Annotated in this window: 51 protein-coding genes and 1 tRNA gene; 20 read left to right on the top strand and 32 right to left on the bottom strand. The window is 64.2% G+C overall.

Going from position 1 to position 57450, the window contains the following annotated elements:
• Position 1: 1 nt before the first annotated feature.
• The 9 genes from ACP7BY_RS17715 to ACP7BY_RS17675 all read right to left on the bottom strand — a co-directional run bounded on the left by ACP7BY_RS17715 (position 2) and on the right by ACP7BY_RS17675 (position 14810).
• On the bottom strand, positions 2–1393 hold the full coding sequence (locus tag ACP7BY_RS17715) for an MATE family efflux transporter (protein WP_033966590.1): 1392 nt from the start codon (positions 1391–1393) through the stop codon (positions 2–4).
• Between the two features lie 211 nt (positions 1394–1604).
• Positions 1605–4415, bottom strand: coding sequence for a valine--tRNA ligase (locus tag ACP7BY_RS17710; protein WP_137903335.1), 2811 nt, complete (start codon positions 4413–4415; stop codon positions 1605–1607).
• 67 nt (positions 4416–4482) lie between these two features.
• Positions 4483–5823, bottom strand: coding sequence for a carbohydrate porin (locus tag ACP7BY_RS17705; protein ID WP_137903334.1), 1341 nt, complete (start codon positions 5821–5823; stop codon positions 4483–4485).
• A gap of 190 nt (positions 5824–6013) precedes the next feature.
• Complete coding sequence (locus ACP7BY_RS17700) at positions 6014–6646, bottom strand: ParB-like protein (protein WP_033965991.1); 633 nt, start codon at positions 6644–6646, stop codon at positions 6014–6016.
• The gene (locus ACP7BY_RS17695; RefSeq protein ID WP_209516791.1) at positions 6643–8262 is read right to left on the bottom strand and encodes a SulP family inorganic anion transporter; all 1620 of its coding nucleotides are present in this window, start codon (positions 8260–8262) and stop codon (positions 6643–6645) included. Before ACP7BY_RS17695 ends, ACP7BY_RS17700 begins: the two co-directional genes overlap by 4 nt.
• Before the next feature lie 73 nt (positions 8263–8335).
• Positions 8336–8899, bottom strand: a complete 564-nt coding sequence (locus tag ACP7BY_RS17690) for a DUF4337 domain-containing protein (protein WP_033965910.1) — start codon at positions 8897–8899, stop codon at positions 8336–8338.
• Between the two features lie 42 nt (positions 8900–8941).
• Entirely contained in the window at positions 8942–10363 is a 1422-nt protein-coding gene (locus tag ACP7BY_RS17685; RefSeq protein WP_033965885.1) for an efflux transporter outer membrane subunit, read from the bottom strand.
• The gene (locus ACP7BY_RS17680; protein WP_137903297.1) at positions 10360–13551 is read right to left on the bottom strand and encodes an efflux RND transporter permease subunit; all 3192 of its coding nucleotides are present in this window, start codon (positions 13549–13551) and stop codon (positions 10360–10362) included. The genes ACP7BY_RS17685 and ACP7BY_RS17680 overlap by 4 nt, the downstream gene beginning before the upstream one ends.
• The gene (locus ACP7BY_RS17675; RefSeq protein ID WP_033965886.1) at positions 13548–14810 is read right to left on the bottom strand and encodes an efflux RND transporter periplasmic adaptor subunit; all 1263 of its coding nucleotides are present in this window, start codon (positions 14808–14810) and stop codon (positions 13548–13550) included. Before ACP7BY_RS17675 ends, ACP7BY_RS17680 begins: the two co-directional genes overlap by 4 nt.
• Positions 14811–14898: 88 nt before the next feature.
• On the opposite strand from ACP7BY_RS17675, the gene ACP7BY_RS17670 reads away from it, so the two are divergent.
• Positions 14899–15573 carry a response regulator gene (locus ACP7BY_RS17670; protein ID WP_033965888.1) on the top strand — a complete coding sequence of 225 codons (675 nt, stop codon included), beginning with the start codon at positions 14899–14901 and terminating at the stop codon, positions 15571–15573.
• Positions 15574–15575: 2 nt separating this feature from the next.
• Entirely contained in the window at positions 15576–16862 is a 1287-nt protein-coding gene (locus ACP7BY_RS17665; RefSeq protein ID WP_033965891.1) for a sensor histidine kinase, read from the top strand.
• A gap of 26 nt (positions 16863–16888) precedes the next feature.
• Here ACP7BY_RS17665 and ACP7BY_RS17660 read toward each other — a convergent pair whose 3' ends face one another.
• From ACP7BY_RS17660 to ACP7BY_RS17650, 3 genes are all read right to left on the bottom strand, one after another.
• Entirely contained in the window at positions 16889–17863 is a 975-nt protein-coding gene (locus tag ACP7BY_RS17660) for a polysaccharide deacetylase family protein (RefSeq protein WP_231565222.1), read from the bottom strand.
• Between the two features lie 61 nt (positions 17864–17924).
• A tRNA-Gln gene (locus ACP7BY_RS17655) sits at positions 17925–17999 on the bottom strand.
• A gap of 60 nt (positions 18000–18059) precedes the next feature.
• A complete protein-coding gene (locus ACP7BY_RS17650) occupies positions 18060–19184 on the bottom strand; it encodes a branched-chain amino acid aminotransferase (protein ID WP_033965893.1) in 1125 nt (374 codons plus the stop codon).
• Between the two features lie 72 nt (positions 19185–19256).
• On the opposite strand from ACP7BY_RS17650, the gene ACP7BY_RS17645 reads away from it, so the two are divergent.
• Positions 19257–19736 (top strand): MarR family transcriptional regulator, encoded by a 480-nt coding sequence (locus ACP7BY_RS17645; protein ID WP_033965894.1) that lies wholly within the window; start codon positions 19257–19259, stop codon positions 19734–19736.
• A gap of 38 nt (positions 19737–19774) precedes the next feature.
• Here ACP7BY_RS17645 and proC read toward each other — a convergent pair whose 3' ends face one another.
• The 5 genes from proC to ACP7BY_RS17620 all read right to left on the bottom strand — a co-directional run bounded on the left by proC (position 19775) and on the right by ACP7BY_RS17620 (position 22916).
• A complete protein-coding gene (gene proC / locus ACP7BY_RS17640; protein ID WP_033965912.1) occupies positions 19775–20554 on the bottom strand; it encodes a pyrroline-5-carboxylate reductase in 780 nt (259 codons plus the stop codon).
• A gap of 45 nt (positions 20555–20599) precedes the next feature.
• A complete protein-coding gene (locus ACP7BY_RS17635) occupies positions 20600–21115 on the bottom strand; it encodes a YbjN domain-containing protein (protein ID WP_033965895.1) in 516 nt (171 codons plus the stop codon).
• A gap of 105 nt (positions 21116–21220) precedes the next feature.
• Positions 21221–21487, bottom strand: coding sequence for an accessory factor UbiK family protein (locus ACP7BY_RS17630; protein WP_033965896.1), 267 nt, complete (start codon positions 21485–21487; stop codon positions 21221–21223).
• Positions 21488–21506: 19 nt separating this feature from the next.
• On the bottom strand, positions 21507–22064 hold the full coding sequence (locus ACP7BY_RS17625; protein WP_033965913.1) for a TspO/MBR family protein: 558 nt from the start codon (positions 22062–22064) through the stop codon (positions 21507–21509).
• Between the two features lie 120 nt (positions 22065–22184).
• On the bottom strand, positions 22185–22916 hold the full coding sequence (locus ACP7BY_RS17620; protein WP_033965914.1) for a TlyA family RNA methyltransferase: 732 nt from the start codon (positions 22914–22916) through the stop codon (positions 22185–22187).
• Positions 22917–23197: 281 nt separating this feature from the next.
• On the opposite strand from ACP7BY_RS17620, the gene ACP7BY_RS17615 reads away from it, so the two are divergent.
• A complete protein-coding gene (locus tag ACP7BY_RS17615) occupies positions 23198–23881 on the top strand; it encodes an RBBP9/YdeN family alpha/beta hydrolase (RefSeq protein ID WP_033965898.1) in 684 nt (227 codons plus the stop codon).
• A gap of 9 nt (positions 23882–23890) precedes the next feature.
• On the opposite strand, the gene ACP7BY_RS17610 is transcribed toward ACP7BY_RS17615, so the two are convergent.
• Positions 23891–24598, bottom strand: a complete 708-nt coding sequence (locus tag ACP7BY_RS17610; RefSeq protein WP_033965900.1) for a Crp/Fnr family transcriptional regulator — start codon at positions 24596–24598, stop codon at positions 23891–23893.
• Between the two features lie 64 nt (positions 24599–24662).
• Between ACP7BY_RS17610 and ACP7BY_RS17605 the strand changes: the two genes are divergently transcribed.
• Together ACP7BY_RS17605 and ACP7BY_RS17600 are read left to right on the top strand one after the other, a co-directional pair.
• Positions 24663–24857, top strand: coding sequence for a hypothetical protein (locus ACP7BY_RS17605; RefSeq protein ID WP_126845380.1), 195 nt, complete (start codon positions 24663–24665; stop codon positions 24855–24857).
• Between the two features lie 7 nt (positions 24858–24864).
• Positions 24865–25101, top strand: coding sequence for a hypothetical protein (locus tag ACP7BY_RS17600; RefSeq protein WP_033965902.1), 237 nt, complete (start codon positions 24865–24867; stop codon positions 25099–25101).
• Positions 25102–25107: 6 nt separating this feature from the next.
• On the opposite strand, the gene ACP7BY_RS17595 is transcribed toward ACP7BY_RS17600, so the two are convergent.
• The 3 genes from ACP7BY_RS17595 to ACP7BY_RS17585 form a co-directional block, all read right to left on the bottom strand.
• Positions 25108–25761 (bottom strand): hypothetical protein, encoded by a 654-nt coding sequence (locus ACP7BY_RS17595; protein ID WP_052192425.1) that lies wholly within the window; start codon positions 25759–25761, stop codon positions 25108–25110.
• 139 nt (positions 25762–25900) lie between these two features.
• On the bottom strand, positions 25901–26257 hold the full coding sequence (locus ACP7BY_RS17590) for a DNA primase (protein ID WP_171010612.1): 357 nt from the start codon (positions 26255–26257) through the stop codon (positions 25901–25903).
• A gap of 92 nt (positions 26258–26349) precedes the next feature.
• A complete protein-coding gene (locus tag ACP7BY_RS17585) occupies positions 26350–27579 on the bottom strand; it encodes a multidrug effflux MFS transporter (protein WP_137903296.1) in 1230 nt (409 codons plus the stop codon).
• Between the two features lie 134 nt (positions 27580–27713).
• Here ACP7BY_RS17585 and ACP7BY_RS17580 point away from each other — a divergent pair, with 134 nt between their 5' ends.
• The 5 genes from ACP7BY_RS17580 to ACP7BY_RS17560 all read left to right on the top strand — a co-directional run bounded on the left by ACP7BY_RS17580 (position 27714) and on the right by ACP7BY_RS17560 (position 31412).
• Complete coding sequence (locus ACP7BY_RS17580) at positions 27714–28124, top strand: DUF3597 domain-containing protein (protein WP_033965919.1); 411 nt, start codon at positions 27714–27716, stop codon at positions 28122–28124.
• Positions 28125–28188: 64 nt separating this feature from the next.
• Positions 28189–28689, top strand: coding sequence for a hypothetical protein (locus tag ACP7BY_RS17575; RefSeq protein WP_033965903.1), 501 nt, complete (start codon positions 28189–28191; stop codon positions 28687–28689).
• A gap of 78 nt (positions 28690–28767) precedes the next feature.
• Positions 28768–29733, top strand: coding sequence for an isopenicillin N synthase family dioxygenase (locus tag ACP7BY_RS17570; RefSeq protein ID WP_137903295.1), 966 nt, complete (start codon positions 28768–28770; stop codon positions 29731–29733).
• Between the two features lie 28 nt (positions 29734–29761).
• Positions 29762–30055 carry a hypothetical protein gene (locus ACP7BY_RS17565; RefSeq protein ID WP_137903294.1) on the top strand — a complete coding sequence of 98 codons (294 nt, stop codon included), beginning with the start codon at positions 29762–29764 and terminating at the stop codon, positions 30053–30055.
• A 70-nt stretch (positions 30056–30125) separates the two neighbouring features.
• Positions 30126–31412: a homoserine dehydrogenase gene (locus ACP7BY_RS17560; RefSeq protein ID WP_033965920.1), complete on the top strand. Its 1287-nt coding sequence runs from the start codon at positions 30126–30128 to the stop codon at positions 31410–31412.
• Positions 31413–31418: 6 nt separating this feature from the next.
• Here the strand turns inward: ACP7BY_RS17560 and ACP7BY_RS17555 are convergent, their stop codons facing one another.
• The 3 genes from ACP7BY_RS17555 to ACP7BY_RS17545 are packed head-to-tail and all read right to left on the bottom strand — an operon-like array spanning position 31419 to position 33373.
• Positions 31419–31952, bottom strand: coding sequence for a hypothetical protein (locus ACP7BY_RS17555; RefSeq protein ID WP_231565225.1), 534 nt, complete (start codon positions 31950–31952; stop codon positions 31419–31421).
• Between the two features lie 30 nt (positions 31953–31982).
• Positions 31983–32411, bottom strand: coding sequence for a CoA-binding protein (locus ACP7BY_RS17550; protein WP_033965905.1), 429 nt, complete (start codon positions 32409–32411; stop codon positions 31983–31985).
• The gene (locus tag ACP7BY_RS17545; protein WP_209516782.1) at positions 32411–33373 is read right to left on the bottom strand and encodes an Mrp/NBP35 family ATP-binding protein; all 963 of its coding nucleotides are present in this window, start codon (positions 33371–33373) and stop codon (positions 32411–32413) included. Before ACP7BY_RS17545 ends, ACP7BY_RS17550 begins: the two co-directional genes overlap by 1 nt.
• Before the next feature lie 70 nt (positions 33374–33443).
• On the opposite strand from ACP7BY_RS17545, the gene hflK reads away from it, so the two are divergent.
• The 4 genes from hflK to ACP7BY_RS17525 all read left to right on the top strand — a co-directional run bounded on the left by hflK (position 33444) and on the right by ACP7BY_RS17525 (position 38874).
• Positions 33444–34595, top strand: coding sequence for a protease modulator HflK (gene hflK / locus ACP7BY_RS17540; RefSeq protein WP_137903311.1), 1152 nt, complete (start codon positions 33444–33446; stop codon positions 34593–34595).
• Positions 34592–35455 carry a protease modulator HflC gene (gene hflC / locus ACP7BY_RS17535; protein ID WP_033965907.1) on the top strand — a complete coding sequence of 288 codons (864 nt, stop codon included), beginning with the start codon at positions 34592–34594 and terminating at the stop codon, positions 35453–35455. Before hflK ends, hflC begins: the two co-directional genes overlap by 4 nt.
• A 111-nt stretch (positions 35456–35566) precedes the next feature.
• Entirely contained in the window at positions 35567–37105 is a 1539-nt protein-coding gene (locus tag ACP7BY_RS17530; protein WP_033965908.1) for a Do family serine endopeptidase, read from the top strand.
• Between the two features lie 101 nt (positions 37106–37206).
• Entirely contained in the window at positions 37207–38874 is a 1668-nt protein-coding gene (locus ACP7BY_RS17525) for a helicase HerA-like domain-containing protein (RefSeq protein ID WP_137903312.1), read from the top strand.
• A gap of 45 nt (positions 38875–38919) precedes the next feature.
• Here the strand turns inward: ACP7BY_RS17525 and ACP7BY_RS17520 are convergent, their stop codons facing one another.
• The 7 genes from ACP7BY_RS17520 to ACP7BY_RS17490 all read right to left on the bottom strand — a co-directional run bounded on the left by ACP7BY_RS17520 (position 38920) and on the right by ACP7BY_RS17490 (position 49718).
• Positions 38920–41319: a TonB-dependent receptor gene (locus ACP7BY_RS17520; protein WP_033964084.1), complete on the bottom strand. Its 2400-nt coding sequence runs from the start codon at positions 41317–41319 to the stop codon at positions 38920–38922.
• Between the two features lie 122 nt (positions 41320–41441).
• Positions 41442–42662, bottom strand: a complete 1221-nt coding sequence (locus ACP7BY_RS17515) for a CaiB/BaiF CoA transferase family protein (protein ID WP_033964083.1) — start codon at positions 42660–42662, stop codon at positions 41442–41444.
• Positions 42659–44599, bottom strand: a complete 1941-nt coding sequence (locus ACP7BY_RS17510) for an acetyl/propionyl/methylcrotonyl-CoA carboxylase subunit alpha (RefSeq protein WP_033964082.1) — start codon at positions 44597–44599, stop codon at positions 42659–42661. Before ACP7BY_RS17510 ends, ACP7BY_RS17515 begins: the two co-directional genes overlap by 4 nt.
• Before the next feature lies 1 nt (position 44600).
• Entirely contained in the window at positions 44601–45089 is a 489-nt protein-coding gene (locus ACP7BY_RS17505) for a nuclear transport factor 2 family protein (protein WP_033964081.1), read from the bottom strand.
• A 9-nt stretch (positions 45090–45098) separates the two neighbouring features.
• The gene (locus ACP7BY_RS17500; protein WP_137903313.1) at positions 45099–46700 is read right to left on the bottom strand and encodes a carboxyl transferase domain-containing protein; all 1602 of its coding nucleotides are present in this window, start codon (positions 46698–46700) and stop codon (positions 45099–45101) included.
• Between the two features lie 169 nt (positions 46701–46869).
• Positions 46870–48021, bottom strand: coding sequence for an isovaleryl-CoA dehydrogenase (locus ACP7BY_RS17495; RefSeq protein WP_171010614.1), 1152 nt, complete (start codon positions 48019–48021; stop codon positions 46870–46872).
• A gap of 602 nt (positions 48022–48623) precedes the next feature.
• Positions 48624–49718, bottom strand: a complete 1095-nt coding sequence (locus ACP7BY_RS17490; RefSeq protein ID WP_033964080.1) for a DUF3800 domain-containing protein — start codon at positions 49716–49718, stop codon at positions 48624–48626.
• A 96-nt stretch (positions 49719–49814) separates the two neighbouring features.
• Between ACP7BY_RS17490 and ACP7BY_RS17485 the strand changes: the two genes are divergently transcribed.
• The 5 genes from ACP7BY_RS17485 to ACP7BY_RS17465 all read left to right on the top strand — a co-directional run bounded on the left by ACP7BY_RS17485 (position 49815) and on the right by ACP7BY_RS17465 (position 57402).
• Positions 49815–50453, top strand: coding sequence for a DUF2026 family protein (locus ACP7BY_RS17485; protein ID WP_137903314.1), 639 nt, complete (start codon positions 49815–49817; stop codon positions 50451–50453).
• Positions 50454–50506: 53 nt separating this feature from the next.
• Positions 50507–51151, top strand: a complete 645-nt coding sequence (locus ACP7BY_RS17480) for an abortive infection system antitoxin AbiGi family protein (protein WP_033964078.1) — start codon at positions 50507–50509, stop codon at positions 51149–51151.
• Between the two features lie 182 nt (positions 51152–51333).
• Complete coding sequence (locus ACP7BY_RS17475; RefSeq protein WP_137903315.1) at positions 51334–53271, top strand: hypothetical protein; 1938 nt, start codon at positions 51334–51336, stop codon at positions 53269–53271.
• 193 nt (positions 53272–53464) lie between these two features.
• A complete protein-coding gene (locus tag ACP7BY_RS17470) occupies positions 53465–55438 on the top strand; it encodes an ATP-dependent nuclease (RefSeq protein ID WP_033964076.1) in 1974 nt (657 codons plus the stop codon).
• Positions 55435–57402: a UvrD-helicase domain-containing protein gene (locus tag ACP7BY_RS17465; RefSeq protein ID WP_033964075.1), complete on the top strand. Its 1968-nt coding sequence runs from the start codon at positions 55435–55437 to the stop codon at positions 57400–57402. The genes ACP7BY_RS17470 and ACP7BY_RS17465 overlap by 4 nt, the downstream gene beginning before the upstream one ends.
• Here the strand turns inward: ACP7BY_RS17465 and ACP7BY_RS17460 are convergent.
• Positions 57362–57450 (bottom strand): IS3 family transposase (locus ACP7BY_RS17460; RefSeq protein WP_426288173.1); only part of this gene is annotated, 89 nt, incomplete at its 5' end. The genes ACP7BY_RS17465 and ACP7BY_RS17460 overlap by 41 nt on opposite strands.

Below are 57450 nucleotides of genomic sequence, written 5' to 3'. Positions count from 1 at the left end.
ATCAGCCGACCGGATGTTGCCCGCCGACGGGTTCGGCGGCAGCAGCTTGCGTCGGGGCAGCAGCGGTGCTGGCGGGGACCACCAGCCGCTGTTTGCGCCAGCCGCCGTAGCGATAATAGACCGACGACATCAGCAAGGTCGCGACCGAGCCGAGCGGGAAGCTCCACCACAAGGAATCCGCGCCGAGGCTGCCCTTGAAGGCAAGCGCGAAGCCGAGCCGCACCGGGTACATGGCGATGATCAGCATCACCAAAGGTGCCCATACCGCGCCGTTCGCGCGCACCGCCGAGAACAGCACCATCGTCATGCCGAAGACGATGAAGTTCCAGCTCGCCAGCACCTGGATATGGCGCGCGATCGGCAAGGCCGGGCTGTCGCCGCCGAGGAACACCGCCATCACCGGGCGATCGAACAGGATCACCGCAGCCACCATGGTCGAGGTGAGCAAGGCGCTGAACAGCAGGCCCGACCGGGTAATGCGATCGACCCGATCCCACAGCCCCGCCCCGATATTCTGCGCGACCATGCTGCTGACCGCCGCACCGACGGCGAGCGCGGGCATCTGGATATAACCCCATAATTGCATCGACACGCCGTAGGCCGCGCTGGTGTCGACGCCGTAGCGGTTGACGAGGCCGGTCATCGTCAGCGCGGCGAAGGACACGACCAGCATCTGCGCGCCCATTGGCAGGCCCTTGCCGATGATCGTGCGGATCAAGGCGGGGGACGGGATCAACCAGGTCAGTTCATGCCCGCGCAGCCGGATCGGCAAATCACGCAGATAGATAAAAGCGAGCAGCCCAAATGCTGCGACATGCGCGGAGATGAGCGTCGCGGTGGCGGACCCGGCGATGCCCATGGCCGGCATGCCGAACCAGCCGCGGATGAAAACAGGGTTGAGCCCGCTGTCGAGCACGACACTCAGCACCGTGAACCACAAGGGCGTGATCGAATCGCCGACGCCGCGCAGCGCCATGCCGAGCAGCACCAGCAGCAGCGTCGCGGGGAGCCCGAGGAAGATGACGCGCAGATACTCGAGCGCCAGCGGCATCACGCTGGGCGGGGTGGCGAGCACCTTCAGGATTTCGGGCGTGAAGATCCAGCCGAGCACCGCGATCACCACCGCCGCGCCCATTACCAACCCGATCGACGCGCCGAACGCACGCCGCGCCCCCTCAATGTCGCGGCGGCCGATACTCTGGCCGATCAGGATTGTCGCCGCCATGCCGAAGCCGAAGATGCCAGCAAACATCAGGAACATGATCGTGTTGGCATTGGCAGTCGCCGCCACCGCGCCCTCACCCAGAAAGCGCCCGACCCAGATCGTGTTGATCGACCCGTTGAGCGACTGGAGGATGTTCGCGCCGAGCGTGGGCAGCGCGAAGGCGAGCAGCGTCCGCCCGATCGGGCCGGAGGTGAGATCGTGCTTGCCGCCCCTGCCCCTTACCGGAGGCGCTGCCGCTAAGGCTCCCCTCCCGCTTGCGGGAGGGGCTGCCCCTATTACTCCCCTCCCGCTTGCGGGAGGGGCTGGGGGAGGGCTTGTACGATCGCTCACGGTACGCCCATGCCCTCCCCTAACCCCTCCCGCAAGCGGGAGGGGAATTTTAACCCAGCCGCGCCAGTGCCGCGCTCAGCCGCTCGGCCTCGGCGGCCTTTTCGGCATGGTCGGCGCGGGCCTTTTCGACCGCTTCGGGCTTGGCGCGCTCGACAAAGCTGGGATTGCCCAGCCGCCCTGCGAGTGCGTCGCGCTCCTTCGCGGCAGCCTCAATGCCCTTGGTCAGGCGCGCGCGCTCGGCATCGAGGTCGATCACGCCTTCGAGCGGCAGGACGAAGGTCGCCTCATCGACCACCACCTGCACCGCCCCGCCGGCCGGGCCATCCCCCGGCGTGACGTCGATGCGCGCAAGGCGTGCGATGACGCCCGCCTGGCGCTCGATCCGTGCGAGCGTTTCGGCGCTGGCATCACGGATATGCACCGGCATGCGCGTGCCCGGCGACACGCCCAGTTCCGTCCGCGCGGCGCGGACTTCGCCGATCAGGCGGATCACCCAGTCGATTTCCTGGCTGGCGGCAGGATCGATCGAGCGTGCATCCGCCATCGGCCATTTGGCGACGATCAGATCATTCTCGCGCGGGCCCATGGCGTGCCACAGTTCCTCGGTGATGAACGGCATGAACGGGTGCAGCAGCACGAGGATCTGGTCGATCACCCAACCGGCGACGGCACGGGTCTCATCGGCCTCCGCACCGGTCGCGGGGGCGTCCATCTGCCCGAGCACCGGCTTGATCAGCTCCAGATACCAGTCGCAGAAGCGGCTCCACACGAACTGATAGACCGCGTTCGCCGCGCCATCGAAGCGCAGATCGGCGAGCGCGAGATCGACCGCCTGGACCGTCGAGATCGTCTCGGCGATGATCCATTTGTTGACCGCGAGTGTCGCCTCCGGCGCATCGAGCGTCTTGCTCGCGCCGATGCCGTTGGCTTGCGCGAAGCGGCAGGCGTTCCACAGCTTGGTCGCGAAGTTGCGATAGCCCTCGACGCGCTTCTCATCCATCTTGATGTCGCGGCCCTGGCTTTCCATCGCCGCCATGAAGAAGCGCAAAGCGTCGGCGCCATATTTGTCGATCAGCCCGAGCGGGTTGACGACATTGCCCTTGGACTTGGACATCTTCTGCCCGTCCGCCGCGCGGACGAGGCCGTGCAAATAGAGCTTCTTGAACGGCACATCGCCCATAAAGTGGATGCCCTGCATCATCATCCGCGCATCCCAGAAGAACAGGATGTCGAAGCCCGAGATGAGCACGTCGTTCGGGTAACGGCCGTGGAGTTGCGGGGGGCGGTTTAGGAAACCGTTGCTCGCTCCCTCACCGTTCGTGTCGAGCGAAGTCGAGACACCGGTCACCGCCAGCGCAGGCTTCTCGACTTCGCTCGAAGCGAACGGGGGAGTGGTGCCCTCATCCGGCCACCCCATCGTTGCGAACGGCCAGAGCGCCGAGGAGAACCAGGTGTCGAGGACGTCGGGGTCTTGCGTCAGCGCGACGCCTTCGCCGGCCTGGGCTTGCGCTTCGGCCTCGGTCATGGCGACGTAGCTCGAACCGTCCTCGGCGAACCACGCCGGAATCCGGTGCCCCCACCATAGCTGGCGCGAGACGCACCACGGCTGGATGTTCTCCATCCAGTTGAAATAGGTCTTTTCCCAGGTCTTGGGCACGATCTGGATCGCGCCCGAGCGCACCGCCTCGATCGCGGGTTTCGCCAGCGTCGCGGCGTCGACATACCATTGGTCGGTCAGCCAAGGCTCGATCACCACGCCCGAACGATCACCGTAAGGCGTCTGGATCGTGCGCGGTTCGGCGTCGTGTTCGGTGCCGTCCTTGTCGATGTGCGGGATCAGGAAGCCGTCGGCCTTCAACTGCGCGACCACCGCCTTGCGCGCCTCGGCCGTGGTCAGGCCCAGGAACGCGTCGGGGATCAACCCGGTGGGATCGGCGACCTGCACGACTTGCGCCTTGGCATCGAGCATGTTGAGCATTGCGCCCGCCGCGATGCCGGCGCGTTTTCCCACTTCGAAATCGTTGAAATCATGCCCCGGTGTGATCTTCACCGCGCCCGAGCCAAGCTCAGGGTCGGCATGATCGTCGGTGATGATCGGGATCAGGCGGCCGGTGATCGGCAGCTTCACATGCTTGCCGACGAGATGGGTGTAGCGTTCGTCCGCTGCGTTCACCGCGACCGCCATATCGGCGAGCATCGTTTCGGGCCGCGTGGTCGCGACTTCGATGAAACCCGAACCATCCGCCAGCGGATAGCGCAGATGCCAGAAGCTGCCCTTGATCTCGCGCGTCTCGACCTCGAGGTCGCTGATCGCGGTGCCGAGGCCGGGGTCCCAGTTCACCAGCCGCTTGTCGCGGTAAATCAGCCCTTCCTTGTGCAGATCGACGAACACCTTGAGGACGGCTTTGGAAAAGCCCTCGTCCATGGTGAAGCGCTCGTTTGCCCAGTCCATCGAGCAGCCGAGGCGGCGGAGCTGCTGGGTGATTTCCCCGCCGCTCTCTTCCTTCCACGTCCACACTTTTTCGACGAATTGCTCGCGCGTGTAATTGGTGCGCTTGTCCTGCCGCTCATTCAGTTGCCGCTCGACCACCATTTGCGTGGCGATGCCGGCATGGTCGGTGCCGACCACCCACAAGGCATCCTTGCCCTGCAAGCGGGCGTGGCGCGCAAGGATGTCCTGCAGCGTATTGTCGAGCGCATGGCCGATGTGGAGCGAACCCGTCACGTTGGGCGGCGGGTTGACGATGGTCCACGGCTCGGCACCGGGACGATCCGGGCGGAACTGGCCCGTGCTTTCCCAATGCGCATACCAGCGCTGTTCGATTTCGGCGGGGTCGAAGGTTTTTGGAAGCTCGCTCATAGCGTCTGGCTTTAGCCGCGACGCCGCAAAAGAAAAGGGCGGCCCGGCCGGACCGCCTTGCCCAACCTCAAAACTGCCCGTGCAGCCGGATCGCAAAGGCGCTGATCGGCCCGCGATCGCGGTTGTAGCCGGGGTTGCCGATCAACTGATAATCAGCGGTGATCGAAACCGGCTCGATCGGCACCCACGCATAATAGACTTCGCCAATCGCTTCCGCGCCCGGATGCGGCAGTTTGCCGTCACCGACCAGCACCCCCACGCCACCCGCATCGAGATAGCGCTGATGCACAGCGGAGATGCCGTTGACGACGGCGGCGATCCCGACCGTGTCGCCGCCGCGCCCCCACGACGCGCCCTTGATCGAAACGCCAGCAGAGGCGGTGCGATCGACATCGGTGAAATCATAGGGCTCGATCTGCCCGTCCGCGATCCCCGCGCGCGCAAACACCCCGACCGATGCCGTCACCGCCTGCTCCAGATTGACCGACGCGCCGATCCGCGTCCGCCAATCGCGCACCAGCGCGGTGTCGGGAGCCGTGCCCGTCTTTACAGCAAGCGCCAGCGCATCGTCGAAGCGACCGAACCGCCCATGATTGCGGAACACGGTGACGCGGACAGCGCCGTCGCGGTCCCCGATCGTGTGGCGATGCTCGATTTCGCCATCGAGTTGAAACTGGCTGAAATCGCGCTCCAGCATCTCGCCATTGGGGATTTTGGAGAGGTTGAACAGCCCGGCCCGCACCGTCCACGGCCCCCGATACCATTCCACCGCCGCGCCGGTGCTATACCCCCAGGCGTCGGCGGCATAATCGAAGCTGCCCGCATCGACGAGCGTCCAGTTGAGGAAATCGGCGCGCGGATCGTGCGCATAGCGATTGGTGTCGAACACATCGCCGACACCGAACTTGCCGAGCGTCAGCACCACCCGGTCGGCGGTTCGCCGCGCGGCGAACTGGTTGAGCGTCGCCGTCGCATCGTCGCGCGCGCCGCCCAGATTGATCGTCTGGCGGAAGAACAGCCGCTGCAGCCGGAAATAGGGATTGCTCTTGCCGACCTTATACGCCTCCGCACTGGGGAAACCCGCGACGCCCAGCGTGTTGGACAGGCCAAAGCCCTGGTCCATTTCCGGGTTGATCCACACCTCGCCGCCCTGCCACGGGCGCACCCCGGCATAGAGCGTCGCGTCGGTCGTTTCCTTGATCTGGTGCGGGGTCAGGCTGTTTGGCCCGGCATAAGGCGAGGTGAAGCCCGGCGTACCTTGCGCGGTGAGGGTGAACTGGCCGTGGATGGCGAAAACGTCGGACTGCGACGAAGTCGAGGGGTCGTTGCCCGAAACGGCGGCTGGCGTGGTTTGCGCCATCGCCGGTGCTGCAATGCCAGCCAGAAGAGCCAGGAGGTAGATGCGCATCGGCGACTCCGAATGTACGCGCCAGCGCCGGTACGCCCAAACGGGGTGCGCACACCTATCCAGTACCAGAAGCGGACGATCTGCTTGTTAAGAATGCCCCGCCAACCGCCCGGCTTCGGATTCGGCGGCGCAACATCGCCACGCCCCGTAATCGCCCCTACCCGCCGATGCTAGCCGGAAACCGCGCGGTTCATACGTGATGCGCAAGGTCCGGGTCGACACCACACCAGCCCGGCATGAACCGCGCCTCATGCGACCGCGCATAGCCCAATGCCTTGTCGAGCGCCTTGTCGAAATTCTTCGCGACCGTCGTTTGCTTGATCAAACGCCGCAGATAGTCGGCCCAGATAAACTCGCTGAACGGCGTGGTTTCCTTGGCATAGCCGCCCGCCTGGCGCACCGCCCCCGCGAGCGAGCGGAACGGATCGTCGGCAAGGTCGCGAATGCGTTTCGGAATATCGGCATAGCCCCGACGCTGCCCCTGTTCGTCGAACGGGTGCAGCCAGCCGCGATTGTCGAGGAACACCCAGAAGGCATCCTGGCTGAGCGGTCGCAGATCGGCGACCACGGTGGTCAGCACTTCCTCCTGCCCCTCCTCGACCAGCGCGCGGGCAAGGTGATGATGGTCGATCACATAGGATTTGCCCTTGGGGCCGAGCACCACCGGGATCATGTGCCGCCCAAGATACTTGCCGGCATCGTCGCGCTGTCCGCGCCATTCGGCGCGCTTGCGCTCGACCTCGCGCAGGCCGACCGTCATCTGCGTCGGCCTCAGCGCATCGAGGGGTACGGGAAGAAGCATGGGCTCGCGGCTGGTTCTCATACCGTCATCTCCTTTGAAAATGGGCGTGTTGCCGCATCGACCGCATCGGCGACACTGCGCGCGCTGCGCCCGGCCAGTGCGATCTGCGCGGTGCCGCTCTCATTGAGCAAATCGCGCACCGGATCCTTCAGCCGTGCCAGCACCAAGGCACGCCCGGCCGCGCCCAGCCGGATCGACGCTTCGCCTAGAACGTCCACCGCCGTGCTATCCAAATCGCTGCTTTCCTCCAGGCTGAGGATCACCGTATGCGCATCCTGCGCCACTGCGCGCCGTTCGACCAGCGCCATGATCCGTTCGGCATTGGCGAAGAACAAGGGCTCGCCCGGCCGCAGCACCACCACATCCGGTTGCACCAATGCCTCCGGGTGGCGCGACCGATCGACAAAGTCGCGACCTTCGCCCAGCCGCCCAAGTTCGACCACTTCAGGCGACGCCAGCCGGTGAATGATCGCCAGCACCGAGAGCAGCACCGCCAGCAACATCCCGTACAGGACGCCGAGCACCAGCACGCCCAGCGCCGCTGCGCTCGCCACATATTGGTCGCGGTCGATCCGCCACAGCCGCCGCAAGGGCGACGGGTCAAGCGCATGGAGCAAAGCCGAAACCACCACCGCCGCCAGGACCGGCATCGGCACGCGCGCGACCAGACCCAGCCCAAGCGCCATCAATACTGCCAGCCCGCACCCCGCGATCAAGCTCGCCCGCCGCGTCGCCGCGCCGGCGCTGTCATTGGCGGACGCAGCGGAAAACCCCGCCCCCACCACCTGCCCGCCCACCCCTGCCGCGGCGAGATTGGCAACACCGATTGCCACCAATTCGCGATTGGGGTCGACACTCTCGCCACGGTTGAGCGCGAGCGAGCGCATCGTGCCCCAGGATTCCACAAACACGATCAACGCCAGCGGCAAGGCGGCAGAGGCGAGCGCGATCCAATGTGCGCGATCCAGCAACGGCAAACGCGGCGCGGCAAAGGTCAGGTCGATCGCGCCGACCAAGGGGACGTGCCATGCCCGCAAATCAACGATCGACGCGGTAAGCGCGCCCAATGCGAGCAATATCAGCGCACTGGGAACAGCGGGCCAGCGCCGCAACAGCACCGCCACCGCGAGCGCAACCGCCCCAATCGCAAGGCTTGCACCGTTCCAACCCGGCATATGGGCGAGGGTCACGGCAAGTTGCGACAGCACGTTGCCATCGCCCGGTGCGACCCCGGTGGTGGCGATAAACTGGCGCAGCACGATGCTCGCCGCCAGCCCGATCGCAAAGCCGCGCAACACGGGTCGCGATACGAACGCCGCGACAAACCCAAGCCGCAACGCCCCCGCAACGAGAAACAACAGCCCCACCAGCCCGACCATCGCCACCGCCGCGAGCAACCGCTGCGAGGGATCGGCAATGGCAAGCGATGCCGTCGCGGCAGCGAGCGTCGCGGCCGATGCCGATGTCGGCGCAACAATGGCGACGCGACTGCGGCCGACCAGCGCATAAGCGGCAATCCCGGCCAACGCCGCGACCAGCGCCTGGCCCGGTGGAAAACCGGCTAGGCCGCCATAAGCGATCGCCTCGGGCAGCAACAGCGCCGCCACCGACACGCCTGCGACGCCGTCCCGTCTCATTCCGTTTCGTTCCATCGCCCGCACGCTTGCACGCATGCGCGCTACAGTCGAGATTGGAAGGGTCCGCCGCGCGTTAAATCCACGCAACCACGCTCAGCACGACGCCCAGTACCGCAGACGCGCCTGCGCCCCACAACAGCCAGCGCCGCTGCGTCAGCGCGCTGATCGAGGCGAGCGCGATCGCGATCTGGATGAAGGTCATCGCAATCGCGAGCTTGGTATGGGGCGAAAGCGCGCGCCGCGACTCCGCATCCGCCTCTTCGGATTTGCGATCGAGCTCTTCCGCCGTCGCGCGCAGTTCCCGGGCACGTTCGGCATATTTGCGCGAATCCGCCGCCGCAGCGCTGGCCGAAGCGGGCGCGATCTTGACGACGGTGTCGGCGAGGTGCCGCTTGATATCCTCCGCCTGATAATAGGCCCAGCTATCCGAGGCCCGCGCCTTCATCAGCACGGCCTCATTCTTGTAATAGAGCGCGTCGTTCTGAGTGTGGCCGCCCAGGAAACTGACGATCGCACCAAGGGTCGCCAACACCGCAGAGAACAGCGCGATCTTCTGGCTCAAGGGCTCACGGTGATGCGCCCGGTCTTCGATCTCTTCCTCATGCGCGCCACGGATTTCAAAACCTTCTTCCGACATCTCCTGCCTCTTCCTGATCGTCATGCGCGGGGCTAGCACACCTCAATCGGCGACAACACCACCGCCGACCGCCTGGTACAAAGCAACGGTGTCGGCCAACCGGGCAGCGCGCGCCTGGATCAACTGTGCACGCGCCTGCGCGTCTGCGGCGGTGGCGTTGAGCAGGGCCAGAGTACCAACATCCCCAAGCGCCAATTGGCGGCGAACGAAGCCGAGCGCGCGACCGGAGGCATCGCTCGCGCGCGCGGCGGCGTCCAGCGCATCGGCATCGGTGCGCAGGCCGCTCAACGCGTCCGAAACGTCCCCAAACGCCTGTAGCACCGCCGCGCGATATTGCGCCTTTGCCCCGTCCAGCGCGGCTTCTGCCGCGCGCTGCTGGTGTCGCAACGCCCCGCCGTGGAAGATCGGCTGCGTGACTCCGCCGAGCAACGCCCAGAACGGATTGCCACTCTGGAACAGGTCGAACAGATGCTGCGCCTCGCCCCCGGCGCTCGCGCTCAACTGCAGGTTGGGCAAACGGGCGGCAATCGCCACGCCGACATCGGCCCCTGCCCCTTCGAGTTGCGCCCGCGCGGCGCGCACATCGGGGCGCCGCGCCACGAGGTCGGACGGCAAGGCAAGCGGCACGTCGTGCGGCAGTGAGATGGCAGAAAGCGCTGGCAGGGTCGGCAGATCGCCCCCCGCCGCGCGGCCGAGCAAGGTGCCGATGACCACGCGCTGATGCGCCTCTGCTCGCACAAGTGCCGGCAGCGCCGCTTCCGCCGTTGCCAAGGCGGTCTGCTGGGTCGCCACATCCGCCTCGCCCACAGCACCAAGTTGCTGGCGTCGCCGCTGGCTCTGCAGAATGTCGCGGTTGACCGCCAAACTTGCCCGCGCCGCGTCGATCTGATCGGCCAGCGACGCGCGCTGGATCACGGCCTGCACCAAATTGGCCGCTACAGTCGCGCGTGCCGCTTCAAGCCGGTGGCGTGCGACATCCGCCGCAGCCCGTGCCGACCGGATCTTGGCATGCGTTCCACCGAACACGTCGGGCGAATAGCTGACCGTCACCTGCGCGGTGTGCAACGAATACAGATATTGCGTGGCGTCGGTCACTGCGGGAGCAAGCGCCTTGGAAACGCGCGTGCGCTGCGCCTGATAGCTCGCATCGACCTGAGGCAACGCCGCGCCACCCGCCGCCCCGGCAAGCTCGCGCGCCTGACGCAAGGCCGCATCGGCGACGGCGATGTCGGTCGCATGACGTAGCGCCTCGTCCACCAGTGCATCGAGATCGGACGATCCGAAAGCGCGCCACCAGTCGCTCGCCACGGTGCCGGTCCGCGCCACCTGCGCCTCCCCGGCACGCGGCGCAAAGCTCTGCGGTTTGACAGGCGGCGGTAACGCGACATGCGGATCCAGGTCCCGGGGGCCGACCGCACAAGCCGATACCGACCCGGCGAGCACTGCGAGCAAGAGGCGCTTCATGCCGGCATCTCCCCCGAATCGGCGGTGGGGTGCGGATGGTGCCCGACATCGCGCCCGTGCGCACCGCGATCCCCCGGCGGCACCCGCCGCGAGAAGCGATCGATCAGCACCGGCAACACCAGTAGGATCAGCAACGGGGCAAGCGTCATACCCCCCACCACCACCAGCGCCAGCGGCTTCTGTACCTGGCTGCCGATCCCATTGGAGATGGCGGCCGGCAGCAGGCCGATCGCCGCCACCAGGCAGGTCATCACCACCGGGCGCAAGCTGTGTCGCACCGTCGTCGCCAAAGCGCCTTGCCGCCCCATATATTCGTCGATTGCGTGGTTATAGGTGGTGACGACCAGAATGCCGTCCATCACCGCAATGCCGAACAAGGCGACAAAGCCGATCGCCGAGGAAATGCTGAAGGCCGTGCCCGTCAATGCGAGCGCCAGCACGCCGCCGATGATCGCCATCGGGATTGCCGAGAAAGCGAGCAGACTGTCACGGATCGACCCGAAATTGGCGTAGAGCAATAGCAGAATCAGCAGCAGGCTGATCGGCACGACTACCTCCAACCGCGCGACGGCGTTGGTGAGATTGTCGAGCTCGCCCGCCCATTCGAGGTGATAGCCGGGCGGCAAATGCACCGTCCGCGTGATCCGTGCCCGCGCCTCTTCCACCGCGCCGCCGAGATCGCGCCCGCGCACCGAGAATTTGATCGGGATGTAGCGTTCCTGATGCTCGCGATAGATGAACGACGCACCCGATGTCAGTTTGATATCGGCGACTTCGGACAGCGGCACCTGGATCGTGCCATTACCATTGGGCGACGGCGCGCCAACGGTGATGCGGCGGATCGCGTCGAGGGAATCGCGCTGCTCTGCCTTCAGGCGCACGACGATCGGGAAGTGCCGGTCCGTGCCCTTTTCATACAGATCCGCCGCCGATTGCCCACCGATTGCCGCCGCCACGGTCGCGTTGATGTCGTCAGGTGTCAGGCCATAACGCGAGGCGCGCGCGCGATCGACATCGATCCGCACCGTCGGTTGGCCGAGCGACTGGAACACGCCCAGATCCTCGATACCCTTGACCTTGGCCATCTCCGCCTTGATCGCATCGGCATATTTTTCGAGCGTCGGCAAATCTGGGCCGAACAGCTTGATCGAATTGGCACCCTTCACCCCGGATGCGGCTTCCTCGACATTGTCCTCGATATATTGCGAGAAGGAGAAATCGACGCCGGGATATTTGGCCTGCAGCTTCTTCGACAGTTCGGCGGTCAGCGTTTCCTTGGTCACGCCTGCGGGCCAGCTACCGGTCGGTTTCAGCGGCACGAAGAACTCGGCGTTGAAGAAGCCCGTTGAATCGGTGCCGTCATCGGGCCGTCCATGCGCCGACAACACCGATTCCACTTCGGGATATTGGGCGATCATCCGCCGTACGCCGTCTACCACTGGCTGACCCGCCTCCAGGCTGATCGAGGCCGGCAGGCTCGCGCGGATATACATGTTGCCCTCCTCGAGATGGGGCAGGAATTCGATGCCGAGCGAGCGCACGCCGACCATCGCCCCGCCGAGCAGCAGCAACACCCCGCCGATCGCGAGGATGCGGTTGCCGAGCGCAAAGGCGGCGGCGGGCTCGTACAGGCGGCGCAACCGCGCGACGATCCACGTTTCCACCTCGGACAATTTGTCGGGCAGCAACATCGTCGCCAGTACCGGCGCGACGGTGAAGGTGGCGATCAGGCCGCCGGTAATGGCATAGGCATAGGTCTTCGCCATCGGCCCAAAGATATGGCCTTCGACGCCCGTCAGCGTGAACAGCGGCAGGAAGCTCGCAATGATGATCGCGGCGGCGAAGAAGATGCCCCGGCTGACCTCATGGCTCGCCCCCAACACCGCCGAGAAGCGGCTGGCCAGTGTGTAATGCCCGCGCCCGCCTTCGACATGCGCTGAGCGTTCCACCATGTGGCGGAAGATATTCTCGACCATGATGACGCTGGCATCGACCACCAGCCCGAAATCGAGCGCACCGACCGACAACAGGTTCGCACTTTCGCCCTGCAACACCAGGATCAGGATCGCGAAGGCGAGCGCAAAGGGAATGGTCGCGGCAACAATGATCGCGCTGCGCAAATTGCCGAGAAACGCCCATTGCAGGAAGAAGATCAGCGCAATCCCCGCGACCAGATTTTCCAGCACGGTGTGGATCGTCAGGTGGATCAGGTCCGAGCGGTCATAGATGCGATCGAGATGCACGCCCGGCGGCAGGATGCCCGAGGCGTTGATGTCGGCGACTTCCTTCTGCACCGCTTCGATCGTCGGCATCGATTGCGCGCCGCGCTGCATCAGCACGATGCCCTGAACGATGTCGTCCTCATTGTTATACCCGGCGATGCCGAGCCGCGGCGCATTGCCGATCTCGACATGCGCCACGTTTTTCAGCAGGATCGGCTGACCGTTGGCCGTGCCGACCAGTACGTTCTGGATCGCCGATACCGACTGGATCAACCCGACGCCGCGCACGATCGCCGCCTGCGCCCCGAAGTTGATCGTCTGCCCGCCGACATTGCCGTCGCTCTTGCCCAGCGCCGCCAAAACCTGCCCGACCGAAACGCCCTGCGCCGCGAGCCGATCATTGTCGATCACGACATCATAGGTCCGCAGTTTTCCGCCCCAGCCGGTCACATCGATCACGCCGGGAATGCGTTTGAAGCGCCGTTGCAGCACCCAGTCCTGCAGCGTCTTGAGGTCCATCACCGAATAACCGGGCGGGGCGCTGATCTTGTAGCGATAGATTTCGCCGACCGGGCTGGTCGGCGACAAAGTCGGCTGCGCCCCACCCGCGAGCGGGGGCAATTGCGACAGGCGGTTGATCACCTGCTGCTTGGCCCCCTCATTGGTCAGGTCGTAGCTGAACTGGATCTTGATGTCGGACAGGCCGAACAGCGAAATCGCACGGATCGCGGTCAAATGCGGGATGCCCGCCATGCCGACCTCGATCGGGATGGTGACGTTGCGCTCCATCTCCTCGGCCGAGAGACCCTGCGTCTGCGTGATCACCTCGACCATCGGCGGCACGGGATCGGGATAGGCTTCGATATTGAGGTTCCAGAAGCCGATCGCGCCTGCGACCAGCATCGCGGCAAAGATGCCGACGATCAGCAACCGCTGCCGCAGCGAAAATTCAACCAGGCGGTTCATTCGCCGAGACCCGCCTCGTTCACGAACAGCGCCCCTGCGGTGACGATCCGTTCGCCCGGCTTCAGGCCGGCGAGCACGGCAATGGTGCCATCCTGCGCGTCACCCGCCGTGATCGTGCGGGCCTGGAGCAGCCCATCGGGGCGCACGACCCACACCCGCGCCGTTTCGCCCTCATGGATCACCGCCTCGGCGGGGATGCGCAGCGCCGTGCCGCGCTGCGGCCGCTGGATCGAGAAGCTCGCGAACATTTGCGGCTTCAGCATCCCATCGGGATTGGCGATGGTCGCGCGGACCGGCAAGCGGTGCGTCTGCGGATCGAGCGCCGCGCCGACCAGATCGATCGTCGCGTGGAAGCTGCGTCCGGGCAGCGCCTGCGTCGTCACGGTCACCGAATCGCCGACATGCACCGCATTGGCATCGCTTTCGGCGATCTGCGCGATCAGCCAGACGTGCGACGGATCGGTGATCGTCATCACCGGCTTGTCGCCGCCCTGCGCAACATATTGCCCGGCCGACACATCGCGCGAGGCGATCAGGCCGCCGATCGGCGCATGGAGCGTGGTGCGGTCGTGAATGCCCGACACTTCGTTGACGCTTTCCAGCCGTGAGATTTCGCCGGAGGTCTTGCCGAGGATCGACAATTTATCGCGCGCCGCGCCCAGCGCCGCCGCCGTGGTGCGCGCGGTCGCCTGCGCCGCGACGAGATCGGTCTGCGCTTGCAGATAATCCTTCTGCGCGCCGCCTGCGGTCTCGAAAATCTGGCGTTGGCGCTCGGCATTGCGCGTTGCGGTCGCCAATTGCGCCTGCGCGTTCTGATACGCCGCGCGCGCCGCAAACAGACCGCTGCACGCATCGACGAAATCGCTGGTCTTGACCAGCAGCAGCGGCTGGCCCGCGCGGACATATTGCCCGGCATCGGCCAGGACGCGCACGATCTGGCCCGCATAAGGCATCAGCACCGGTGTGCTGCGATCGCCATCGACCGTGATCGCACCGCTCGCCAACGTGCGGTCGTCCGAGGCCGAATAGCCGACGCGCATCGTCTTCAATCCCGCCATCTGGTCGGCGGTCAGGCGCAAGGTTCCCGGCGGCGTCGGTTGCGGGGCGGCGGGCTCGCGGTGCGTCAGGCGCGCGACGGCGAACCACAACAGCGCCGCAGCGATCACACAAACGGCGACGATGACAAGCCAGCGTGTCTGCGTGGCCGGGGCCAGCGTGCGAGTCTCGGGCAGGGATTCGGGTGTCGGAGAAGCGTGCATCGGAAACCCTATTGCGGCAAGGCTGGCACCTCTACGTAAGCCAGCTTACATCTCGCTTACAAATTGCTGCAGTGCAGAAAGTCCGAGAATGCGGGTCTTGTTGGTCGAGGACGACGATGAAGTGGCGGTGCCGCTGGTCGATGCCCTCTCGCGGCGCGGTGTGTCGGTGGAACGCGCACGCGACGTTGGCGAAGCCGAAGCGTATCTCGCCGCAATCGATTATGCGGCAGTGTTGCTCGACCTCGGCTTGCCCGACGAAGACGGCATCGCTTTGTTGACGCGGATGCGCGCGCGCGGCGACACGCGGCCCGTGCTCGTGCTGAGCGCGCGCGGCGCGATCGATGCCCGCATTCGCGGCCTGAACGAAGGGGCCGACGAATATATGGTCAAACCCTTCGACGTCGATGAACTCCACGCGCGGCTGCTTGCCATCCTGCGGCGTCGGGATGGCTATACCGGCAAGTCGCTCCGCTGCGGCGCTTTGGAATTCATCGTCGAGACTCGCGTCGCCTATATCGATGCCCAACCGCTGGCGCTGTCCGTGCGCGAAACGCAGTTGCTGGAATTGCTGTTGCGCCGTTGCGGCAAGGTCGTACCCAAAACCGTGGTGGAGGATCAGCTCTTCGGCCTCGACAGCGATCTTGGGTCCAATGCGGTGGAGGTCTATATCCACCGCTTGCGCAAAAAGCTGGAAGACGGATCGAGCTGCGCGCGGATCGAGACGGTACGCGGCGTCGGCTATATGATGGTCGCCGCCGCGTGAGAATGCGCGCGCCGCGCTCGCTGCTCGGGCAATTTATCGCGCTGCATGTCGGCATCGCTTTGGTCGCCGCAATCACGTTGCTGTGGAGCGCGTCTGCCCTGCTGCACCAGACCGCCGACCATTTTCAGCGGAATTTGCTGCGCCGACAGGCGGCGCTTTCGGCGTCGTTCGGGCAGGCCGGTGCCCCCCAACCCGTGGTCTTGTCCAACGGCATGGCCGTCAGCGTGATCGGCCGAAATCGCCGGGTGCTCAATTCCTACGGACCGTCACGGCCGCAGATCCTGGCGGCCGCACCGCTCGATGAGACATCGCATTTCTTTCGAAAAGGCGCGATCCAGGCGTTCTGCCTGCCCGCAACGGTAGGCTGGATTGTCGTATCGCAAGACGATGCCGACCCGGAGGTGGTCACCGACGATGTCGTGCGCAACTTCCTCTCGCGCTTTGCGCTGATATCGCTGCCGATTGCACTGCTCGTGCCAGTGATCGGCGCGCTGCTCGCGCGCCGTTTGACGCACCGCATGCGCATGGTCTCACTGGCCGCAGCGCAAATCGGTCCGCAATCCCTCGACACGCGCTTGCCGCGCGGCCTGCTCCCGCTGGAGGCGGAGCCGCTGGCCGAGGCCGCCAATGCCGCGCTGGACCGTCTCGCCGCGGCGATCCGGGTGCAAACCGCCTTTGCCGCCGATGTCGCGCATGAATTGCGTACGCCTCTCGCTGCCATACGATTGCGCGCCGACGCGATTGCCGACCCGGAGGCGCGCTCGGCGCTGATGGCAGCCGTGGATCGCGCCGGGCGCGTGATCGCACAATTGCTGGCGCTGGCAGAGCTTGAGCGACCGTTGGAATCGAGTGGCACGACCGTCGATCTCCACCGGTTGGCGGAACAGGTCGTCGCCGATCGTGCGCCTGCGATTCTGGCCTCGGGCCGCAGCATTGCGCTCGATCGCGCTCCCGGCCCGGCACAGGTCTATGGGTATGGCGAAGCGCTCACGCTCGCGCTCGAGAATCTGCTCGACAATGCGACCCGCCACACGCCGCCCGGAACCGCGATCGAAGTCCGCAGCGCGAACGCTGGCATCACCGTCTGCGACGACGGTCCGCCGCTACCGCAGGAGGATCTGGCGCGCCTGACGGAACGGCTCTGGCGTGGTGCCGGGTCGCAGATCGAAGGCTCGGGCATCGGTCTATCGATTGTCGACCGGGTGGCGCGGGCGCATGGCGGGCGACTGAACGTTCGGCGCGGCGAAGCGGGCCGCGGGCTGGTGTTTGAGATCAGGATCCGGGCCTGAAATTCGACGTCACCGACGATTGAACCTCACCGATCATGATCGACCCGGTCATAGGCGGCTTCGATCTCTTTCGGCACGTCGGTGAAGCTGCTCCACGGCAGCGGCTTGTGCAGCGCCATCGACCAGCGCTCCATCCATTCGATCCCTTCCTTGCCGGTATAGGGATCGGGGGTGCGATACGCCGGGTCCTTCATCGCCTGCGGCAGCGTCACCGGCTGCAGATGCTCGCGCCGAAGGATGGCGGCGAGGTCGTCGATCGAATCCGCATTCAGCCGCGTCGCGTGCAGCAGCATGACATAGGCGATATCGCGCCCGAACAGCGCACGCGCTGCGCTGCGATACCAGCGGATCGTCGTCGCGGTATGGGCGAGATAGAGCTGCCGGATCCGCGCGCGCGCCGCCTCGTCCTGCGCGATGGTCGCGGCATCATAGGGCTCGGCAAATTCCCAGTCGTCGGCATCGATCGTGACCGGCGCGATGCGATAGCCATGCGCGGTCAGCCAGGCGTTGATCTCGTGCTTGACCGCCTCCGGCGTGCCGGTTTCGAGATAGGGGTGGCGAAACCAGCCAATCCGACGGTGCCGTTCTTCAAGCAACCCACGCGTAACCGGCTCGCCGCGCGCAATATCGGCAATGTAAGCGGCCGCGCCCAGGCGGTTGGGGGATTCGTGGGAAAAGGTGTGATTCCCCAGGTCCATTCCCGCATCGAGCCAATGCTCCAGAACGGCGATCTGTTGCGGTCGATCCAGCTCGTTGAGCTTCGATTCGTTGACGAACCCCGTCGCCGGAATCCTGTGCTTGCGCAGACCCTCCAGAATGTCGGCGTTCAAGCCGTTCACATAACGCTGGTCCTTCGCGATCGTCAGCGCCGGCAGGTCATCGAAGGTTAGGGCGATTTTGGCGTGCCGAGTTCGCGCGTCAGCCGGGCCGCAGGACAGGGTGGCGGCGGTCAGGCCGAGCAGGATCAGGCGGAGCATCGTCATCGTCGCTGCGTCTTTCAAGCGCGGCTCCGCTTCTGTCGACCGCTAATTTTCTGCCCATGCAGAATCGTGATGAAGAGATTGGCTGGGGCGGCAGGGTTCGAACCTGCGAATGGCGGCATCAAAAGCCGCTGCCTTACCACTTGGCGACGCCCCAATCCGGGAGCGGCGTGCTTTAGGCTGCGAATCCAAGCTTGGAAAGCCCGGATTCGCGCTTTCAGATCACCCGCTCGAGCCAGCCATACGGATCGGGCGCGTGTCCGCGCTGAATATCGATCAATGCCTGGCGCAACCGCAACGTTGTTTGCCCAGGGCCACCGCCGCCAATGTCGAACGCGCCATCGCGCATCTTCATCGTGCCGATCGGGGTGACGACCGCCGCCGTTCCGCAGGCAAACGCTTCCAGCAAACGGCCACTTTGCGCATCGGCGCGGCACTGGTCGATCGCGTAAGGCTCCTCGCGGACGTTCAGGCCCATGTCACGCGCCAGGGTCAGCAGCGAATCGCGGGTGATGCCGGGGAGAATCGTGCCGGTCAGCGGTGGAGTGGCGATACTGCCATCGTCGAACACGAAGAAGATGTTCATGCCGCCCAGTTCTTCGATCCAGCGCCGCTCGATCGCGTCGAGGAACAGCACCTGATCGCACCCCTGCCGAGTCGCCTCGGCCTGGGCGATCAGACTGGCCGCATAATTGCCCCCGCATTTGGCCGCACCAGTGCCGCCGGGTGCGGCGCGCGTATAGTCCTGCGACACCCACAAGGTTACGGCGGGCGCGCCACCCTTGAAATAGGCACCGACCGAAGACGCGATCACGGCGTACAGATATTCGCTGGACGGCTTTACCCCGAGGAACACTTCGCTCGCGATCATGAACGGGCGCAGATACAGCGCGCCGCCGTCGATATCGGGGATCCAGTCGGCCTCTTGCCGCACGATGGCGCGGACCGACTCGACGAAGAGCTCATCGGGCAGCGGCACCATCGCCATCCGCTCCGCCGATTTGCGGAAACGCGCCGCGTTTGCTGCGGGGCGGAACAGCGCGGCACCGCCATCGGGCAAACGATACGCCTTCAGCCCCTCGAAAATTTCCTGCGCATAATGCAGCACCGCCGAGGCGGTATCCATTTGGAACGCGGCGCGCGGGGTGATCTTGGCGTCGTGCCAACCCGCAACCTCGTTATAGCGGATCGTCACCATGTGATCGGTGAAGACGCGCCCGAAACCGGGGTTGGCGATCAGGCCGGTGCGTTCGTTCGCGAGAGTCGGCGTCGGATGCGGCTCGACGGCGAAGGTCTGCGCATCGGCTGTGGGGCGGTGGGCGATAGTGGCGTTCTGCTGCATCGAAGCCCTGCGACAAGTTGTTACAATTTGGGGGTTGAAGGGCTGTACGGGAGGCGGCAAACGCGGTCAACAATGGCTACCGCAATCGCCTCCGCCTCGCCGCTTTTCCTGCGCGAACCCGAAATCCGTCGTGGCATGGAACTCATGTACTTCGCGCAGAGCACGCTTGCGCGCTCTACCGAGGAGCGGCTGAGCGCGTTGGGACTGGGCCGGGCGCACCACCGCGCTTTGTATTTTATCGCGCGCCATCCCGATTTGACCGTCAGCGCGCTTCTCGGGCTGCTTGGCATTACCAAGCAATCGCTCGGCCGCGTTCTCAACGAGCTGGTGGAGCGTAACCTCGTCGAAACACGAGTCGGCGAGCGCGATCGACGGCAACGGCTCTTGCGATTGTCGCAGGCGGGCAAAGACCTCGAAGGCGATCTGTTCGAATGCGTCCGCCAAGTGTGGGCGCAAGCATATGCCAGCGCCGGACAAAATGCGGTCAGCGGTTTTTGGGCGGTGCTGGAAGGCATCACCCCCGACGAGGTGCTGAAGCTCCTCTCGGTCTGACCGGCGACAGCCTTTAAGCGGACACCGGCGGCATCATGCTAGCGTCGCGCTGCCGCGGCCATTTCGGCATTGCGCCGAGCGGATGCTGCAACCGTCTCGCGCAGCAAAGCGACGAGGGCCTCCCCCTGATCGAGCACGTCGAGCCCCTTGCGCGTGGATCCGCCTGGGCTGGCGACACGATCGGCAAGCGTGCCCGGCGGAACATCCGCCGCAGCGGCCAGCAGCGCCGATCCCTCAACCGTGGCGAGCGCCAGCCGGTTCGCCTGATCCTCTGGCAATCCCTGCGCGACGCCCGCCGCCGCGAGCGCATCGATAAAGCGGTATAGGAACGCCGGTCCGCACCCGGCCAGCGCGGTGACCGCGTCAAAATGCGCCGCATCGACCCATTCGACCAGCCCGAGCGCCGCCATCAACGTCGTAATCGCGCCGCGCAGCGCCGGATCGGCACTACTGCTGTCGAGCGCCACCACGCCCTTGCCGATCCCGACCGGCAGATTGGGCATCGCCCGAACGATCGCCCGGGCCTGAAACCGCTCGGCCAACGCTTGCTCTTCCACGCCCGCCAAAATCGAGATCAACGCCGGCACGCCCCGCAAGCGCTCCGCAAAGCGCCCCGCGACGTCGTCCAATTGCTGCGGCTTCATCGCCAGTATCACGAGATCGGGCAATGGCCCGCTCGGCACATCCCGCGCCTGCCGGACGCCTGTCGGCAAAAGCCGGTCGGCCCGGTTGACCACATCGACATTGCCGGGTGCCAGAACCCCACTGGCAATCCATTGGCGGAGCATCGCCCCGCCCATATTCCCGCAACCGATCATCCAGACGCGAGTCACCGTCCGCTCCGGACGGTCGTGCCCGACCATTCAGGCCTCGCCCTGCGTCTCTGTCATGGCTGCAGCCATCGCTTCGGCAGGGGTTTTGCCGCCCCACAGGACGAACTGAAACACCGGATAGAATCGCTCGCACTCGTCGATCGCACTTTCGACCAGCAACTCCGCCGTCCCCAGCGACATCGTGCCGCCGCCCGATTCGGTCGCGCCTTCGATCATCGCGGCATGGCGGTACAGCAGGATTCCGCTGGCCGACCACAATTCGAAATGCCCGACCCACAATTGCTCGTTGATCAGCCCGATCGCTTCGTAGATCGCACCACGCCGGTCGTCGGCGACGCGAACATCGGGAAAGGCCAGGAATTGAATAACGCTGTCTTCCTCGCGCCATAGCGCGCGAAGCTCATATTGCGTCCAGCTTCCTTTGACCTTGGCGATGACTTCATCGTCTTGCCGTTCGTGGTCCCAGCCATGCGCCGCGAAATAGCTTTCCAGCATGTCGATCGGCGCTGCATCGTCGCGATCGAAATCCGCCTCATCGAGGATCATCGTGCGCCTCCATCATTCGCCTTGGACACTGTCGTGACGCAGCGCGCCGGGCAGCACAAGAATGGGGCAGGCAAGCCAATCGAAAAAACTGTGGAAAAGATCGTCTCAGCCCTCCGCCTTGGGGGCCACCGTCGCTTTCGCTTCGAGGGCATCGAGGCGCGCGCGCAGCGCATCGGCATCGTCGCGCGCTGCCGCCGCCATCGCCTTGACCGCCTCGAATTCGTCGCGTGAAACGAAATCCAAGCCGCCGATCCACTCCTTCGCCCGCGCCCGCGCGCCCGCTTCCGCTTCGCGCCCGACACCGGCCAGCGTACCGGCGGCACCGTTCAGAAACTTGGCGAAGTCGTCGAAAATCTTGTTGTCGGATTGCATGCGGAAAATCCCGTGGGGTTCAGAGCTTGATGATTTGGGTGGTGGCGGACGGCGGCGCAAGGGTTTCGGCCCCCGGATTCAAGTCCACGATCTGGTAATTGAGATAGAAGGCAAACACCAGCCAGGCGAGATACGGCACCAGCAAAGCACCGGCCATCCCGCGAATCCGGGCAAAGACAATCGTCATCGCCAGCGCAAGCAGGAACATCAACGCGACGATTCCAAGCGCGAACGTCACTTGATGCATGCCGAAAAACACCGGAGACCAACTCAAATTCACCGCCAGTTGAACAGCAAACAGCGCGATCGCCGGGCCGCGCATACGCGATCCGCGGGCGTGAATGATCATTGCCAGCGCAAGGCCAAGCAGTACGTATATTGCCGACCAAGCCGCCGGGAAGGCCCAATCCGGCGGCGTGATAGCCGGTTTAACAAGCGCGGCGTACCAGGCATTGGCCGAACCGGCCGGAGCCAATCGCGCCGAGGTAAAGCCCAGCAGCAGCACGAACGGCACGGTCACGACCGCCCAACGCAAAAACGCAAGCCGCAACTGTTGTCTTGATGCAATCTCTCTCAAGCCACGGTCCCCGGTTACGCGCGAATCTGTCAGGCGCTCCACTGTCGCCTTGCCCACTCTTCTATAGAAGAACGGCGGCCAGGTTGCGTGGTTAAATTTTACCCAACCAACGCCGATCGCCTATCGGGTGGCCGCGATCAGGAATTCGATATTGCCTTCGGGCCCGGTGATGGGACTCTCGACAAGTGTCGCAACGGACCAGCCCTGCGCGACCACCCATGCCGAGACTTCGGCGCAGACGCGCGCATGCACCGCAGGATCGCGCACAACCCCGCCCTTGCCCACCTCGGTGCGGCCAGCCTCGAATTGCGGTTTGATCAGCGCAAGCAGCCGTGCCTCCGGCTTGGCAAAGCGTAGCGGCACCTCCAGCACCTTGGCGAGGCCGATAAAGCTGGCATCGCAGACGATCAGGTCGACCGGCTCGGGAATATGCGCGTCGGTCAAGATGCGCGCGCTGGTCTGTTCGTGGACAATGACCCGGGGATCCTGCCGCAGCTTCCACGCCAATTGGTTGGTGCCGCTGTCGACCGCATAGACGCGCGTCGCGCCGCGATGGAGCAGGACGTCGGTAAAGCCGCCGGTCGAGGAGCCGACATCGATCGCGACTGCGCCGGTGACATCCCACCCGACCGCATCGAGGCCATGCGCCAGCTTGATTCCGCCGCGCGACACCCATGGATGATCCCGCCCGCGCACATCGAGCACAACATCATCCGCCACGGCCTGGCCGGGCTTGTCGATCTTGCGGTCTCCCGCGAACACTAGCCCCGCCATGATCAGCGCCTGCGCGCGCGTCCGGCTTTCGGCCAGGCCGCGATCGACGAGAAGTTGGTCAGCACGGGTCTTGGACATGCCGATCTTCCAACGCGAAGCCGCGCGCATGCGCAAGGGGGCTTCGAGTCGCTTGGCCTGTGGCAACCCCGCAATCACGCTCCCCCTGGCCCGCTTTACGCCGCGCCGTCGTCCCCATTTCGGGTCACCGCACACGCCGTTCTTTCTGGCGCAGCGCTATTGCCTATCTTTTAAGTAGGAATACATTTTCCTCTTGGAGGCGTGGCCATGCGGCGTCCCCCTAGAGCACGGGTGGCCACGTCTCTCCGCCCGCTGTTCCGGGGCTTATTGGGAGAGGATCGATGGGTACCTTCTCGAATTTCGACCCCGTTCAGCCGACCATTCTGACCGTTCCGGGCCTGGGTGGCTCGGGGCCGTCGCATTGGCAGACCTTATGGGAACAGGCGCGCCCGGACACCATTCGGGTCGAGCTGGGCATGTGGAACACACCGCATCGCAATGCCTGGGTTACCAAGCTCGACCAGGCGATTCGTTCGGCACAGGCACCGGTCGTGCTCGCCGCGCATAGCCTTGGCTGTCTCGCCGTGGCGTGGTGGGCCGAGCTGACCCGGCAGCCTTATGGCTGGCCCGTCGCCGGGGCGCTGCTGGTCGCCCCCGCCGATGTCGACCGACCGGACGCGCAGGCCGAACTCGCCGCCTTTGGCCCCACTCCCGTCAGCCCGCTGCCCTTCCCGTCGATTGTCGTCGCCAGCCGTGACGACCCCTGGATCACGATCGAACGCGCGCACAGCCTGGCGGTCGGCTGGGGCAGCCACTTCGTCGATGCCGTTGCACAAGGCCATCTGAACGCCGCGAGCGGGATCGGATGGTGGGAAGAGGGTCAGGAATTGCTCCACCGCGTGATCGGCGCGGCGGCGGATCGCAACGGCAAGCCCCTGACACCGGGCGATGCGCGCTCCATCCTCGCCATCAACGCAACCGACGCGGCGCAGTCGCATTATCTGGCGGGTGGACCGATCGCCTGATCCTGCACATCAATCGAAGAACAGATAGGCAGGGTCGAAATCGGCGAAGCGCCGCAAGGCGTCCCAATCGAGGATATCGACTGTTCCCTGCCGAAAACTGACCAGTCCCTGCTCCCGCAACTGACGGAGCATGCGGTTGGCGTGAACGGCGGTCAGACCGGTGGCGTCGGACAGGTCGACTTGGGTCAACGGCAGCGCGAAGGTGAAGCCGTTGGTCATCCCGATGCGCTCGAGGCGAACGTACATCTCGCAAAACAGGTGCGCGAGCCGGACCACGGCGCTGCGCGCGCCGATCGAAACGATCCATTCCCGATTGATCGCGGCGTCGATCAGGGTCGAGCGCCACAGCAGTTCGGTGAGTGTCGCGGATCGCTCGGTTAGCGCCCGAATCGCGCTATGCGGAAAAAATGCGACCTGTACGTCGGTGAGGGCGGCAACCGAGTGTTCGAGACGCTTCAGCGGATAGCTGTGCAAATCGACAAAATCGCCTGGCACGTGAATCGCGAGAATTTGCCGCCGTCCCTCTGGCGTATCCTTGTAGCGCTCGACAAACCCTTCCAGCAGCAAGGTACATTGGGTCAGCGGCGTGTGCTGACGAACGATGATTTGCTTGGCCGAAAACTTGGCCGTCCGTCCGACCGCGCCTTCCAGCGCAGCAACGTCATCGGCGTCCAGAACCGGGTGGCGATGAGTCTTAAGGAACAGGCTAGTGTACATAGTTTCCCCTATTTTCCCGGAACATGCGCCGCAGCACCGCGTTCTGTCCACCGGGAGAGATTAAATGTCGAAACCACCGAGCGATACGCCAATCCGTGTAGCGGCGGAGCGAGGCGAAGTCCTGCTCGACGGGCCGGACGGCCTGGCTGCCTCTTTAACTCCGCAAGCCGCCAAACAATCTGCCGAACAGCTCCATCGTGCAGCAGATCTCGCCGATCGTCGCCCCGACGAGGAATTTCCCTGGAATCATTCATGCTAAGGGAAGAATGTTAATCACGGCGCGCTACTTCGCACCAGTGCCGTTCCGAAAACTCTTCCTCAGCCGCTGGTCGGCGCTGCTTTGGGCGATCGGCATCCTGTGGACCGCAGTCGACACGGTTGGCTTTGCCCCTTCCGGTGGACATGGTGAAACGGCAGCGACGGCCAATGCCACCGACGCCACGGGTGCCGCCATCGACAATGCCGACCTTGCCATTCTGGCCAACGCCATGAAGGGCGACTGAGCCCCCTTAACGACGCGGTGCGTCTTTCACCTCGATCGACTGGATGCGCCATTGGCGTTGTTCGGGGGAAGCGCCGTCAATATCGGCCGTTCGGTGCAGCGTAACAGTACCGATCTGATAGAGCGGTTTCCGGCTTTGCTTCAGCCGGGCGTAAATCTGTACGGGAACGGTGACATAGCGCTGTCCGGCTCCGGCATCCACTGGCCCGGGCGCGCCGATATTGGCGTGATATTCGCTATAACGCGCAAAATCGGCAGCGAACGGTCCTGCGCTTCCGGCAGCGCCCGAGCCGGGGATGCGAAGCGCGAAGGCCTCGCGATATTTCGCTTCCCCGATCAACGCGTAATAGGTTTGTACGACATTTGCCGCGCCTTGCGCACTGTCGGGCGCGAACGGTGTCTCCGCAATCGGGGTGCGATCGTCCGGCAATCCGCCCGGCGTGCCCGGTGCAGGCGGTTGCAATGCGTCGGGCGGCACCGAAGCCTCCTCATTGCTGGCGACTGAATTGCGCGCACCGCCTGCGTCTCCGGAATGGGCATCGACCGCCACCGGTTCCCGTTGTTTCGCCGCTTCGGTATTCACCGCAGGATCGCGCGCAGGCTGCGCGGTGCAGGCAACGAGGAAAAACAGCGGCCACGGAGCCAGAACAATACGCGACATCACCACGTCTCACACAAGGAATCGGAGGGACAATAAGGCTAGCGCCCGGACGCGACGTGGCCGCCAACCAGCCATCGCAGCGCATTTGCGGCGGTCAAAAAAAAGCGGCCGACACCCGTCGGCCACCCCTATTTTACGATCAGGGACGCAGGGCTGCGTCGTCGCGGTCGCTCAATTCGTCCTCATCGACCGTATCGTCGTCGAGTTCGTCCTGAACGTCGTCTTCGTCTTCCTCGTCCTCGTCTGGATCCTTTTCGGTGTCCAGATCGTCATCTTCCTCGCCGAGATCATCGTCTTCCATGTCGAGATCATCGTCGTCATCGTCGTCATTTTCGGACGCGATGTCGGGGTTGAGGTCGGTCAGCAGATTGCCATCGCTGGGGCCGTCGCGCGTTACCTCCAGGATTTCAGCGCGCTGGCTCTCGTCATAGCCTTCTTCGTCATATCCGTCGTCGCCGGTGCCTTCCCCCGGCACGCGGTGTCCACCCATGCTCATTGCGTCTCTCCCGACAGCCCACACGATGTAGGATCATTCCAAACTTCGAACCGTGCAACCCTCGTTCGGTTCCGCATTGCGCCGAAATTTGCTCAGCTGGGACGAAACAACCGCCCACGTTCCACGATCGCCGCGATGCCAAGCCCCGCCACGCCGGCGATGAGGAAACCCAAATGCATCGGCGCGGTCGTGCCGTCGAAGCTGCGTCCAATCGCCCAGCCGATCACCCCGCCGAGCGTGATCCCGAAAAAGCCCTGCACGCTCGACGCGATCCCCGCAATCTCTCCCATATTTTCCATCGCCATCGCCGACATGTTGGACGTGGCAAGGCCAAAACACGCCATCGTGATCGCCTGCACGACCACGAACACGAGCAGCGGTTCGTCCCCAAGATGGCCGACAGCCAAGCCGGTACCGGACGAGGCGATCATCACCACCAGCGCAACCTGCGAAATACGGCGCATTCCCAAATGAATCACGATCCGCGAATTCAGCAGGTTCGCGACCGCCATCGTACCGGCCGAAGCGGCAAACACGCTGCCGAGCAGCGCGGGACGATGAAAGACATGCTCCATGATCGGTTGAATGGAGCTGAGATACCCGAAAATCGCGCCCTGGCAGATCAGCGCCGCAATCATATAACCCAGCGAATAGCGATCGCGCAGCGTGTGCCGCCAGCCCGACAGCGTGCTGCGGAGCGACAGCGGCGCACGGTTTTCCGGGCGCAGTGTTTCGGGCATACGAAGGACGAACCAGACCAGGCACAACAACGCGGCCGCCGCGATCATCTCAAAAATCAACCGCCACGACCCCAGCAGCAAAATCGCCTGGCCGATGCTCGGAGCCACGATCGGCACCGCCATGAACACCATAAACGCCAGGCTGGTCACCTGCGCCATTGCGCGGCCCGAAAAACAGTCCCGGATCACCGCTATGGTCACGACGCGGCTGGCAGCGATCGCCAATCCGCTAATGAATCGCATCGCCAGCAAAAGCACGAAACTGTTAGCAAGCCCGGCCAGCAGATTGCACACAATGTACCCGATCAGGCCCGCGATCAGCACCGGCCGACGCCCGAAACGATCGGTCAGCGGCCCGTGGATCAATTGCCCGATCCCCAGCCCAACCACGAACACCGTCAAAATCAACGGGCCGTCGACAATCGCATCCACCCCCAGCCGACGTGCGATATCCGGCAAGGCCGGCAACATCGTATCGATCCCGAGCGCGCCGAGCGAAATGAGCGCCGCGATCAGAGGCACGAACTCCACCAGGCGAATTGGCGGCGAGTCCTGCACAGAGGTGTCGGTAGAAACAGGCATGCCGTTCCCAATGCCCGAGCCCGCCGCGCAGGTCACCCATCAATTCATCCGCACTCCAGCTTGAATCTATCGCGCGTCATGGAACCGTAGCACCGTTGCGGCACTTTCGTGGCTCCACCACTCGGAGCATGGCGATGGGCATTTTCAGCATGATCAAGGATGCAATCTGGGGCCAGAAGGCCGCCCCGGTCGAAGCCGTTCCCTCCACTTCGGCGATGCCGCAGATGAACACGCCGTCCGACCCGGGCAACCCGCCCGCAGAAACCACCCCGGCTGCCACCACCGCACCGGTTGATGTCGAAGCGATCCTCACCGCCAAAGCCGAGGCCAAGGGGCAGGAGCTCAACTGGCGCGAGTCGATCGTCGACCTGATGAAAGTGCTCGATCTCGACCCGAGCCATGAAAACCGTCTCGCCCTCGCGCACGAACTCGGCTTCACCGGCGATACCGAGGACAGCGCGACGATGAACATCTGGTTGCACCAGCAGGTCATGGTCAAGCTCGCCGAGTCCGGCGGCACCGTGCCCGCCGCGCTGACGCACTGAGCTCTTGACGAACGGCGTGGCGGACCGTTAGTGTATTAATACTATGATACACATGAGGTCCGCCATGCTCCGTTCCCTGGTCTGCGCGGTTGCGCTGCTCCCCCTTGCCGCATGTGGGGCGGACAAGGACGGCACCTCGATTTCGATCAACACCTCCAATGGCGACGGCTCGGTGCTCGCCGGTTTCGACGGCAATGGCGAAGCGTCGATCGACACGCCGTTTTTCAAGGGCAAAGTAACACTCCCCAACGTGAAGTTGGACGCGAACAATTTCGATATGAACGGCGTCCATCTGTATCCGGGTTCGACGATCGGCAGCGTGAACATCACCGCCAAGAACAAGCCCGATGCCGAAGAGGACGGGCACGTCCGTGTTGCCTTTACCAGCCCCGCTTCCCCCGCTGCGGTCCGGGACTGGTTCAAGACCAAACTGACCTCCGCCGGATTCACGCTGACCGCAGAGGGCAATGGTCTCACCGGCAAGACCAATGAAGGTGAGCCTTTCGCGCTCGACCTGGTGCCCAACGGCAGCGATATGGCGAAGGGCGTCATCACCATCGGTTGAGCAGGGGGTGGCGGTCTATGGATGACGTGCGGGCGAATCCGGTTTATCGGGTTGCTTTACCCTGACGGACGCCCGATCATGCTCGATACGCCGACTGCTCCCACAACCGCGCAAGTCCCAGCGCTTTCGCTCAACGACGAAGCCGCCGATCCAGTCGCCTTTGCGGCCGCGCTCGGCGGGTCGTTCGAGCGATTTGGCTTTGCCGTCGTCGCAGATCATGGCGTTCCCGCCGATCTGATCGCGCAGGCATGGGCGATGACCGAGGCCTTCTTCGCGCTGCCCGAGGACACGAAACGCGCCTATTTCGTCGCAGGCGGCGGCGGCGCGCGCGGCTACACGCCGTTCAAGACCGAGATCGCCAAGGGCGCGAGCCATGTCGACCTGAAGGAATTCTGGCATATCGGTCGCGAGCTGGCCAAGGGCCACCGCTTCGAGGCGCAAATGTCCCCCAACATCTGGCCCGACCAGCCCGAGGGCTTCCGCGAGACCTTTATCGAACTGTTCGCGGCCTTCGATACCGCGGGCGATCGCTTGCTCTCGGCGATTGCGCGCCATTTGGGTTTGAGCCCCGACTGGTTCGATCATGCCGTAAAGGACGGCAATTCGGTGCTGCGTCTGCTGCATTACCCCCCCGTCCCCGCCGACGCCCCGGAGGTCCGCGCCGGGGCGCATGAGGACATCAACCTCATCACCCTGCTGCTCGGGGCCGAGGAGGCCGGGCTCGAACTGCTCGACAAAAATGGCGCGTGGCTGGCGATCAGGCCGCCCGAAGGCGCGATGGTCGTCAATGTCGGCGACATGCTCCAGCGCCTGACCAACCACGTTTTGCCCTCGACCACGCACCGCGTCGTCAATCCGGCCCCCGAACGCCGCGGCCATTCGCGGTATTCGATGCCGTTCTTCCTACACCCGGCTCCCGATTTCCTGATCGAGACGCTGCCCTCGACGATCTCTGCGGAAAACCCCAACCGCTATCCCACCCCGATCACCGCGCACGATTATCTGCATGAGCGGTTGGTCGAAATCGGGTTGGTGAAGGCCTGAGGTGATCCGGGCGGGACGATACCTGCAATTGGCGATCGGTGCGCTCGGGACGGTGCTGGCCGGGCTTACGGCGCTGTCTGCATTGACCCGTCCGGCCCAATTTTTGGCTTTGCCGTTGCCGGTCTCGATCTTGTTAATTGTTGCCGCAGTCAGCGGCTTAGCACAGTGGATCGCCTTCCAACGCCGACACTTCGACACAGCTGTGCGGCTGTTTGGCACTACGATCATAAGCTGGAGTGCCGCGATTCTCGTTCACGTCGCGTACACAATGCCGGATTGCAGCAAGGGCTGCACTCTAGTCGTGATCACGCCCCCAAAATAAGTGCGATCTTGTTTCAGGGTCGATCGTGCCGCATGAGCCGCCGCGCAGTATAAGGCAGGAAGTCGAACCCATGACCAAACCCCTCCGCATCGCGCTTGCCGGTCTCGGCACGGTCGGCGCAGGCGTGATCCGCTTGCTCGACACCAATGGCGCGCTGATCGCGCGGCGCGCCGGGCGGCCGATCGAAATCGTCGCGGTGTCGGCGCGCGATCGGAGCAAGGATCGTGGCGTGGATATCGGTCGCTTCGCCTGGGTCGACGATACCACTGCGCTCGCCCATGCCGATGTCGATGTCGTGGTGGAATTGGTCGGCGGGTCGGACGGCCCCGCGCTTACGCTGGCGCGTGCCACGTTGGGCGCGGGCAAGAGCTTCGTCACCGCCAACAAGGCGATGCTGGCGCATCACGGGCTGGAGCTGGCGCGCGCCGCCGAAGGAGCGAACGTCGCCTTGAAGTTCGAAGCTGCCGTCGCCGGCGGCGTGCCCGTCATCAAGGGGCTGCGCGAGGGCGCTGCCGCCAATGAGATCGAGCGCGTCTACGGCATCCTTAACGGCACCTGCAATTTCATCCTGTCCAAGATGGAAGCCGAAGGCCGCGATTTCGCCGACGTGCTGGCCGAGGCACAGGCGCTTGGCTTTGCCGAATCCGACCCAAGCTTCGACATCGATGGCGTCGATGCCGCGCACAAGGTTTCGCTGCTCGCCAGCCTCGCTTTCGGTACGCAGCCCGCCTTTGCCGACGTCGCGGCCAGCGGCATTCGTGACGTGCTCGCCGCCGACATCGCCGAGGCGGCCTCGCTCGGCTACCGCGTGCGCTTGATCGGGCTGGCCGAGTCCGGCCCGAACGGGCTGTTCCAGCGCGTCCATCCGCATCTCGTGCCCGTCAGCCACCCGCTTGCGCATGTGATCGGCGCGACCAACGCCGTGGTGGCGGAAGGCAATTTCGTCGGGCGCTTGCTGTTCCAGGGGGCCGGTGCCGGCGACGGGCCGACCGCGTCCGCCGTGGTCGCGGATCTGATCGACATTGCGCGCGGCGAATTCGGCCCCGCTTTCGCCATGCCTGCCGACGCCCTGTTGGCGCAGGGCCCCGCCGATGCCGGCAACCGGATGGGACGCGCTTATGTCCGCTTCACCGTCGCCGACCGCGTCGGCGTGCTCGCGGAAATTGCTGCGGCGATGCGCGATGCCGGCGTCTCGATCGAAAGCCTGATGCAGCGTGGCGTCCACGCCGATGGATCCGTGCTGGTCGCCATCGTCACGCATGAAGGCCCGGAGCGCAGCGTGGCGCAGGCCCTGGAACGGCTGCGCGGTTCGCAAAGCCTGGTCGGCCGTCCGCTCTGGATGCACATTCTCGGCTAGCCGTGGTTACCCGGTAACCTTGCCGAAGGTCGCAGGCGGCGTGTCATCCAACAGGATCGGCACGCGCCGGGATTTGTCGGGCTTCTTGCGAAAGGCGCGCTTCACCCCGCCAACCGTGTCCTTGGCGAGCCGGAATACATTCGTGCCCTCACCCGGCTCCTCGCAGCAACTGCCCGGCGCTACCGCTTTCTGCACCAGCCGCACTGCCGCCGTGCCCATGCCGAACAGATCGATGCCGCTTCCGCAGCCGCCGCTGCGCCCGGCGCACGGCGTTGCCTCAAGGGCAAGCGCGCCGGTTCCGCGCAAATCGGGGTTGGAGGGTCGCGGTTCGTCCAACACCGCCTCATTTGGATACGGCAGCGCTTGCGATGGCAGCGGTTTGCCGCACACCACGATGTCGTCGGGATCGGTGTTTTTCGAGCCGCGCCGAACGCACGGTTCATCGGGCACTGGCTGCAAAATCGAGAACGATGTCGGTGCTGCAGGAGGACTCGCCGCAGGGCTTGCGCTTTGCGCGGCGAGGAGCAGCAACAGCATCATCTGCAAGCTGCGCCGCAATCGTGGCGAATTTCAGGCGATCGGCGCGATCCCGAGACGCGGCAGTTCGATCGCGGGACAACGGTCCATTACGACCTTCAGCCCCGCCGCCTCGGCCCGTTCCGCTGCGGCCTCGTTGATGACGCCCAATTGCAACCACACCGCCTTTGCGCCCGCCGCAATCGCCGCGTCCACCGCCTCGCCTGCCGCTGCGGAATTGCGGAAGATGTCGACCAGATCGATCGGATCACCGATCTGCGACAGATCGCGAAACACGAATTCGCCGTGCAGATGTTCGCCGGTGATCTGTGGGTTGACCGGAATCACGCGATAGCCGTGCTCCTGCAAGGTCCGCATCACGCGGTAGGACGGGCGATCCGGGCGGTCCGACGCCCCGACCAGCGCGATCACACGGGTTTCCTCGAGCAAAATACGCAGATCGGCATCCTGGGTAAGCGGCATCAGCCTTGTCCTTTTATCCAATCGCCAACCTTGTCGGCCACGCCCATGAACGCAACGCCTTCGGGACCGTTCCCCGCCGCCGGTGGCTGCCCGGCATCGGAGGCCACGCGCACACGAATATCGAGCGGAATGCGCCCGAGAAACGGCAGGCCCAGTTCCGCCGCGGCGGCCTCGGCCCCGCCTGTGCCAAACGGATCGGAAATCTCGCCGCACGACGGGCAGACATAGCCCGCCATATTCTCGATCAGCCCGATGATCGGCACGCCCGCCTTCACGAACAGGTCGATCGCGCGCCGTGCATCGATCAGCGCCAAGTCCTGCGGAGTAGAGACGATTACCGCGCCGCTCGGGCGATATTTCTGGATCATCGTCAATTGCACGTCGCCCGTGCCGGGCGGCAGATCGAGCACCAGCGTATCGGCCGGCCCCCAATTCGCGTCCATCATCTGCGTCAGCGCACCCGCCGCCATCGGCCCGCGCCACGCGATTGCCTGGTCGGCGGCGACGAGCATGCCCATCGACAGCATCGGCACGCCATAAGGCGTCGGCACCGGCTGCAACACTTTGTCGCGCGCGGTTGGCTTGGCGTCGGCAACGCCCATCAGGCGCGGCTGCGACGGGCCATAGATATCGGCATCGACCAGCCCGACCCGCCGCCCGGACCGCGCCAGCGCGATGGCGAGATTGGCCGAGACGGTGGATTTCCCCACCCCGCCCTTCCCGCTCGCCACCGCCAGCACGATTCGGCGCGAACGCTGGCTGGTCAACGCGACGCGAACGCTGGAAATTCCGGGAACATCGCTGGCGGCAGCGCGGACATCGGCCTCCAGCGCATCCCGCGCGGCGTCGTCAAGGCCACTGACGTCGACGATGATGCTGGCGCGTCCTTCCTCGATCCGGGCGGTGGCGCGCCCTTGGGCGACACGAATTAGGGCGGTATCTAGCAAACTACTGTCAGTCATCGTGCGCAGATAGGCGACGCGAACGCGCTTGCCACTGTTTTTCGCAAGAACGCGCCCCTATAAAGGTCGCATGACGATCTTATCGGGCTGGTTTCAGCGCCTCTCCATCCTCGCCGCCGACAATAAGGGACCATGGGGCAGCGGCTCCGGTTCCGACAATGGCGGAGGCGACAGTGGCGGCCCGCGCAACCCGTGGGCGCAGCCACCCGGCGGCAAACCGCGTGGTGTAACGCCGGGTCCGAGCGCGCTCGATGAATTTCTCAAGCGCGCGCGCGGCGGTGGCGGCGGCTCGGGTGGGGACGGCGGACGGCCGCGCATCCCCGGGGCTCCCAGTGCTGGGCAATTGTGGGTAATCGCGGTCGGCATCCTGCTGGTCGCCTGGATTGCGCTGACCAGTTTCCATTCGATCGGCCCGCAGGAGCGCGGCGTCGTGACCGTGCTCGGGCGCTATTCCGAGACGCTCGAGCCCGGCATCCGCTTCACCTTGCCTGCCCCTTTTGTCGAGGTTGCCAAGGTCGATGTCGCGGCGATCAACACCGATACCTTCCCCGATGACAGCAGCACCGTCACCGCCGGCAATGACACCGACAAGCTGATGCTGACGAGCGACCAGAACATCGTTGATCTGGATTATTCGGTGCGCTGGCAGATCGCCAACCCACAGGACTTCGCCTTCCAGATCGCGCGCCCGCGCGAAACGCTGCGCGCCACTGCGCAAAGCGCGATGCGCGCTGTCGTCGCCACCGCCACGCTCGACGAAGCGATCGGTGCCGGACGCACCGCGATGGAAGTGAAGGTCCAGCAGGCAATGCAGGAAATCCTCGATCGCTATAATGCGGGCATCCGCATCCAGGGCGTCGCCATCAAGGGCGCTCAGGCTCCCGCGCAGGTAGCGGACGCCTTCAAGGAAGTCTCAGCCGCGCAGCAACAGGCGCAAAGCGACATCAGCCGCGCGCGTGGTTATGCGCAGCAGGTGCTGGCCAAGGCACAGGGTGAAGCCGCCGCCTTCGACGTGATCTATGCGCAGTATAAGCTCGCCCCCGAGGTGACGCGCCGCCGCATGTATTACGACACGATGGAGCAAGTCCTGTCCAAGTCGGACAAGACCATCATCGAATCGCCCGGCGTGGTGCCGTATCTACCGCTGCCCGGCATGCGCCGCTTGCCGCCCGTCGTCCCATCCGCCCCAGCCGCTCCTCAGACTCCAGGAGTCGCCCAGTGAACCGCGCCTTGTTCCGCAATCCGATCTTCATTGGCGTCGTCGCGCTGGTACTGCTGATCCTCGCCGCGAGCACCTTCGCGATCGTGCCGGAAACGCGCCAAGCAGTGGTGCTGCGCTTTCAGCAGCCCGTGCGCACGATCAACGAATATCGCCCCAATGAAGTGTTCGGCCAGACCGGCGCGGGCTTGACGGCGCGCGTGCCCTTCATCGATCGCTTGGTGTGGGTCGACAAGCGCGTGCTCGACGTCGAACTGGACGGCCAGCCGGTCTTGTCGACCGACCAGACCCGGCTGGAAGTCGATGCCTATGCCCGCTTCCGCATCGTCGATCCGTTGAAGGCGGTGATCTCGACCGGCAGCACGTCTGTCACTGAACAGCGCGTGCAGGATCAGTTGAAGCCGCTGTTCAGCTCGTCGCTGCGCAACGAGCTTGGCAAGCGCCCGTTCGCGGCCTTGCTCAGCCCCGAACGCACCCAGGTGATGGGCAATATCCGCGCCGGGCTGCAAAAGCTTGCGTCGCAATACGGCGTGCAGATCGTCGACGTGCGCATCAAACATGCCGATCTGCCGAGCGGCACGCCGTTCGACAGCGCGCTCAACCGCATGCGCACCGCGCGCCAGCAACAGGCCCTGACGATCAAGGCGCAGGGCCAGCAGACCGCGCAGATCATCCAGGCGCAAGCCGATGCCAAGGCCGCGCAAATCTATGCCGACGCCTTCAACAAGGATCCCGATTTCTACGATTTCTATCGGGCGATGCAGTCCTATCGCTATACCTTCGCGCAGGATGCCAAGGGCCAGACCTCGTTGGTACTGTCGCCCGACAATGCCTATTTGAAGGAATTCCAGGGACGGCGCTGACGGATGGCCCCATAACCATCCACCAGCCGTTCATATTCAATCGCCGTTCAGCATCGCTTAGTATCTACAAAGGCGATGCTGCCAATTGGTAGACGAGAGGAAACGACCAAAGTGCGCTACGCCTACGCCATTACCGCCGCCCTGTTGCTGAGCGGCACCGCGACCGCCATTGCTTTGCCGTCCGCCGGGGGCGCGCAGACCGCGCAGAACGAACCCGCCGTGATGGCCGCCACCGCCCCCAAGCCGGGTGCGCCGATGAGCTTCGCCGATCTGGTGGCGAAGCTGCAGCCGGCCGTGGTCAATATTTCGACCAGCCAGCACATCACGCAACAGCAGCCCGCCAACCCCTTCGCCGGCACCCCGTTCGAGGGGCTGTTCGGTCAGCAGGGCCAAGGCGGGAATGGCGGCCCCGCGATCACCCGGGAGGCGACCTCGCTCGGTTCGGGCTTCATCATTTCGCCAGACGGCTATGTGGTGACCAACAACCACGTCGTCGCACCCGGCGCGAAGGGCGCGACGGTGGATTCGATCACGGTGACGCTGGTCGATCGCAAGGAATATGTCGCCAAGCTGATCGGACGCGATCCCACCTCGGATCTGGCGCTGCTCAAGATCGATGCGAAGAACTTGCCCTTCGTGAAGTTCGGCGATTCGGATGCTGCGCGCGTTGGCGACTGGGTCGTCGCGATCGGCAATCCGTTCGGCCTGGGCGGCACGGTGACAGCGGGCATCGTCTCGTCGCTGCACCGCGTGACCGGCGGCGGTGCCTATGATCGCTTCATCCAGACCGACGCGGCGATCAACCAGGGCAATTCCGGTGGCCCGATGTTCGACCTCAACGGCAATGTCATCGGCATCAATTCCCAGATTCTGGGCAGCACCGGCGGCGGCAATATCGGCATCGGCTTTGCCATTCCGGCCACCGACGCCAAGCCCGTCATCGAGAAGCTGATGAAGGGCACCAAGATCGCGCGCGGCTATCTCGGCGTTGGGCCGCAGCCGATCGACGACGATCTCGCCTCGTCCTTCGGCCTGGTTAAAAACCGTGGCGAACTGCTCCGCAGCATCGAGCCGGGCCAGCCTGCCGAAAAGGCCGGGCTGAAGGTCGGCGACGTCGTGCTGCGCGTCGGCGGCAAGGATGTCACGCCCGATCAGTCGCTCAGCTACCTCGTCGCGAACGTGACGCCGGGTAGCCGCGTGCCGCTCGACATCGTTCGTCAGGGCAAGCCGATGACGATCGTCGCCACCATCGGCACGCGTCCGCCCGAGGATCAGCTTGCCGCCAAGGCTGCGGGCGAGGAAGGCGATGATGGGGATGACAGCGACAACCCCACCGTCGGCCAGGCGGCAGCCAATGCGCTTGGTGTAACGGTGCAGACGCTGACCCCGCAAATCGCGCGTACTTTCAACGTCGATTCGTCGGTGCAGGGTGTGGTCGTCGCAACCGTCGATCCGTCGAGCGATGCCGGGTCGAAGGGCCTGAAGCGCGGCGACGTGATCGTCTCGGCCAATGGCGTTCCGGTTACCACGCCCGCGTCGCTCGGTGCAGTGGTCGCCCAGGCCAAGGCTGCCGGTCGCACGCAAGTCGCGTTGTATCTGGTGCGCGGCCGTCAGCCCGCTTTGTTCATCGCGGTGAAGCTGAAGAAGTAAGCCGACACATCCCTCCCCCGCCGTTCGTGCGGGGGAGGGATTTTCCTTCCGCCGCCCCGGTTTTCGCGCGATAGCTTTTCGCCGAAATGGCGGGAGGCTTCATGAACGACACGACCAGCATCTTCATTGGCGCAGGCCCCGGCGGCGCAAACCCGCAAGCCCTCGAACTGAAGCGCGCCAACCGCCACGGCCTGATCGCGGGCGCGACCGGCACCGGCAAGACTGTCACCGTCCAGGGCATCATCGAAGGCTTTTCGCGCAACGGAGTCCCGTGCTTCGTCGCCGATGTGAAGGGCGATCTGTCGGGCCTCGCAATGGCCGGCTCCCCCACCGCCAAGAATCACGACATTTTCGCCGCGCGCGCCAAGGAAATTGGCGACGACGCCTGGGCTTATGCCGATACGCCCGTGCAATTTTGGGATCTCTATGGCGAACAGGGCCATCCCATTCGCACCACCATCACCGAAATGGGCCCGCTGCTGCTCTCGCGGCTGATGGACTTGAACGAGGTGCAGGAAGGCGTGCTGACGATCGCCTTCCACGTCGCCGACAAGGACGGGCTGCTGCTGCTCGATCTCGACGATCTGCAGGCGATGCTGGTCAGCTGCGGCGAACGCGCCGACGAGCTCACCACCACCTACGGCAATGTCTCGAAGCAATCGATCGGCACGATCCAGCGCGCCCTGCTCCAGCTTCGGTCGCAGGGCGGCGAGCATTTCTTCGGCGAGCCCGCGCTCGACCTCGACGATTTCATCGGCGTGGACGACAAGGGCCGCGGCATCGTCAACGTGCTCGCCGCCGACAAGTTGATGGCGAGCCCGAAACTCTATTCGACCTTCCTGCTGTGGCTGATGAGCGAATTGTTCGAGCATCTCCCCGAGGTCGGCGATTCCGACAAGCCCAAGCTCTGCTTCTTCTTCGACGAAGCGCATTTGCTGTTCGATGCCGCGCCCAAGGCGTTGCTCGAAAAGATCGAACAGGTCGTGCGTCTGATCCGCTCAAAGGGCGTCGGCATCTATTTCATCACCCAGAACCCGATCGACATTCCCGATACGGTGGCGGGGCAGCTCGGCAATCGCGTGCAGCACGCACTGCGCGCCTTCACCCCGCGCGATCAGGCCGCCGTAAAGTCCGCCGCGACCACCTTCCGCGCCAATCCCGGTGTCGATGTCGAAACCGCGATCACCGAATTGAAGGTCGGCGAGGCTTTGGTCTCGCTGCTGTTGCCCGACGGATCGCCCTCCCCGGTCCAGCGCACGCTGATCGCCCCGCCTGCCTCGCGCGTCGGCCCGGTGACCCCGGTGGAGCGCGGCGTGATGATCCAGACCGATCCGGTCGGCACCAAATACGACACCGCGATCGACCGCCAATCCGCCGAGGAAATCCTCGCCGGCAAGGCACAGGAAGCGAGCGCAGCCGCCGCCGAAGCCAAGGCGAAGACCGAGGCCGACAAAGCGGCGGCGGCACAGGCCAAGGCCGACGCCGTTGCCGCGCGCGAAGCCGAACGCCAGCGGGTCGCGGCGCAACGCGAGGCCGACCGCCAGGCCCGCCTCGCGGCGCAACAGGAAGCGGCGGCGGCAAAGGCGGCGGCCAACTCGCCGTGGAACCGGGCGATCACCTCGGCGACGCGATCGGCTTCGTCTGCGGTCGGGCGTCAGGTCGCCAATGAAGTATCGAAGGCCGTGTTCGGCTCCAGCCGCGGTGCCGGGGCCGGGATTATCGGCGGGCTGGTGCGCGGCGTCCTCGGCGGCCTGTTCAAAGGCCGCTAAGCCCGCTGCCGCCGCTCTTTGCGAGCGGCGGCAGGCCAGGCCGTATCAGAAGCTGATGCTTACCGTCCCGAACACCTGACGCGGGGCCAGCGGGAACACGCTGTAGGTGTTGGTCGCCGATCCGATGCTGAGCGACGATGCCGCCTTGCGATCGGTGATGTTGGTGACGTTCACGCTGACGTGCAGCGCCTTCGCTACCAACCGTTGGTCGAGCGGGATCGTCGCCCCGATCTGCCCTGCCAACGTGAAATAGCCCGCCACCGAGAGGTCGTTGGTGTAGGTTGCGTAGCGGCGACCGATATAATCGCCGATCAACTGCGCGTCGAAGATCCCGTGCCCAACCGACAGCACGGTCTTGTTGAGCCAGTCGGGCGAACCGGGCACGTTCTTGCCCTGCGTCGGCACCGTCGTCGTTCCGCTGATATAGTCGGCCTTATATTTCGAGGTGTTGTACGAAAGCGCATTGTACAACGACACTCGCGGCCCGGCGTGCAGCGTGAACGCGAAATCCACGCCATTGGTCTTCACGCCACCGACGTTCTGAATGATCGCAGCGCCGCTGGTGATCGAGTTGACGATCGGGTTGGGCGAAATGCCGAGCAGCCGATTCGAGAAATCGACGTGATAGACGCTGAGCTGGCCCTCAATCGACAGGCCGCCCCCCAGTTGGTGATGCGAGCGCACGCCTCCTTCATAGGTCCAGCTCGTTTCGGGCTGGACGGTCGAGGAAAACAGGTCGAACGCCCCTTGGCTGCCCAGTGCGAAGGGCGACAGGCCAGCTGCGGCGCTCGTCTGGAACTGGCGGATGTTCTTCTGCGCGTTGACGAACAGCTGATCGTTGGGGGTCACCTCCCACACCGCACCGACTTCGGGCAAAAACACCTTGGTCGTCTCAAGCGCGCCATTGGGAAGTGCGACGGTTCCAGCGAACGAACCCAGCAGCGGCTGGACCTTGATGCGCTGCGTGGCGAATTGATAGGTGGACTTGAAGCCGCCGAGGATCGTCAGCGTCGGCAGCACATGCCAGGCATCCTGCACATGGCTCTGCAACTCGTCGACGCGCACTTCGCTATAATATTGGGTGATCAGCGGGTTGAGCGTGTCGCGCGGGCGCTGGTATGGCGTCGACGGGTTATTGATGTCGAGCGCGTACCAGCGACGGAAGGCCGAAGAGCTTTGCCGCTCGAACCAGCCGCCAAATTCGATGTCATGGTTGCCCAGCGACAGTTTCAGCGTCTGGACGATGCCACCGCGATCGATGCGATATTCGGTCGTGCGCGTCGCGAAGCCCGATCCGCCGAACACGGTCGAGAGGTTCTGCCCCGGATAGTAGACCGAGAAGAGCTGCGGCAGGCCAGCGACCGTGATCGGGCCCGCGACGACACCGACACCGTCATTGTGGTGATAATAGACCTTGGCGTCATAGGTCACCGCGCTGCTCAATTTCGCCGTCATCGCGACATAGCCGAGATAATCGGTGCGTTGCGCGTCGCTGTAATAGTTCCGGTAATTGTCCTTGGCCGCCGCATATTCGGCCGAGGTCAGATAGGCGACTGCGGTCTTGAAGTCGGGGTAGAGGAATGGGCGCGTGTACGGCACATTGCCCGGCGTCTCGCCCTTGGAGATATTGACGACGGTCGCGTCCTCATTCGGTTCGGTCTTGTCCGAATAGGCAAAATAGCCGGTCAGCTTGATCGATCCGCTATCGTGCACGAATTTGCCATTCGCTTGATAGCCGCCTTGGTGGCCATTGAAATCCCACGCGCGCGCATCCTGTCGCACGCCCGAAACATAGAAAGCGTTGCCGCCGCCAAGGTCGCCGCTGTCGAGCCGCACGTAGGTGCGAAACGCGCTGTAGCTGCCAACGGTCTGCGCCACGGTGCCGCCGAAGGTGTGCTTGGGATCGCTGGAGAAGGTGTCGATCGTGCCGCCAAGGTTGCTGGTGGACGCGGTGCCGAGATCGCCCGCACCGCTCGCCAACGTCACTTTGCCGACGTTTTCCGAAATGATCGCACGTTGCGGCGATAGGCCGTTGTAATTTCCGTAATTTTGATCGCCGAGTGGGATCCCGTCCAGCGTGTAACCAAGCTGCTGCTGGTTGAAGCCGTGAATGAACAGCGAGATATTCTGCTCGTTATTGCCCCACGGATCGGCGGTCAGATAGGTTACGCCGGGGAGCGTCTGGATCGCCTTCAGCGGATTGATGCCGGGCAGGATCTTCTGGATCTCGGTGCTGTCGAGCTGGGTTACCGATCGCGTGCTGCGGCGCGCAGTGACCAGAATGTCGGTCGGTGCCGAATCGTCGGGTTGCGCAGCGGGGGCCGCCGCAGGTTCGCCAGGCACCGGCGCTGGTGCGGCGTCCGGGGTCGCCGCATTGGCGACGTTGGACACGCCCGCGAGCAGCCCAAGCGCCAACGCGACTCGCGAAACAGTGTGAAACGACATCGGAAGAAACCCCTTGTGCAATGCAACAATCGGGGCGTTACGAGCCTTGTGCGACGCATTCGCTACTAAGCAACGTCATTTTCATGACGCCAGGATTTCAGTTTTGCTACGTTGTCAGAGGTTTAGCGCGGAATCACGCCCTTCGCCGCCAGTTGGGCCAGCGCTTCTTCGGAAAGCCCCAACGTCTCGCTCAACGCCGCGCGCGTATCCGCCCCGGCACGCGGTGGCGCGCGATCGTAACGGGCTGGGGTCCCCGACAATTTGACCGGGAAAGCGACGACATTCAGCGCAGTGCCGTCCTGCCGCGCCATCGGCTGGACGATCGCGCGGTGCACGACATGGGCATCGGCCAGAATTTCGGGCAGGCCGTTGACCTTGCCCGCCGGGAGCTTGGCTGCCTCCATCGCCGCGACCAGATCGTCCGATCGCCACCGCGCAACGGCGGGGGCGAGGTGCGCGTGCAGCGCCGCACGATTGGCGCTGCGCAGCGCCACGCTGGCGAAGCGCGGGTCCTCACCCAGCGTGTCCAGCCGCAACACGCGCAGGAAATCGCGAAACTGCCGATCATTGCCGAGCGCGACGACGATCTCGCCGTCGGCGGTCGCATAGTCGCGATAGGGCACGATATTGGGGTGGTCATTGCCCATCCGCCCGGGCACCGCGCCGCCGTTGAGATAGTTGGACGCCTGGTTCGACATCATCGCCAATTGCGTGTCGAGCAAGGCGCAGTCGATATGCTGCCCCTGCCCTGTGGCGTCGCGGTGGCGCAAAGCGGCGAGGATCGCGACGGTCGCATAAGTGCCGGTGAACAGATCGACGATCGGCACGCCGACCTTCATCGGCGGGCCGTCCGCTTCGCCGGTGACGCTCATCAGCCCGCCCATCGCCTGGATCAGGAAGTCATAGCCGCCCTTGTCCTTATACGGCCCGTCCTGGCCGAAGCCGGTGATCGAGCAATAGACCAGGCGCGGGTTGATCGCCGAGAGCGCGGCATAATCGAGCCCATATTTGGCAAGCCCGCCGACACGAAAATTTTCGACCACCACATCGCTCTCAGCGACAAGGCGGCGGATCAGATCGGCCCCCTCCGGCTGGGCGAGATCGATCGCGAGCGAGCGTTTGTTGCGATTGGCGCACAGGAAATAGGCAGAATCGCCGGAGTCATCGGCGAGCGCAGGTGGCCCCCAGCGGCGGGTGTCGTCGCCCTGCCCCGGCTGCTCGATCTTGAGCACCTCCGCGCCCAGATCCCCCAGTATCTGCGTCGCCCACGGACCGGCGAGCACGCGCGACAGATCGAGCACCTTGACGCCGGCCAGCGCGCCGGGTTTCGGGCCCTCGGTCATACGCCGGTGTCGAGCCGCACCAGCACGACGCCCTCCTGCACTTGCCCGCCAATCTCTGCGTTCAGCTCGGCAATCGTGCCGTCGAACGGGGCGGTGAGGCTATGCTCCATCTTCATCGCTTCGAGCGTGACGAGCTTCTGGCCCTTGGTGACGGTGTCGCCTGCGGCCACGTCCACCGCGATGATGCGGCCAGGCATCGGCGAGAGGATCGCGCCGTCGGCGGCGGTGCCTGCTACATTACCGCGCGTCGCCGATGCCGCAAACCGCCACGTTGCGCCCTGCAGCGTTGCAAAGACGGCTTCGCCTGAAACGTCGAGAATCGGGTAGGCGCGCTGATCGTAGGTTATCAGGCCATCGGTAGCACCGACATATTCACGGTCGCGGTCCATCATTCGGACGCTGTGACACTCATGCCCATTCAGGCGAAACCCAGTGGGCGCGATGTTATGTCTCGCTGGCGCTATCAGTTCAACGGCGACTTGATCGAGTATCCACTGTGGAGGATCAACCTCATAGATCACGTCGTCCTGATGTTGCTCGATAAAACCAGTGTGAACTCTTCCGCGCATAAAGTCGGGGTTCACCAATAAGGCATGAAGAAACGTCGCGTTGGTACGCAGCGGCCAAACCTGTGCGTCACCAACCAATATTGCCAAACCTAGCGCCGCGTCGCGCCGACCTTCGGCGTGGCAGACGATCTTGGCGATCATCGGATCGTAAAAGGAAGAGACCTCGCCTCCTTCAGCAACGCCGGTCTCGATTCGGCCAACGAAGGGATAATCGTTTTCATATTCGACACCGCGCACGGGGTGCCGCCAGCGAGTGGATCGCACTTTATTTGGCAAACGGAAGCGATCCAATCTCCCCACGGACGGCAAAAATCCTTTTAAGGGATCCTCCGCATATAGCCGCGCTTCCATCGCCCAGCCATTGATCGACAGCTCGTCCTGCCGCTTCGGCAGCGCCTCGCCGCTCGCCACGCGTAGCTGCCATTCGACCAGATCGACGCCAGTGATTTCCTCGGTCACCGGATGTTCGACCTGCAACCGCGTGTTCATTTCCATGAACCAGATGCGGTCGGCGCGGAGGCCCTCGCTCGCATCGGCGATGAACTCGATCGTGCCCGCCCCGACATAATCGACCGCTTTGGCCGCCTTCACCGCCGCCGCGCAGATCGCTTCGCGGGTCGCGACGTCCATGCCCGGCGCGGGGGCTTCCTCAATCACCTTCTGATGGCGACGCTGAAGCGAGCAATCGCGCTCGAACAGATGGACGACATTGCCGTGCGTGTCGCCGAACACCTGCACTTCGATATGGCGGGGCGAGAGGATGTATTTCTCGATCAGGACATCGGTATTGCCGAAGGACGACGCCGCCTCGCGCTGACACGACGCAAGCGCATCGGCGAAATCGGCGGGATTATCGACGCGGCGCATGCCCTTGCCACCGCCGCCCGCCACCGCCTTGATCAGCACCGGATAGCCGACCTGTGCGGCCTCCGCCGCCAGCCGTTCGGGGGCCTGATCCTCGCCGAGATAGCCCGGCGTCACCGGCACGCCCGCCGCGATCATGCGTTCCTTGGCGGCATCCTTCAGCCCCATCGCGCGGATGCTGTCGGGCTTGGGGCCGACCCACACCAGCCCGGCATCGAGCACCGCCTGCGCAAAGTCCGCATTTTCGGAGAGGAAGCCATAGCCGGGGTGGATCGCCGCCGCACCCGTCGCCTTGGCTGCGGCGATGATCTTCTTGCCCACCAGATAGCTTTCGCGCGCCGGACTGGGGCCGATATGCACGGCGTCATCGGCCTGGCGGACGTGCAGCGCGTGCGCATCGGCATCCGAATAGACCGCGACCGTGCGGATTCCCATCGCGCGCGCGGTGCGGATGATGCGGCAGGCGATCTCGCCGCGATTGGCGATGAGCAGCGACTGGATCACCTTAGCCCTCGCAACCGGTGGTGCGCGACGACCAGGTCAAATTCTGAATTTTCCAATGGCCGTTTTCGCGCACCAGATCGAAATGGTCGTATCCGCAATGGTGCACCTTGCCGTCGATCAGGAAGGTGTAGGGCCCCCACACCATCGCGATGTCCCCGTCGATTTCGATCGCGGGGTCGCCAAGCCGCTCCTGAAAGCGCTCGGGCCCGGGCGTGAAGCGCGCCAGCAACTCTGCGCGAGTCTTGTGCGTGATTGTCGAAGCGCCCGCTTGTTCGGTCGCGATCGTCGCCGTCGCATCGGGGCGCAGTGCCTCGCCGATCGCCGTCGCATCGCGCGCGGCGATGCCGTTGAGGAGCGCCGTGACCGGGGCCATCACTTGCGCTTCCTCGGTTCCGGGCGGCGGCAGGCCGGTGCCCTTGGGCAGCGGCTGCACCGGCGTCGTCATCGGCGACATTTGCGCGGCGAGGGCGAGGGCAAAGATCAGGGGCATGAAGAGTCCTTACATCCGGAACACGCCGAACGCCGGGCGCTCGGGGATGGGGGCGTTGAGCGTGGCGGCAAAGGCGAGGCCGAGCACGTCGCGCGTCTGCGCCGGGTCGATGATGCCATCGTCCCACAGCCGCGCGGTCGCGTACCAGGGGTTGCCTTCGTCCTCATATTTCTGGCGGATCGGAGCCTTGAAAAACTCGGCCTCTTCCTCGCTCCAGCCATCAGCATCGCGGTGAACCGTCGCCAGCACCGACGCGGCCTGCTCCCCGCCCATCACGCTGATCCGGCTGTTGGGCCAACTGAACAGGAAGCGCGGGCTATAGGCGCGCCCGCACATGCCGTAATTGCCAGCCCCAAAGCTGCCGCCGATCAGCACGGTGATCTTGGGCACGGTGGCGGTGGCGACGGCGGTGACGAGCTTTGCGCCATGTTTGGCGATGCCCTCGGCCTCATATTTACCCCCGACCATGAAGCCCGAAATGTTCTGCAGGAACAGCAACGGAATGCGCCGCTGGCAGGCGAGTTCGATGAAATGCGCGCCCTTCTGCGCGCTCTCGGAGAACAGCACGCCGTTATTGGCGAGGATCGCCACGGGGATGCCCCAGATATGCGCGAAACCGCAGACCAGCGACGTACCGTAGAGCGCCTTGAACTCGTGGAACTCACTGCCATCGACCAGCCGCGCGATGATCTCATGCACGTCATAGGGCGCGCGCACGTCGCTCGGCACGATGCCGTACAGCTCCTCCGCGTCGAATTTCGGCGGGCGCGGGTCCTTGAGGTTCACCGCCGCCTGGACTTGCGGCTGAAGCGTGGAAACGATGTCGCGCACGATCGTCAGCGCATGGTCGTCATTCTCGGCGACATGATCGACCACGCCCGAGTGGCGACCGTGGGTGTCGGCACCGCCCAGTTCCTCGGCCGAGATCACCTCGCCGGTGGCGGCCTTGACCAGCGGCGGGCCGGCCAGGAAAATGGTCCCCTGCCCGCGCACGATGATCGTCTCGTCGGACATGGCGGGCACATAGGCACCCCCGGCGGTGCAAGACCCCATCACGCAAGCGATCTGCGGGATGCCCTTGGCGCTCATATTGGCCTGGTTGAAGAAGATCCGCCCGAAATGGTCGCGATCGGGAAAGACCTCGGCCTGGTGCGGCAAGTTCGCGCCGCCCGAGTCGACGAGGTAGATGCACGGCAGATGGTTCGCCTCGGCGATTTCCTGTGCGCGCAGATGCTTCTTGACCGTCAGCGGGTAATAGGTGCCGCCCTTCACCGTCGCATCGTTGCACACGATCATGCACTGGCGGCCCGAAACGCGCCCGATTCCGGCGATCATGCCCGCGCCGGGGACTTCATCGTCATACAGGCCATTGGCGGCGAGCTGGCCGATTTCGAGAAAGGGCGAGCCGGGGTCTAGCAGTCGCTCGACCCGGTCGCGCGGGAGGAGTTTGCCGCGCGCGGTGTGGCGCTCGCGGCTCTTCTCATTCCCGCCCAGCGCGGCCCGCGCAACGTCGGCGCGGAGGCGTTCGACCAGTGCGCGGTTATGCGCGGCGTTGGCGCGGAAGGTCTCGCTTTCCGGCGAGAGCGCGGAGGTGAGGACGGGCGCGGTCACAGACCCTCTCCCATCGGGAGAGGCAGGGAGCCGCGAAGCGGCGGAAGGGTGAGGGTGACCGACGCCATGTTCCGATCGCCCTCACCCTTCCCCCTCGGCTGTGCCGAGCGGGCCCCTTCCCTCTCCCAAAGGGAGAGGGAGTGTACGTCCGTGCGCATCGCACTCCCCATCACGCCGCCCCGATCAGTTCGCGGCCGATGAGCATACGGCGGATTTCGTTGGTGCCAGCGCCGATATCGAGCAGCTTCGCATCTCGATAATAGCGTTCCACCGGCCAATCCTTGGTATAGCCCGCGCCACCCAATGCCTGCACCGCCTCATTCGCCACGCGCACGGCATTCTCGCTCGCCAGCAGGATCGCGCCGGCCGCATCGAAGCGCGTGGTCTTGCCCGCATCGCAGGCACGCGCAACGGCATAGACATAGGCGCGCGCCGAATTGAGCGCGACGTACATGTCGGCGATCTTGCCCTGCATCAGCTGGAACGCGCCGATCGGTTTGCCGAATTGCTGGCGCTCCCGGACATAGGGCACGACCACGTCGAGGCACGCCTGCATCAGGCCGAGCTGGATCCCGGCGAGCACGGTGCGCTCATAATCGAGCCCGCTCATCAACACGCCGACCCCGCCATTGACCGGGCCCATCACATTCTCTTCGGGCACTTCGCAGTCGGTGAAGACGAGTTCGGCGGTGGGGCTGCCGCGCATCCCCATCTTGTCGATCTTCTGGCCGATCGCGAAACCGGGCATGTCCTTTTCGATCAGGAAGGTGGTGATGCCACGGCTGCCCTCGCCGGTCTTGGCGTAGACGACCAGCGTGTCGGCATACGCCGCGTTGGTGATCCAGAATTTGGTGCCGTTCAGGACATAGCCGCCCTGCACCTTGTCGGCCTTCAGCTTCATGCCGACGACGTCCGACCCCGCGCCGCTTTCGGACATAGCGAGGCTGCCGACATGCTCGCCCGAAATCAGCTTGGGAAGATATTTGGCCTTCTGCTCAGGCGACGCCCAGCGCGCGATCTGGTTGACGCACAAATTGGAATGCGCGCCATAGCTGAGGCCGACCGAAGCCGAAGCGCGGCTGACCTCTTCGCACGCCACGACATGTTCGAGATAGCCGAGACCCAGCCCGCCATCCGCTTCCGGCACGGTCACGCCGTGCAGGCCGAGCGCGCCCATTTCGGGCCACAGGCTTTGCGGGAACCAGTCCTCGGCATCGACCCTGGCCGCGATCGGCGCGATCCGGTCGGTCGCGAAGCGCTGGGTCGTGTCGCGGATCATGTCCGCAGTTTCGCCCAGCGCGAAATCCATCTGGCCTATCATGTGCCTCTCCTCATCCTCGCTTTGCGCCTCCGATAGCGCGTGTCGATTCAAATCGTAAGGCCTTGTGCCGACAGCGATTGAACGCGAGGAGCGATGGAGAAGATAACCCCTGCCCAGCAGGGCCCGGCGACTCGCACGAGCCTATTTCAGAGAGGGGTTGGAGCGGTGAAGGGAATCGAATAGGATAACCTAAGCCACTGATTTCGTTTTATTAAAGATGCGTTGAGATGGGCTAAAGCCCCCAATATGGCCCCCGGAACCGCCATATGTCCGGGTTCGAAGCACTATTTCACTGTTCTGGCTCCGAATTTGTAGCGACCCGCCTGGCGCTTGTCACCGCCGAAAATCCACCCCGTCAGCGTCAAGGGCTACTTTCAAGTCTTAAGTCGGCGCTTTTTCCGAGAGAAGATCTTCGCCGGATCTGCCCGATTCCTGTCTGGCAGGTTCCAAGTACGAATCGCGGGATAGCTGCCCTTCCTACGGATCAGATGTTTTCGCCCGCTGCCGACCAACTTACTCCATTCACTGACCGCCAGTTGAACGACCGCCTATGTCAGTACCTGCCGTTCTCCCGAAGCCGGGAGTAAACTCATGCACAGCGGCTATTTCGGCCGGCGCTTAAAGTGAGGCTCGAGCAGACCGACCATATGGTCGAGCATGTCTGGGCCAGTCCTGCGGGGCATCGGCCCGTCCGCGTAATCCTCGTGCGGCTTGACGCCGTTGAACGTGAGCTCACCTGCCCCGAGGGCGATCAGTTCGACCATGAACGGATCCTTCTCCCGGCCATCGAAGGAGAGCGACACTTTCGCGCCGAGACCGGCGATGACGTCGCAAAGCTGCACGGCGGCCGACTCATGGGAACGTACGGCGGTGGTGCTGCGAACTCGCAGCGGGAACTCGACGCTTGTTCCGTCGCCCATCTCCACCGGCCCGGGTTCGCAGTCGTCGCGCAGGATCGTATCCCAGACGTCGCGTTGACGCAGGAAGTTGCTGGACTCGTCGTGGACGACGTCGAAGTCCTCCGGCCTGCGCTGCCGCCAATGGACCACGGACGCCAGGACTGCGGTCAGCTGGATCTCGCTGCTATCGGTGAATGCCGCGAGGTCGACGTTGGCGAGTTCGAATCGCCGGGCGCCCTCTGCCAGCATGGCGAAGATGGTGGAGATCGGATGCTTGGAGCTGCTCGCCGTCCTGCCGAGGTGCTCACGGAGTGCGTCCATGGTCGTGCGGCTGGGCGTGCGGGCGAAGGCATCCCAGCGCTTGGCGGTCTCCTCGTAGAGGTCCTCGCTGCCGAACCGCAGAAAATCCCGGTGAATGGTGTTCATGTACCGCCGGGCGTATCCGTTGCCATAGTAGTCGTAGCCGCCCGCAGTGAACGTGGGTTCGACGAGATACTCGAACATCTTCACGATCAGCGAGAAGCGCTTGTCGATTACGTAGAAGAAGAGGCGATCCGCAAGCGCCGGGATCTCGGCTGCCAGGGTCCTGAGGCCGTTGCGGTGCGTGTCGCGCTTCCAGATGTTGACGAACTTGTACTCCGCGCCCTGATACCTCGGAAAGCAGCGGCGCAGGATTTCGGCCGCCCCATCGTCGCCGATAAGTGACGATGCGATGGTGAAATAGGGCTGTTGGGGATTGTAGAGGTCGCCACCGGTATAGCCGGATTCATCAATGTAGATCGTGGTCATGGCGATCATGTAAGAACTTGCTTGAGCCGATGTAAGCATTGTGTTTCCGATGCGCTCTCGACCCAACCTGCGGAACCGAGCCGCCCGAGCAACTTAGCGAGCGCCATGAGTAATTTCCTTCTGCCGATGTCAGAGTTCAATCGCATCCATCAGGTCATCCATGGCACAATCAAGGATGAGGGCAACCCGGGGAAGGGATGCACCCTATTCGCATGCATCGGCGCATTGATCTTGAGCAAGCACTACAAGATCCCGGCCCGGGCGGTGGCGGGAGGCTTCGCCATGTGCGTGGAGCCCGAGAAAAACATGTTCTTCGGACGCGACGGCGACAGCGACGGCGGCGGAGTCGTCGAGTTCGACGAGGACGGTTTCCACATGTGGGTGCAGACCGAGAACTACATCATCGATTTCATGTCGCCGCTGTACCATGAGGCGTTCCAGGACGTTCAACGGGACGTGGTCATCCCGCGGCGGATGTTTCAGAAGCGGATCAAGGACGAGGCGGAGAATCTGGACGTTCTGAATAGGGCGGGCGATTTCTACACAATGCCGGATCCCGACCTTAGCGAACGACTGATCGACAGCATTCTGGAGCGGCCGCTAAACACGGATATTATCCATATCGCCGAGACATGGTTCGGCACCCGACGTGGCAAGCAGAAGCCCTCCCTGACCATCGGAAGCAATGACGGGATCGTGCGCGAGTTGACGCTGCCGAACACCTTGGCGCGTGGCGCATGGTGAGCGTCGATGCCTAGGTTCCACCCGTTTCCGTCCTGTCCCACGAGGGCGAGGTCATGCTGATCGGTAACATTGATCCATCGTGGAAAGACATGTCGAAGTACGTGGTCCATTTCGCGAAGGCAGATCCGCCGAAGACGGCCTACGATAACGCGATTTCGATCCTATACGGGCGGCGCATCATCGCGGCGAACGCGTTTGGGGCCGGTCGCAATCTTGCGCCAGCACGGAAATCGGTGTGCTTCAGCGAGGTGCCGCTCCACCACCTGAAGCGGCTGGCAGATGTTCGAGGGCGGCACGGCATCGGCTTCCGGAAGGAATACATTGTAGATCGTGGCGGCGGTCCAATCCTCTATGCCTACAAGGACACGAAGCAGGCGCAGGCGATCAAGGCGATGGTGCATGCGGCGGCGCACGACGCCAATTCGCCGGTCTGGGATGTCGCGCCGTTCGTGGATCTGCCCGGCATCTACGGCAAGTCGATGTACCTCTATGAGTGGGAGAGGGAGTGGCGGCACGTGGGCGACTTGGACTTCTCGGAAACCGACCCGGCTTTTCTCATCATTCCCGAGGATCTGCATGAGACCGCGCGAGACTTCTTCCACTCCGCGAAGATCGACGATGTGGGGCCGAGCTACGAATGTCCCTTCATCGATCCCTACTGGGGGGAGGACCGGATAACGGCCGCCCTGTATTCCTGAGATCCTTGACATGCAGGGTGTGGGGCGGTCTGGAAGGGCCCGCTCGACTATCTCTGTGTTGCAAACTACGCTCTCGTTTCCCGCAGCGCGATCGCGGCTCGCCAACCCTTATCGAGACAGGCGGGATGACGCCGAGGTGCAGCGGTTAACGCCTCAACAAGCTGCCGATGGTGCCTTCGCAGATGACAGCCGACTTCAACATCTCTCCCGGCATCCATGCCATGTTGCATCGCTACCGACCGGACAAGCGCCCGGGGAAGCGGGTTATCACTCTCGAGAGTCCGGATTCCTTCAATCAGGAATGGATCGAGGAGGTGGCTCGAGAACTGGAATTGCCGGAGGTGACCGCACAGCTCGATGCGGGCGAGGTCGCCGCCCTCGCGTTGGCGGCGGCCTCGGCTCGCCGGAGGTTTGGCGACGATGCGGGGACCACGCACGCACTCCAGCGATTGCTCGAATCGCGCGCGGGCGACCTCGATGCCGACATCGCGCTCGTGGCGATCACCGGACACGGTCAGCATCGCGACATCTTGAAGACCTTCCCCGACATGGTGGAATCCTCCGCCATGATCGAGGCGATCATCGAGGCGGCGTCACAAGGGGCGATGGCAGGATTGCATCGCTACGTTGATATGAGCGCCCTGATGATCCGCGATATGAACCAGGCGAGGCTGGCGCTGCCTGTTTCGGAGACGAGGCGGGACGACCTCCTGCCGACCTATCTCGTGGCGGCGACGGCTCGCGGTCTTGGGTGGACACGCTGGGTAAAGCTCTTCGCGATCCTGTGCGATGGGACCGAGCTCGCGGACGAGATGGGGCCGCCCCATCCTGAGAAGCGCAATTGGGAAACCGATGAATCGATGGGGATGCGGCGCGAGGCCTGGAGCGAGATACTGCCCGACCTTCCGGTCCGGCAGGTCGCGCGGCTCATCCTCGATCTCGAGGGAGTGCTTTCAACCTCGGGTCCGGACGTTCGGGCGGTCTATGTCCGGCGTCTGCGCACCGCCATTGGCGATGATGACGATCTGCGCAGGGCCACCGTGGAGGCGCTGCTCAGCCGCAGCCCGCCGCGGCAGCACGACCTGGCGCTCTTCGCGGCCACGCGGTTGGTAGAGGCCAGCGACAAGGCCTTCGTCTCGGAACTCGTCGATCACCCTGACCGCGAGGTTGGGTATCTCGCCGACATGGTTCGCCACGCGGTCTTCGGAGCGGTGGCCGCCGATGACACTTGGCCAGCGCCCGGTGTCAGCACCATCACTGACCGCCTGTTCCAGATCGGACTCATGCCGGCAGCGACGGAGCACCCGCTCACCTGGATCGGGGATCGGCTCCTCGAGCGGTTGATCGAACAGACCATCGCCGGCGAAGAGCGCAGGTTCGCGCAGGAATATCGCGACCACAGTGAGGAGGGTGAGGAGGGGCTGCTCCGCAGCTTCTTCTCAGATCTCGCCAACCGTCTGCGCGACCTTGGGGAGGGGCTTCGGGCGACCGCGAGGGCCACCGGCTCGGACCGGACCGCGAGCATAGAGCTGAACTACCGTCCGGTCGACAAGTCGGAGGAAGGGAAGCCGGGGGTGAACCCGCGTGGTGACGCGGAGCCTCCCTCATTTTCCGCAGACCTCTGTCTGATCATCGACCCGCATCTCGACGGACGACCGCTCGGCAAGCGTGCCACGCTGGTGCAGGCGAAGCGGCTCCGCCTGAAGGACACCACCCGGCCCGAGCGCGGCCTCACTTCGTCCTTCAAGCTGGATCCCAGGCAGATGACGGACCTGATCCGACAGACCGGCTCGTCGTTCTACCTGTTCCAATGTCCCGGGCTCCTCGATAGGGGCATCCCGATTATCCCGACCCAGCTGGTCGAAGACCTAGCGCGGCATCACGCCCCGAGTGCCGCTCAAATCCCGGCGAACCTCGTCGGCTCTGCTTCGCGCCCGCTGGCTGAATGGCTGACGTACGTGGTCTTGGGATTGCGCACAGGCGATCCGCTGGCCGAACTCGTGGCAAAGGCCGAAGGCGGCGACGGGCGCCGCCCGCGCCCGCTGACGAGGTTCGGCACGGTCGAGATAGTGATCCGGGTCGGCGAGCCGAAGTCGAAGGCCGGAGACGGTTTCAGGTGAAATCACCGAAATGAACGAGGTTATTCCCGGAGAGCGCCAAAAACGACCCCGTGATCGCGCCCGCATCTGAAGTTTAGTGAGGTGCGCCAAAATGGATGAAGATCGACTGCGCCAATATCGGTGCTTTGCCGCCACAAGAACGCTATGGTTTCATGGGAGGGATGTATCTTAGCGGGCCTTCCGGGGAGGACATGTGCGGCTGGCCGAAATACGGATCGAGAACTTCAGAACTTTTGGCGAAGGGGACGCCGCGTTTCGACTGACCTTGCCGGCCGGCATCGCGGCACTGGTGGGAGAGAATGATTCCGGCAAAACTGCCATCGTTGATGCTATCCGGCTTGTGCTGGGTACGCGGGGCCAGGATTATTTCCGGGTCGGTGAGGTGGATTTCCATCAGCCGCCGGACGGCGGCGTGGCCAGGAACGAGATCCGAATTCTCCTGCGGTTCGATGCGCTCAGCGTCGGCGATCGTGGGGCCTTCCTGGAGCATCTCACTTATCTTGATGGCAAGGCCCATCTGTTCTTGCATTGGCAAGCGGTGGCGGGCTCCCGCGGCCCGTCGAGACGTTTCACGACTGTAGAGTGCCGTTCCGGCGCCACGGGCGGTGGTCCGGCGCTGGAGGCCTCGGCACGCGCGCTCCTCTGCGCGACCTATCTGCGACCACTCCGCGACGCCAATCAGGCTCTTTCGGCCGGCCGCGGCTCGCGGCTGGCTCAGATCCTCCAGCAGACCGAAGAGATCGAAAGCGTCGGCGAGGATTTCAATCCCGAAGCTTTCCCGGAAGATCCAGCGACGCTGAGCGTCCTCGGCATCGGCGACTTCGCCAACGAGTTGCTGGAACGTCAGGCCGGAATAGGCAACGCGCGCGCGCGCCTCAACGACGACTATCTCGCCAAGCTTTCGTTCGAAGGCGATGTGCTTAGGGGCGCGATCTCGGTCAGCGGCGCTCGCGGCGACAAATCCGCACGGCTGCGGCAACTCCTAGAGAAGCTGGAACTCGATCTGCGCAACGATGGTGTCGCGGACCCGCCCCCGGGGCGCGGCCTTGGCTCCAACAATTTGCTGTTCATGGCATCCGAACTGCTTCTTCTCAGCCAGGAAACTGACGGCTATCCCGCATTGCTGATCGAAGAGCCTGAGGCCCATCTTCATCCCCAGCGCCAGCATCTGCTGATCGATTTCCTGAAGCAAAAGGCGATCGTAGATCGAGGTGCCGAGCATGGGCTTCAGGTTTTGATGACGACCCACAGTCCATCGCTTGCATCGTCGCTGAAACTGGAAAATCTCGTGCTAGTTCGCAACGGACGAGCGTTCCCTCTGGGCCCCGATCACACCCTGCTCGCGCCGGACGATTATGCGTTTCTCGAGCGGTTTCTGGACGCCACGAAGGCGAACCTCTTCTTCGCTCGCGGCGTCATCATCGTGGAAGGCGATGCCGAGAATATCCTCCTGCCCACGCTCGCCCGGCTGATCGGAAGAGATTTGGCGCGCCATGGTGTGTCGGTCGTTAACGTTGGAGGTACGGGTCTCGGCCGATATGGGCGGATTTTCCAGCGCCGCGCGGCGGACGAACAGGGGCTACTCAACGTTCCGGTGGCCTGCATGACCGACATGGATGTGATGCCCGATTGTGCGCCGGCTATACTCGGTCTTACCACTCTGGACGGTTCGGTGCCCGCGAAGAGCAGCAGACGGTGGCGCAAGAAGGACGACTTCGAGGGCGATGGCCTTGAGAATCAACGCGCTTCAATTGCGGCCCGCGCCACCGGCCAATCGGTCCGCACCTTCGTAGCCAACGAGTGGACCCTCGAATATGACCTCGCGCATTTCGGCCTCCCTAGAGAGGTATGGGTTGCTGCGGATCTCGCGATTGCCGACGAACGCATCCATGCGGGGCGAGCGACGGTGGCCGAAGTCGTGCGCACCTCGATCCGCAGCTTCCGCGACCTGTCTGACCTGGCCCCTGAGAGCCGCAGCACGTCAATATATGCGAAGTATCGAGGCGGAGCCTCCAAGGCGATCGCGGCGCAATATCTGGCGGCGTTGCTTGATCGCGCGGCGGACAGGGGCCGTCTGACTCCGGCCTCACTTCGCGAGCTCCTACCACCCTATGTCCGTGCGACGATCGACTATGCCACGGGCAATATCGGCGATGCGCTGGCGTGATCGGCATAGCGGAACTCCTGGCGCGGCCCGTTAGCGACGAGGACATCGCCGTTGCCTGCGCTAGCCTCGGTTTGCCGCCCTTGGCGTTTCACGGCGCTGGCGGAGAGGATGCGCGCCTTGCCGTTTTGCGCTCAAACGGATCGATCGACGTCGCAGCTTGCCCCGGCAGCGGAAAGACGACGCTGCTCGTCGCGAAACTCGCGATCTTGGCGAAGCGCTGGACCTCGCCCGCCGCAGGCGTCTGTGTGCTCTCTCACACCAATGTGGCACGGCTGGAGATCGAGAAAAGGCTTGGTGCTGACCCCGCCGGCCGGGCGATTCTTTCTTATCCGCACTTCATCGGCACCATTCACGGGTTCGTGAATCAGTTCATCGCGCTTCCCTGGCTTAGATCGCAGGGGATCGACGTGGTCGCGATCGACGACGACATCTGCCTCCGAAGGCGGCTGCACAAGCTGACCCCGCCCCAACGTTCTCGGGTTTTGCAGACCAAGCGCCGGGAGGGGCTCCTTCGGATCGTCGACGCCAACCACGATGTTGGCGACGTCGCTTGGGGCGGTGGACCGCTTGGGAAGCACACCGCGACCTATCAGGCGTTCGTTGCTGCGTGTCAGGCCACGACAGCGGAAGGATATTTCTGCCACGATGACATGATGATCTGGGCCGCACAGGCCCTCGATCGCAATCCCGAGCTGCGAAACGCGGTCCGTCAACGATTCCCGGTGCTGTTCCTGGACGAGGTTCAGGACAATGATGATGTTCAATCTGCGATCCTCCACCGGCTGTTCATGGATGACGATCGGCCGGTCGTGCGTCAGCGCTTCGGCGACATGAACCAGGCGATTTATGGGAGCGCGTCCGCAACAGATCTGAATGGCACGAACAGCAATGTTTTTCCCAACGCGGCAATTTCTATCCCTGTGGCCAACAGCCATCGCTTCGGCACCCAGATCGCAACGCTGGCCGATGGGCTCGCCCTGTCCCCTCCTGGCCTCATCGGCCTGCGCGAGCATCCTGAGCCCGAACGGGGCAGACAGGCCGCGATCTTGCTCTTCGGTACCCAACAGGCCACGGCTGTGCTGCCGGCGTTTGCGCATCTTCTGACTACGCGGTTCAGTCCCGCAGAGCGTGCGGCTGGCGTCTTCGCTGCAGTCGGTGCGATCCATCGCGACACCAATCGACCGGACACGCCAAATTGCGTGGCCCACTATTGGGACGGTTACGATCATGAGCTGGCCCGCGTCGAAGGGAGGCCCGCCACCTTGATCGGCTATCTCAGGCGCGGTGTCCGGGACGCGGCCGGAACGGGAGATGTTCGACCCATAACCGAGAAGGCCGCCGACGCCGTGCTGCGGCTGGCGACGATACTGAACCCGTCCGTTCGGCATCCGAATCTGGCCAACCGCTTCCGCCAGCTAGGCCGGCTTCTCGAACACGATGCTGCGACACTCCGACGATTTCATCTTTTGTGCTGGAAGGTTGCGAGCGGCGAACTGCCTACGAACGCCGGGGTGTGGCAGACTTGGAAGAAGCCGATCACGGATATTGCCAACGCTTTGCTGGCGGGCGCCGCAGCGGAAAGCGCGGATGATTTTATGGCGTGGGAAGACGAGCGTGGAGCGGTCGGTGCCCTGGTAACGCCGGGCAACATCTTCTCTTACCCGAAACTGGAGCCCGCTGTTCAGATCAAGGTCGGCTCGATCCATTCCGTCAAGGGTGAGACTCATCTCGCAACGCTCGTCTTCGACACTCATTACAAGGGGTCGCACCTCACTCGGATCAAGGACTGGCTTACGGGCGCGAGATCCGGATTGACCGCCAACAAGCCCGAGCTGCGCAAGAGCCTGAAGCAGCATTATGTTGCGGTGACTCGTCCTTCCCATTTGCTTTGCCTGAGCTGCTGCCGGTCCCATGGACACCAAGTTAGGCTACATGAGCCTGCTTCTCGAAGTCCATGGGGCTGAGATAGCCCAAGGTCGAGTGCCTGCGCGTGGGATTGTAGAAGCGTTCGA

Origin of the sequence: Sphingomonas sp. PSPC2-2 (assembly GCF_049897725.1) — a bacterium.
Classification (GTDB): domain Bacteria; phylum Pseudomonadota; class Alphaproteobacteria; order Sphingomonadales; family Sphingomonadaceae; genus Sphingomonas.
This window is presented reverse-complemented; position numbering and strand designations above follow the sequence as displayed.

What these genes read in the sequence shown, in the direction of transcription:
- ACP7BY_RS17710 (WP_137903335.1), bottom strand. Translation starts at nt 4,415, where the DNA reads ATGAGCGAGCTTCCAAAAACCTTCGACCCCGCCGAAATCGAACAGCGC.
- ACP7BY_RS17705 (WP_137903334.1), bottom strand. Translation starts at nt 5,823, where the DNA reads ATGCGCATCTACCTCCTGGCTCTTCTGGCTGGCATTGCAGCACCGGCG.
- ACP7BY_RS17700 (WP_033965991.1), bottom strand. Translation starts at nt 6,646, where the DNA reads ATGAGAACCAGCCGCGAGCCCATGCTTCTTCCCGTACCCCTCGATGCG.
- ACP7BY_RS17695 (WP_209516791.1), bottom strand. Translation starts at nt 8,262, where the DNA reads ATGAGACGGGACGGCGTCGCAGGCGTGTCGGTGGCGGCGCTGTTGCTG.
- ACP7BY_RS17690 (WP_033965910.1), bottom strand. Translation starts at nt 8,899, where the DNA reads ATGTCGGAAGAAGGTTTTGAAATCCGTGGCGCGCATGAGGAAGAGATC.
- ACP7BY_RS17685 (WP_033965885.1), bottom strand. Translation starts at nt 10,363, where the DNA reads ATGAAGCGCCTCTTGCTCGCAGTGCTCGCCGGGTCGGTATCGGCTTGT.
- ACP7BY_RS17680 (WP_137903297.1), bottom strand. Translation starts at nt 13,551, where the DNA reads ATGAACCGCCTGGTTGAATTTTCGCTGCGGCAGCGGTTGCTGATCGTC.
- ACP7BY_RS17675 (WP_033965886.1), bottom strand. Translation starts at nt 14,810, where the DNA reads ATGCACGCTTCTCCGACACCCGAATCCCTGCCCGAGACTCGCACGCTG.
- ACP7BY_RS17670 (WP_033965888.1), top strand. Translation starts at nt 14,899, where the DNA reads ATGCGGGTCTTGTTGGTCGAGGACGACGATGAAGTGGCGGTGCCGCTG.
- ACP7BY_RS17665 (WP_033965891.1), top strand. Translation starts at nt 15,576, where the DNA reads ATGCGCGCGCCGCGCTCGCTGCTCGGGCAATTTATCGCGCTGCATGTC.
- ACP7BY_RS17650 (WP_033965893.1), bottom strand. Translation starts at nt 19,184, where the DNA reads ATGCAGCAGAACGCCACTATCGCCCACCGCCCCACAGCCGATGCGCAG.
- ACP7BY_RS17645 (WP_033965894.1), top strand. Translation starts at nt 19,257, where the DNA reads ATGGCTACCGCAATCGCCTCCGCCTCGCCGCTTTTCCTGCGCGAACCC.
- proC (WP_033965912.1), bottom strand. Translation starts at nt 20,554, where the DNA reads ATGATCGGTTGCGGGAATATGGGCGGGGCGATGCTCCGCCAATGGATT.
- ACP7BY_RS17635 (WP_033965895.1), bottom strand. Translation starts at nt 21,115, where the DNA reads ATGATCCTCGATGAGGCGGATTTCGATCGCGACGATGCAGCGCCGATC.
- ACP7BY_RS17630 (WP_033965896.1), bottom strand. Translation starts at nt 21,487, where the DNA reads ATGCAATCCGACAACAAGATTTTCGACGACTTCGCCAAGTTTCTGAAC.
- ACP7BY_RS17620 (WP_033965914.1), bottom strand. Translation starts at nt 22,916, where the DNA reads ATGTCCAAGACCCGTGCTGACCAACTTCTCGTCGATCGCGGCCTGGCC.
- ACP7BY_RS17615 (WP_033965898.1), top strand. Translation starts at nt 23,198, where the DNA reads ATGGGTACCTTCTCGAATTTCGACCCCGTTCAGCCGACCATTCTGACC.
- ACP7BY_RS17610 (WP_033965900.1), bottom strand. Translation starts at nt 24,598, where the DNA reads ATGTACACTAGCCTGTTCCTTAAGACTCATCGCCACCCGGTTCTGGAC.
- ACP7BY_RS17605 (WP_126845380.1), top strand. Translation starts at nt 24,663, where the DNA reads ATGTCGAAACCACCGAGCGATACGCCAATCCGTGTAGCGGCGGAGCGA.
- ACP7BY_RS17600 (WP_033965902.1), top strand. Translation starts at nt 24,865, where the DNA reads ATGTTAATCACGGCGCGCTACTTCGCACCAGTGCCGTTCCGAAAACTC.
- ACP7BY_RS17595 (WP_052192425.1), bottom strand. Translation starts at nt 25,761, where the DNA reads ATGTCGCGTATTGTTCTGGCTCCGTGGCCGCTGTTTTTCCTCGTTGCC.
- ACP7BY_RS17590 (WP_171010612.1), bottom strand. Translation starts at nt 26,257, where the DNA reads ATGAGCATGGGTGGACACCGCGTGCCGGGGGAAGGCACCGGCGACGAC.
- ACP7BY_RS17585 (WP_137903296.1), bottom strand. Translation starts at nt 27,579, where the DNA reads ATGCCTGTTTCTACCGACACCTCTGTGCAGGACTCGCCGCCAATTCGC.
- ACP7BY_RS17580 (WP_033965919.1), top strand. Translation starts at nt 27,714, where the DNA reads ATGGGCATTTTCAGCATGATCAAGGATGCAATCTGGGGCCAGAAGGCC.
- ACP7BY_RS17575 (WP_033965903.1), top strand. Translation starts at nt 28,189, where the DNA reads ATGCTCCGTTCCCTGGTCTGCGCGGTTGCGCTGCTCCCCCTTGCCGCA.
- ACP7BY_RS17570 (WP_137903295.1), top strand. Translation starts at nt 28,768, where the DNA reads ATGCTCGATACGCCGACTGCTCCCACAACCGCGCAAGTCCCAGCGCTT.
- ACP7BY_RS17560 (WP_033965920.1), top strand. Translation starts at nt 30,126, where the DNA reads ATGACCAAACCCCTCCGCATCGCGCTTGCCGGTCTCGGCACGGTCGGC.
- ACP7BY_RS17555 (WP_231565225.1), bottom strand. Translation starts at nt 31,952, where the DNA reads ATGATGCTGTTGCTGCTCCTCGCCGCGCAAAGCGCAAGCCCTGCGGCG.
- ACP7BY_RS17550 (WP_033965905.1), bottom strand. Translation starts at nt 32,411, where the DNA reads ATGCCGCTTACCCAGGATGCCGATCTGCGTATTTTGCTCGAGGAAACC.
- ACP7BY_RS17545 (WP_209516782.1), bottom strand. Translation starts at nt 33,373, where the DNA reads ATGACTGACAGTAGTTTGCTAGATACCGCCCTAATTCGTGTCGCCCAA.
- hflK (WP_137903311.1), top strand. Translation starts at nt 33,444, where the DNA reads ATGACGATCTTATCGGGCTGGTTTCAGCGCCTCTCCATCCTCGCCGCC.
- ACP7BY_RS17525 (WP_137903312.1), top strand. Translation starts at nt 37,207, where the DNA reads ATGAACGACACGACCAGCATCTTCATTGGCGCAGGCCCCGGCGGCGCA.
- ACP7BY_RS17520 (WP_033964084.1), bottom strand. Translation starts at nt 41,319, where the DNA reads ATGTCGTTTCACACTGTTTCGCGAGTCGCGTTGGCGCTTGGGCTGCTC.
- ACP7BY_RS17515 (WP_033964083.1), bottom strand. Translation starts at nt 42,662, where the DNA reads ATGACCGAGGGCCCGAAACCCGGCGCGCTGGCCGGCGTCAAGGTGCTC.
- ACP7BY_RS17505 (WP_033964081.1), bottom strand. Translation starts at nt 45,089, where the DNA reads ATGCCCCTGATCTTTGCCCTCGCCCTCGCCGCGCAAATGTCGCCGATG.
- ACP7BY_RS17495 (WP_171010614.1), bottom strand. Translation starts at nt 48,021, where the DNA reads ATGATAGGCCAGATGGATTTCGCGCTGGGCGAAACTGCGGACATGATC.
- ACP7BY_RS17490 (WP_033964080.1), bottom strand. Translation starts at nt 49,718, where the DNA reads ATGATCGCCATGACCACGATCTACATTGATGAATCCGGCTATACCGGT.
- ACP7BY_RS17485 (WP_137903314.1), top strand. Translation starts at nt 49,815, where the DNA reads ATGAGTAATTTCCTTCTGCCGATGTCAGAGTTCAATCGCATCCATCAG.
- ACP7BY_RS17480 (WP_033964078.1), top strand. Translation starts at nt 50,507, where the DNA reads ATGCTGATCGGTAACATTGATCCATCGTGGAAAGACATGTCGAAGTAC.
- ACP7BY_RS17475 (WP_137903315.1), top strand. Translation starts at nt 51,334, where the DNA reads ATGACAGCCGACTTCAACATCTCTCCCGGCATCCATGCCATGTTGCAT.